Origin of the sequence: Microbulbifer variabilis, assembly GCF_020524905.1 — a bacterium.
Lineage (GTDB): Bacteria > Pseudomonadota > Gammaproteobacteria > Pseudomonadales > Cellvibrionaceae > Microbulbifer > Microbulbifer variabilis_A.
Genome location: NZ_JAIVKI010000015.1, coordinates 57,672 through 115,342 on the forward strand (window position 1 = coordinate 57,672; position 57,671 = coordinate 115,342).

At 41.6% G+C, this 57,671-nt stretch carries 48 protein-coding genes (2 of these 48 cut by a window edge); 10 read left to right on the forward strand and 38 right to left on the reverse strand.

Going from position 1 to position 57,671, the window contains the following annotated elements:
- Both LC073_RS15890 and LC073_RS15895 read left to right on the forward strand, forming a co-directional pair.
- Positions 1 to 5,576, forward strand: the 3' portion of a protein-coding gene (locus LC073_RS15890; RefSeq protein ID WP_226648297.1) for a Calx-beta domain-containing protein. Its footprint begins 1,948 nt before the window's first position; 5,576 of the gene's 7,524 nt are visible here — the last part of the coding sequence; the start codon falls outside the window, past its left edge; the stop codon is at positions 5,574 to 5,576.
- Positions 5,577 to 5,665: 89 nt separating this feature from the next.
- Positions 5,666 to 5,932 (forward strand): hypothetical protein, encoded by a 267-nt coding sequence (locus LC073_RS15895; RefSeq protein ID WP_226648298.1) that lies wholly within the window; start codon positions 5,666 to 5,668, stop codon positions 5,930 to 5,932.
- Between the two features lie 1,930 nt (positions 5,933 to 7,862).
- Here LC073_RS15895 and LC073_RS15900 read toward each other — a convergent pair.
- From LC073_RS15900 to LC073_RS15910, 3 genes are all read right to left on the reverse strand, one after another.
- Positions 7,863 to 8,078, reverse strand: coding sequence for a hypothetical protein (locus LC073_RS15900; RefSeq protein ID WP_226648299.1), 216 nt, complete (start codon positions 8,076 to 8,078; stop codon positions 7,863 to 7,865).
- A 10-nt stretch (positions 8,079 to 8,088) separates the two neighbouring features.
- Positions 8,089 to 8,604 (reverse strand): hypothetical protein, encoded by a 516-nt coding sequence (locus LC073_RS15905; protein ID WP_226648300.1) that lies wholly within the window; start codon positions 8,602 to 8,604, stop codon positions 8,089 to 8,091.
- A gap of 500 nt (positions 8,605 to 9,104) precedes the next feature.
- Entirely contained in the window at positions 9,105 to 10,391 is a 1,287-nt protein-coding gene (locus LC073_RS15910; RefSeq protein ID WP_226648301.1) for a tyrosine-type recombinase/integrase, read from the reverse strand.
- Between the two features lie 173 nt (positions 10,392 to 10,564).
- On the opposite strand from LC073_RS15910, the gene LC073_RS15915 reads away from it, so the two are divergent.
- The gene (locus tag LC073_RS15915) at positions 10,565 to 10,888 is read left to right on the forward strand and encodes a hypothetical protein (RefSeq protein ID WP_226648302.1); all 324 of its coding nucleotides are present in this window, start codon (positions 10,565 to 10,567) and stop codon (positions 10,886 to 10,888) included.
- 50 nt (positions 10,889 to 10,938) lie between these two features.
- Positions 10,939 to 11,202 (forward strand): hypothetical protein, encoded by a 264-nt coding sequence (locus LC073_RS15920; RefSeq protein WP_226648303.1) that lies wholly within the window; start codon positions 10,939 to 10,941, stop codon positions 11,200 to 11,202.
- Positions 11,203 to 11,585: 383 nt separating this feature from the next.
- Here the strand turns inward: LC073_RS15920 and LC073_RS15925 are convergent, their stop codons facing one another.
- The 27 genes from LC073_RS15925 to LC073_RS16055 all read right to left on the reverse strand — a co-directional run bounded on the left by LC073_RS15925 (position 11,586) and on the right by LC073_RS16055 (position 36,679).
- Positions 11,586 to 13,628: a hypothetical protein gene (locus tag LC073_RS15925; RefSeq protein WP_226648304.1), complete on the reverse strand. Its 2,043-nt coding sequence runs from the start codon at positions 13,626 to 13,628 to the stop codon at positions 11,586 to 11,588.
- Between the two features lie 273 nt (positions 13,629 to 13,901).
- Positions 13,902 to 14,378, reverse strand: coding sequence for a CesT family type III secretion system chaperone (locus tag LC073_RS15930; RefSeq protein ID WP_226648305.1), 477 nt, complete (start codon positions 14,376 to 14,378; stop codon positions 13,902 to 13,904).
- Between the two features lie 285 nt (positions 14,379 to 14,663).
- Positions 14,664 to 15,284: a type III secretion system stator protein SctL gene (gene sctL / locus LC073_RS15935; protein WP_226648306.1), complete on the reverse strand. Its 621-nt coding sequence runs from the start codon at positions 15,282 to 15,284 to the stop codon at positions 14,664 to 14,666.
- The gene (locus LC073_RS15940; protein WP_226648307.1) at positions 15,263 to 15,994 is read right to left on the reverse strand and encodes a hypothetical protein; all 732 of its coding nucleotides are present in this window, start codon (positions 15,992 to 15,994) and stop codon (positions 15,263 to 15,265) included. The genes sctL and LC073_RS15940 overlap by 22 nt, the downstream gene beginning before the upstream one ends.
- A 12-nt stretch (positions 15,995 to 16,006) precedes the next feature.
- Positions 16,007 to 16,609 (reverse strand): type III secretion system inner membrane ring lipoprotein SctJ, encoded by a 603-nt coding sequence (sctJ, locus tag LC073_RS15945; protein ID WP_226648308.1) that lies wholly within the window; start codon positions 16,607 to 16,609, stop codon positions 16,007 to 16,009.
- Positions 16,609 to 16,932, reverse strand: a complete 324-nt coding sequence (gene sctI, locus LC073_RS15950; RefSeq protein WP_226648309.1) for a type III secretion system inner rod subunit SctI — start codon at positions 16,930 to 16,932, stop codon at positions 16,609 to 16,611. Before sctI ends, sctJ begins: the two co-directional genes overlap by 1 nt.
- 12 nt (positions 16,933 to 16,944) lie before the next feature.
- Positions 16,945 to 17,310, reverse strand: a complete 366-nt coding sequence (locus LC073_RS15955; protein ID WP_226648310.1) for a hypothetical protein — start codon at positions 17,308 to 17,310, stop codon at positions 16,945 to 16,947.
- An 8-nt stretch (positions 17,311 to 17,318) separates the two neighbouring features.
- Positions 17,319 to 17,567 (reverse strand): EscF/YscF/HrpA family type III secretion system needle major subunit, encoded by a 249-nt coding sequence (locus LC073_RS15960; protein WP_226648311.1) that lies wholly within the window; start codon positions 17,565 to 17,567, stop codon positions 17,319 to 17,321.
- Between the two features lie 277 nt (positions 17,568 to 17,844).
- The gene (gene sctD, locus LC073_RS15965) at positions 17,845 to 19,254 is read right to left on the reverse strand and encodes a type III secretion system inner membrane ring subunit SctD (RefSeq protein WP_226648312.1); all 1,410 of its coding nucleotides are present in this window, start codon (positions 19,252 to 19,254) and stop codon (positions 17,845 to 17,847) included.
- A gap of 27 nt (positions 19,255 to 19,281) precedes the next feature.
- On the reverse strand, positions 19,282 to 21,132 hold the full coding sequence (gene sctC, locus LC073_RS15970) for a type III secretion system outer membrane ring subunit SctC (protein ID WP_226648357.1): 1,851 nt from the start codon (positions 21,130 to 21,132) through the stop codon (positions 19,282 to 19,284).
- Positions 21,113 to 21,535, reverse strand: a complete 423-nt coding sequence (locus LC073_RS15975) for a hypothetical protein (protein WP_226648313.1) — start codon at positions 21,533 to 21,535, stop codon at positions 21,113 to 21,115. Before LC073_RS15975 ends, sctC begins: the two co-directional genes overlap by 20 nt.
- Before the next feature lie 262 nt (positions 21,536 to 21,797).
- On the reverse strand, positions 21,798 to 22,265 hold the full coding sequence (locus LC073_RS15980) for a type III secretion system chaperone (protein ID WP_226648314.1): 468 nt from the start codon (positions 22,263 to 22,265) through the stop codon (positions 21,798 to 21,800).
- A 31-nt stretch (positions 22,266 to 22,296) separates the two neighbouring features.
- Complete coding sequence (sctU, locus tag LC073_RS15985) at positions 22,297 to 23,346, reverse strand: type III secretion system export apparatus subunit SctU (protein ID WP_226648315.1); 1,050 nt, start codon at positions 23,344 to 23,346, stop codon at positions 22,297 to 22,299.
- Positions 23,346 to 24,143, reverse strand: a complete 798-nt coding sequence (gene sctT, locus LC073_RS15990) for a type III secretion system export apparatus subunit SctT (protein WP_226648316.1) — start codon at positions 24,141 to 24,143, stop codon at positions 23,346 to 23,348. Before sctT ends, sctU begins: the two co-directional genes overlap by 1 nt.
- Positions 24,144 to 24,166: 23 nt before the next feature.
- Positions 24,167 to 24,421, reverse strand: coding sequence for a type III secretion system export apparatus subunit SctS (gene sctS / locus LC073_RS15995; RefSeq protein ID WP_226648317.1), 255 nt, complete (start codon positions 24,419 to 24,421; stop codon positions 24,167 to 24,169).
- A 51-nt stretch (positions 24,422 to 24,472) separates the two neighbouring features.
- On the reverse strand, positions 24,473 to 25,135 hold the full coding sequence (sctR, locus tag LC073_RS16000) for a type III secretion system export apparatus subunit SctR (protein ID WP_226648318.1): 663 nt from the start codon (positions 25,133 to 25,135) through the stop codon (positions 24,473 to 24,475).
- Complete coding sequence (gene sctQ / locus LC073_RS16005) at positions 25,125 to 26,177, reverse strand: type III secretion system cytoplasmic ring protein SctQ (protein WP_226648319.1); 1,053 nt, start codon at positions 26,175 to 26,177, stop codon at positions 25,125 to 25,127. Before sctQ ends, sctR begins: the two co-directional genes overlap by 11 nt.
- Positions 26,174 to 27,727 carry a hypothetical protein gene (locus LC073_RS16010; protein ID WP_226648320.1) on the reverse strand — a complete coding sequence of 518 codons (1,554 nt, stop codon included), beginning with the start codon at positions 27,725 to 27,727 and terminating at the stop codon, positions 26,174 to 26,176. Before LC073_RS16010 ends, sctQ begins: the two co-directional genes overlap by 4 nt.
- Positions 27,728 to 27,735: 8 nt before the next feature.
- Complete coding sequence (sctO, locus tag LC073_RS16015) at positions 27,736 to 28,203, reverse strand: type III secretion system stalk subunit SctO (protein ID WP_226648321.1); 468 nt, start codon at positions 28,201 to 28,203, stop codon at positions 27,736 to 27,738.
- 151 nt (positions 28,204 to 28,354) lie between these two features.
- Entirely contained in the window at positions 28,355 to 29,761 is a 1,407-nt protein-coding gene (gene sctN, locus LC073_RS16020) for a type III secretion system ATPase SctN (RefSeq protein ID WP_226648322.1), read from the reverse strand.
- Positions 29,762 to 29,771: 10 nt separating this feature from the next.
- Complete coding sequence (sctV, locus tag LC073_RS16025) at positions 29,772 to 31,895, reverse strand: type III secretion system export apparatus subunit SctV (RefSeq protein ID WP_226648323.1); 2,124 nt, start codon at positions 31,893 to 31,895, stop codon at positions 29,772 to 29,774.
- The gene (locus tag LC073_RS16030; RefSeq protein WP_226648324.1) at positions 31,892 to 32,215 is read right to left on the reverse strand and encodes a hypothetical protein; all 324 of its coding nucleotides are present in this window, start codon (positions 32,213 to 32,215) and stop codon (positions 31,892 to 31,894) included. The genes sctV and LC073_RS16030 overlap by 4 nt, the downstream gene beginning before the upstream one ends.
- A gap of 453 nt (positions 32,216 to 32,668) precedes the next feature.
- A complete protein-coding gene (locus LC073_RS16035) occupies positions 32,669 to 33,046 on the reverse strand; it encodes a hypothetical protein (RefSeq protein ID WP_226648325.1) in 378 nt (125 codons plus the stop codon).
- Positions 33,039 to 34,157 (reverse strand): TyeA family type III secretion system gatekeeper subunit, encoded by a 1,119-nt coding sequence (locus tag LC073_RS16040; RefSeq protein WP_226648326.1) that lies wholly within the window; start codon positions 34,155 to 34,157, stop codon positions 33,039 to 33,041. Before LC073_RS16040 ends, LC073_RS16035 begins: the two co-directional genes overlap by 8 nt.
- A 35-nt stretch (positions 34,158 to 34,192) precedes the next feature.
- The gene (locus tag LC073_RS16045) at positions 34,193 to 34,975 is read right to left on the reverse strand and encodes a hypothetical protein (protein WP_226648327.1); all 783 of its coding nucleotides are present in this window, start codon (positions 34,973 to 34,975) and stop codon (positions 34,193 to 34,195) included.
- Positions 34,966 to 35,868 (reverse strand): helix-turn-helix transcriptional regulator, encoded by a 903-nt coding sequence (locus LC073_RS16050; RefSeq protein ID WP_226648328.1) that lies wholly within the window; start codon positions 35,866 to 35,868, stop codon positions 34,966 to 34,968. The genes LC073_RS16045 and LC073_RS16050 overlap by 10 nt, the downstream gene beginning before the upstream one ends.
- A gap of 64 nt (positions 35,869 to 35,932) precedes the next feature.
- A complete protein-coding gene (locus LC073_RS16055) occupies positions 35,933 to 36,679 on the reverse strand; it encodes a hypothetical protein (RefSeq protein WP_226648329.1) in 747 nt (248 codons plus the stop codon).
- Positions 36,680 to 38,759: 2,080 nt separating this feature from the next.
- Here LC073_RS16055 and LC073_RS16060 point away from each other — a divergent pair.
- Both LC073_RS16060 and LC073_RS16065 read left to right on the forward strand, forming a co-directional pair.
- Entirely contained in the window at positions 38,760 to 39,134 is a 375-nt protein-coding gene (locus LC073_RS16060; protein WP_226648330.1) for a hypothetical protein, read from the forward strand.
- Between the two features lie 500 nt (positions 39,135 to 39,634).
- Positions 39,635 to 39,967: a hypothetical protein gene (locus tag LC073_RS16065; protein WP_226648331.1), complete on the forward strand. Its 333-nt coding sequence runs from the start codon at positions 39,635 to 39,637 to the stop codon at positions 39,965 to 39,967.
- Between the two features lie 156 nt (positions 39,968 to 40,123).
- Here LC073_RS16065 and LC073_RS16070 read toward each other — a convergent pair whose 3' ends face one another.
- The 6 genes from LC073_RS16070 to LC073_RS16095 all read right to left on the reverse strand — a co-directional run bounded on the left by LC073_RS16070 (position 40,124) and on the right by LC073_RS16095 (position 47,997).
- Positions 40,124 to 41,713: an alpha/beta hydrolase gene (locus LC073_RS16070; RefSeq protein WP_226648332.1), complete on the reverse strand. Its 1,590-nt coding sequence runs from the start codon at positions 41,711 to 41,713 to the stop codon at positions 40,124 to 40,126.
- A gap of 936 nt (positions 41,714 to 42,649) precedes the next feature.
- Positions 42,650 to 43,762, reverse strand: coding sequence for a flavodoxin-dependent (E)-4-hydroxy-3-methylbut-2-enyl-diphosphate synthase (gene ispG, locus LC073_RS16075; protein ID WP_226648333.1), 1,113 nt, complete (start codon positions 43,760 to 43,762; stop codon positions 42,650 to 42,652).
- Positions 43,763 to 44,482: 720 nt separating this feature from the next.
- On the reverse strand, positions 44,483 to 45,850 hold the full coding sequence (gene sctE, locus LC073_RS16080; RefSeq protein WP_226648334.1) for a type III secretion system translocon subunit SctE: 1,368 nt from the start codon (positions 45,848 to 45,850) through the stop codon (positions 44,483 to 44,485).
- Complete coding sequence (locus tag LC073_RS16085; protein ID WP_226648335.1) at positions 45,837 to 46,367, reverse strand: SycD/LcrH family type III secretion system chaperone; 531 nt, start codon at positions 46,365 to 46,367, stop codon at positions 45,837 to 45,839. The genes sctE and LC073_RS16085 overlap by 14 nt, the downstream gene beginning before the upstream one ends.
- 13 nt (positions 46,368 to 46,380) lie before the next feature.
- Positions 46,381 to 46,689 (reverse strand): hypothetical protein, encoded by a 309-nt coding sequence (locus tag LC073_RS16090; RefSeq protein WP_226648336.1) that lies wholly within the window; start codon positions 46,687 to 46,689, stop codon positions 46,381 to 46,383.
- 36 nt (positions 46,690 to 46,725) lie between these two features.
- Entirely contained in the window at positions 46,726 to 47,997 is a 1,272-nt protein-coding gene (locus LC073_RS16095) for a hypothetical protein (RefSeq protein ID WP_226648337.1), read from the reverse strand.
- A gap of 1,906 nt (positions 47,998 to 49,903) precedes the next feature.
- On the opposite strand from LC073_RS16095, the gene LC073_RS16100 reads away from it, so the two are divergent.
- The 3 genes from LC073_RS16100 to LC073_RS16110 all read left to right on the forward strand — a co-directional run bounded on the left by LC073_RS16100 (position 49,904) and on the right by LC073_RS16110 (position 53,112).
- A complete protein-coding gene (locus tag LC073_RS16100; protein WP_226648338.1) occupies positions 49,904 to 50,692 on the forward strand; it encodes a hypothetical protein in 789 nt (262 codons plus the stop codon).
- A 1,120-nt stretch (positions 50,693 to 51,812) separates the two neighbouring features.
- Positions 51,813 to 52,163 carry a hypothetical protein gene (locus LC073_RS16105; protein ID WP_226648339.1) on the forward strand — a complete coding sequence of 117 codons (351 nt, stop codon included), beginning with the start codon at positions 51,813 to 51,815 and terminating at the stop codon, positions 52,161 to 52,163.
- Between the two features lie 130 nt (positions 52,164 to 52,293).
- Positions 52,294 to 53,112: an OTU domain-containing protein gene (locus LC073_RS16110; RefSeq protein WP_226648340.1), complete on the forward strand. Its 819-nt coding sequence runs from the start codon at positions 52,294 to 52,296 to the stop codon at positions 53,110 to 53,112.
- A gap of 274 nt (positions 53,113 to 53,386) precedes the next feature.
- On the opposite strand, the gene LC073_RS16115 is transcribed toward LC073_RS16110, so the two are convergent.
- Both LC073_RS16115 and LC073_RS16120 read right to left on the reverse strand, forming a co-directional pair.
- The gene (locus tag LC073_RS16115) at positions 53,387 to 55,438 is read right to left on the reverse strand and encodes an FG-GAP repeat protein (RefSeq protein ID WP_226648341.1); all 2,052 of its coding nucleotides are present in this window, start codon (positions 55,436 to 55,438) and stop codon (positions 53,387 to 53,389) included.
- Positions 55,439 to 56,039: 601 nt separating this feature from the next.
- Entirely contained in the window at positions 56,040 to 56,720 is a 681-nt protein-coding gene (locus LC073_RS16120; protein WP_226648342.1) for a hypothetical protein, read from the reverse strand.
- Positions 56,721 to 57,290: 570 nt separating this feature from the next.
- On the opposite strand from LC073_RS16120, the gene LC073_RS16125 reads away from it, so the two are divergent.
- Positions 57,291 to 57,671, forward strand: the beginning of a protein-coding gene (locus tag LC073_RS16125; protein WP_226648343.1) for an FG-GAP repeat protein. Its footprint extends 1,611 nt past the window's final position; 381 of the gene's 1,992 nt are visible here — the first part of the coding sequence; the start codon lies at positions 57,291 to 57,293; its stop codon lies off the right edge, out of view.

A 57,671-nucleotide genomic window follows, 5' to 3' on the forward strand; every position in this document is an offset into this window, starting at 1 on the left:
AGATAGAATATGACTATCAAAATTTTCCCGGAAAGGAAGTGTTGGTAGATCAGATTGAGTACTCTGGCAATAAGGTAGTTTTTAATTACGATACACGTTCAGATAAATCAAAGCTGTATTTTCAGGGTAACTCAACAATTTATGATAAACTGTTAACTGATATCACAGTAAAAAATCATAACAATAAATCGATAAATTCATATCACTTTGAATATAATAAAAGCCAAACAACTGAAAGAAACCTTTTAACCACTATTCTTCGTTGCAACGGCAGTAAAGGTGGTCTTTGCCTAAAGCCTACATCATTCCAGTATGAGGATAAAATCCCTGTCGGCTTGGCTGATCAGGAGATTATAATTCCCCTTTCTAGCTTTATGAATGTTGGGAGTAACCAATCACCAAATTATTGTGATAGCCATGACCATTCAACTGAAGTGCACTGCACAGGGAAAGATTTAGAGATATTCGACTCGAATGGTGATGGTAAACAAGAGATACTGGTGGTCAACAGCAAAAATACAACGTATCAGTATAAGAGTTTCAATATTAATGGTAATAGTTATACCGTTGGTCTGGTTAGTGGGCAGGGGCCAATGGGATATGAGTCAATCGAAGTTGGTAAGGATCGTGATGGACATTCTTTTTACCAAAAGATTTATTCTGCTGGAGCAACAACTAGAGACACAGATAATGATGGAAAAGATGAAGTCTATATGGGGTATGCTCCGATCTATACCAAAACAACCCCATCCTTTTATGCTGACTATGACGGTGACGGGCTAATTGAGAGTAAGTCTGGGCGCGTCAGTGAGGTTCATCGATATGTAGAACTTTATGATCAAACTTTCCCTGGCAGATCCAGCTGCATGGAACATATAAACGGTTATGATTTTGAGGCAGAAGGTGTTGTTGTTGATATTTTTGATTTTAATGGAGATGGGCTAATTGACCAGCTTTATCAGGTAACAGGGTACTGTGTTGTTGATTTTGATGGGGATGAGCAGCGTGGAGAACTCGGGAAAAAACTCTATATCTTAAAGCAGATTTATAAAGATGATGGTGGCAGGGATATTGAGATAATTCCCCAGCCTGATTTGAATGCAGAGTACAGATATGCCCGTAGTGATATTAATGGGGATGGATATATAGATAGTACAGGGTGCGGTACTGGTAATAACTTTACATCCTGCCTTAGTGATTTTCATTTGGAAGAAACGAAAGTTTCAAGAAAGTTAACTCAGCTAATTGATGTAAATGGGGATGGTCGGGCCGACAATGTGGAATATAACGAGGACAATGGCAATATTTATGCTCATCTATCAAACTATGGTGGTAGTGCGAAGAATACCATTATATTAGGTAGTGTTAACTGGCAGTCCATACCATGGAGGAACCCTCTCTATCACTGGGTAGACCTTGATGGAGACGGTTTCCCTGCATTGGTCTATTTCAATCAGGGAACTCATAAAATCCATATTAAGCCGGACGCTAACACCAATAATAAGCCTGCCGACTACATGTTAAAAATAGACAATGGCATGGGCCTGACCGCTGAATTTGAATATGAGTCTTTGGCATTTGGTGATATTTATAAAAAATATACGAATGGCCCAAGCCTAAATTGGGGTTCTGCGGTTATTGATGTGGAAGGCGTAGGTTACGTTGTTAGCAAATATAAAATCGATACATCAATAAACAGTAGTGGTAATAAATTAAGCAAAAATATAGAGTATTTTTATGAGGGGCTTCGTTATCAAGGAGGCGGACGCGGATCATTGGGGTTTGCTAAAATTGTTGAAACTGATACTAGTAACAACCACGAGATAACGACACTTTACCGTCAAGATTACCCTTTTACAGGCCAGCTAAAAAAGCAAACGGTAACCGTTGAAAATGAGGCGGGTAAGAAACTTACTTTATCCACAAAAGAAGTTAAAGAATGGAAAACCCTGTCTTTCTTAAGCAACCGCTTCCACTTTGCAGTACCCAAAAAAATAGAAACTAAAAAATATGCCATAAACGGTAGCAATGGCATTATTGGTACAACTTCAACACTACTAACTACACAGATTACCGATAAGACCTATGAAAAATCTGATAATAATTATGAGTTGCTCAAAAATTCCACTGTAACAACAACTGATCATATAGGTAATGGTGTTAATGTAGAATCTTCTAATTTTAGCTATGAGAGCGAAGATTCCAGTGGTTGGCACATTCAAAGGCCCACAAAGATAAGCAATAGTTATATATTGACTTCAAATTCTGGGGATGATAATCGTAATCAAATTACTCATTATACTTATCATAATTTTGGACCTATAGAAACCCAAGTTGATGGCAGTTTTTCCGATCCCGAAACCTATGCAAAGACAGTTTTTACTTATGATGCGTTTGGTAATATCCATCAAGTAACGAAATGCAGTAGCCATTACGCTTCTACTTGTGATGGCATAAATATGCCTAGTGACAGTGAATTGATGGATGATTCTCTATCCTTTAAACGTCGACAAGTAAAATATTATGACGATCAAGGGCGCTATTTGACTTCCGAAGGGAATGGGGTATTTATAGATAAAGACTATACCAACTACAATGATCTAGGTTTGCCGGGAAAAATCACCATGGCAAATGGTTTGATCGAAGAAATATTTTATGATGATTTTGGTCGACCTTTCTTCAGGCGGTGGAATGATGGAAATTTTGAGAAGACGCTATTTAAAGAATGTGGTTCGAGCAATTGCCGATCTAATGCGAAATATCTTATTCAGGCATCTTCACCTCAATCACCAGAAACAATTAATTATTTCGGTATCAACGGAGAAATAGTTGGAAAAAGAACTAAAACCCTTAATAACAATTGGGCGGAAGTTGTTAGTTGCTATGATGTTCAAGGTCGACTGATAGAAGAAAGCCAACCTTATCTGGTAGGTTATGGGCAAGCTTATTTTGTAAATTATTACTATGATGACCTCGGTAGAAAATGGAAAGAAAAATCTGCCGATGGTACCGTTAAGTTAGTCAGCTGGTCAGGTTCCAAAGAAACCACGAGCGTTGAAAGTTATTCAATTGTCAGTCTGGAAAGCCCGATCAGTGATGCGTTAATTAACCAAGTTACGATCAAAGAAAAAAATGGCTTCGAACAAATAAGTTGGACAGAGAATGCAGACGGGAAAAAAACCAGTTATTTATATAATGCATTAGGTTTGCTTTCTATGGTAACAAACGTTGACGGCAGTGTAGTTGCCATAAAATACAACGATTATGGTAGAAAAACGGAGCTTAATGATCCAGATAAGGGGATAATTAAGTATACATACAACAGTATGAATGAGTTATCGAAGAGTATTTCTGAAGACAACATTTCTCAAAATTTCTATCGCGACGCTTTAGGTCGAAAAATTGGTGTGATCACTAGTTCAAATGCAGGTGATACTGTCATAGGCTTTATTTATGATGGTGTTGAACTCAAGGAAGAAAGTAGCTCTGAAGGTATAAGTCGTGAGTATTTTTATGATGGACTGGGTCGTTTACGCCAAGTAAAACATCTGGCTGATGGTAAAGAGTGGTCGACAAGTAAAACCTATGATGAATATGGTCGAGCCTTTCAGGAATTTGATGTATCCGGAGACTATCGCGGAATTCGCTACCATTATCAGAATGGTTATATAGCGCGAATTGAAGAGGCACAAAACATAGATCACTATTACTACACAGCTAACAGTATGGATGCATTTGGTAATGTAACTGAATGGATACTGGGCAATGGACGTACCGGCACAGCTAAGTTTGATGAAAAAACCGGATTTGTGCAAAAAATAGAAAGCTATAACGCACTTAATACTGCCCAGGAACAATTATATGAATACGATGGTTTAGGAAATTTAAGAGCACGACGAGATCGAAGTGATTCACGAAATGATGAGCTTCAGGAAGTTTTTGATTACGACAATCTAAACCGACTCACTGATATCGATCTTAATGGTGATTCCTCGGTAGCACTTACCTATCGTATTAACGGAAATATTGGTACAAAGTCAGATATAGCCAATAATGCTTCATATAACTATGGGGGTAAATATTCTAAATGTAGCACTAGCGCAGGGAAGCACGCAGTTTCGAGCATAGGGAATGTCTATGGCTACTGTTACGATAAACGTGGAAACCAGACCCATACTTATGAAGGTGGGAATAAAATACGGGAAATCTCTTATACAAATTACGATAAACCCTCACGCATTTGGTCTGCAAACGGAGAAACTAAGTTTTTCTACGATAGCAGTTTCAGACGATTCAAAAGAGAAGATAGTGGTGGTGCAGGAAATAAGACCGTTTACTATATTGATGGTGATGAGGTTGTTATTGGAGAAGGTGGGTCAACCAAATATAATCGCTATATTTCGGATGTGGCACTAGATATTGTTCAGTCTGGTGGTAGTCAGACAACACACTATTTCCATTCAGATCACATTGGGTCAATATCCGCTATTACCGATGCTAATGGAGCGTTAATAGAAAGGGTAAGCTTCGATCCTTTTGGCAAGCGCCGCAATCCAGTGACCTGGGAAGCCATCGAAGAATTGATGGAAAATTCAACTATTTTAAGTGTGCTGGAAATAACAGATAAGGGTTTCACTCAGCATGAACACGTTGATCATGCGAATATTATTCATATGGGTGGCCGCATTTATGATTTTGCAATTGGTCGCTTTGTACAGGCTGACCCGATTGTACAGGCACCAGAAAATGGCCAAAGCTTAAATCGGTACAGTTACGTCTTTAATAATCCTCTCAGCTACACAGATCCAACGGGCTATGTGGCCAAGGCAAGTTGCCATCAAGCTGATCATAGGGGAGGAAATATGACATGTGTTTCTTCAGATGATTCAGGTGATCGAGAAAATAGTAGTACCACATCTATTGTGAAAACCGAAACGCCTGAAAGTGTTAACACTAATTCAATCTCTGTCGATCCGGTGGCGCAATCACAGGGGCGGTTATCGGAAAACGCATTTACCAATGAGGGTGGTGGTGATAGTCTTGATAGAGGTGGGCAGAGTGATTCTTCAAATTCGACTGACAGTGACAGCGTATTTATGCTTGCAAGTAATGACAATGATGTTGTTATGCAAGCAGCCATATCCAGTGAGAAAAAGAAGGAAAACCTACGAGTAGGAAATGATTATGATTCCCTATTGGTCGATTACGGGCCTGAACCGTCTAACGAAATTATAAGTTTAATGGCTGTAGAGCAATTATTTGGTGTAGATCCTGTTCCAATTGCTGTGCATGAAGAAAATTGGAGAGCCACGGTTCCCGGCATGTATGCTACTACTCGAGTAAATTCTATTTATCTATCTAAAACAAAAGAACACTTTTATCAGCACAGTTTTGTGGTCTTAGAGGAGTACTACCACGTTATTCGGCAGTGGAATACTAGAAGAATGACTGCGGCCAGTTATCTGTATGAAAGTGCAAAGAATGGCTATGAAAAAAATAAATATGAAATTGAAGCTAAAGGCTTTGCTAGAGAAAATTTAAATAGATACCAGCAGATAAAGGCGAGATATCAGTAATGTATTTTATTAGATATGCTGTGGTTTTCGTATGGACGATACTTTACTTATGTGCCTCTGGGTGTATGTCTATTGGAGATAATCTGTTGGTGGTAAAAGGAGAAATAGAAGGGAAAAGTAAAGCTGACCTAAGCTGTGGTGTGTCCATAAATTTTGAAGATGAGGAGCTTGTTTTCTTTGATGTGTCAGATCGCTTCAATTTGGATTATACAATCGCCCCAGCCGAAAAGAGCTATCGTGTTGAGCTAAAATGCTTCGATAAAAACAAGGGCTATCAGGTCTATAAGAGTGCGGAATATCAGCTGGGTGGCACAGCTGAAAGTGTTGTTGATCTTGGGGTTATAACTATCGAATAGTTTGGGCAGAGTGGTGAAAATCCATCTGATGCCAATGGTCACGGCGTTAATATCCGTAGGTGTGCGTCAGAAGGAAAGTGTCACCCGGGCGATTTTAGCGATAAGGAAAAGGCTGGAATTCAGAGTCGCACCGACAACCTGACTACAGATTTAAGAAACGCTTCATATGGCTCAATTAATAGTTCTCTTAAGGCGTTGCATGAATCTGGGGTGCCGGCTCTTGCGAATGAATACGGACTAGAGTTCTGGGCTCTAATTGATGGAGATACTCACGAGATATATCGAGTCTCAACTGGTTTTGATAAAGGATTCGCCTATGGTTCAGGCGACTTAAGAAATCCCGGCGATATCATTTGGCATACTCATCCATCCGGAAAAGATGTTTGGGCTGGAGACTTACAGTCCGCGGTTTCTCATGGGGCATCTTGGATGTTTGCTTCCGGGAAGCGAATGACGGGGATTCAGAATCCAAACTTTAAAAATCCAAACAAACCATCTCAGTATCGCTTTGATCAGATGGGTGGAATGATAACCAGAGCACTAATGTATGACGGAAGGTGGCGCAATGGCACTATAACTATTAGCCCGTATTAGCCCTTGTCAAAATATAAGTATACGCGGTCTATTGCAGATTCTGTTTGTTGGTGGTCTCTTTTATGGCCATCTTTCCATGGCCTCTACAGAAATGAGTAAGGCCGATTTGCTCGATAGTGATTTAATTGTCTCTGCGGTAAAAATAAGAGGCAGGGTCAGCTGCGATGATTTGCGTAACTACAATAGTCGGTACAATATTGATATGGACTTGTGTTATGGATCAAAGCAGCCTGGAGGTATCAGCGCGTACAACCGGTCTGTTGAGGGGGAAGACTTCCTCGTTCTAAAAATTCCTCAAGGGTGAAGTCGATAAGTTCAGTGTTCTTAGAATACCTTATCACGACAGCTTGGGGGTAACTCTCTGGAGCTGGGAGAGGCGTATCTACTTTTTCTGGGTAAGGATGGTGGGAGTTACAGCTATCAGCCTTGCCGCTCTGCTAAATATGCGAATGTTGTGGAGCCGATAAAGAAGGGTGCGACCTTAGATAAACTTGTTGAATATATTTACGCAGAAAATAAGCAAGCTGGTTTGCTTTATGACCTCCTCGGAAGTTGCTGCGCCTATCTATCTTTTGGAGGGCAGGGTGCACTAGAGGTGGCAGGCTATTGATACACCATCTGCTTGCAACCTCGCTTGGTTCTCCCATTTGTGCCAAGACAATCTTCTATCTGATATCTGAGTATCCTATTACAGATGGAGGCTATGAAGAGTTTTACATATTAAGCGGCAACAACTATCTCATTGCCAAGAAATACGTGAGGATGAAGGCACTTACAATGGAGCCGTAGGCTCGTATTTTGCGGTTTTGCAGCCTTTATTTGCGAATGAATAAATTGTTTCTGGAAGATGGTTTCAGCCGGGGAAAATATTGAGAGCAGTTATGACCAAGACACCCAGGAAGGATAATTATAAAGTCAGAGATTTTTGTAAGATATCGATGACCGAGACCGCAAATATAGCCCGCTAGGCTGGGGTAAAGACGAAGAATAATGACACAAAGTTTAAGACCGCTGGATGTGCTATGAAACATGACGCTCGATGCGCCTTAGCTTTCGATAGAGATCGCGTAGTTTACTCACCATCAAGACGAGCATGGTGTAGAAACAGCGGCTGGATACGAGGATGGGTTATGAGGGTACAACAGGTATCCGCCATCAAGCGAAGCCAAGGTTCAAGCCACCCCGGTTTCGCCCGATAGGAATGCAAGGGGGCTAGCTCGCTACAGAGAACCTACGCTTGGCCTTCTGCAAGGCAAGAAACACTTCCACTTTAGCGTTCTTCGGATCAATTTCGCCAGCCAATGGTTGCATCTGCTTCTCATTATCACTTAAGGGCTTATTTTTGGTTGTCTGATTGCTCATCATCGTCTTCCTTTTCATAACTCTCCGGATTTTCTAAAAATTTCTTCATATCGCCCGAAGCTAAGCCGTCCGGTTCAGAGATATCTTCAGCGCCTACATTTCGGATATGTTGCTTTGCGCGTCGAATGGCGTCCGAGAGCGAGCCCTTCTTCTTTTTCGCATCACTGATGTGTTTAACTTTTTCACTCATAGACAGCACCCTATAGCCTTACAAACAGGTAGTCACCTTTTGGGACGTACACTAGGCCGAATCGTTCATAGTATTGGCGTACGCTTGCATTAATCGGATTCATAACGCGCAGTTCACTGGCATCTAACACCTCAGCATAACCTGCCATGGCAAGAAAGGTATATTCGAATACACGGATATCCTTCGCACTGTCTGGATTACCCTCGATGAAGTCGAGGCGAAGCTTTGTGCCTTGGTAAGTGGGCCGCCCCAAGCTTAAACTGGCCAACTGCTTGTTATTCCAAAGCGCCATCTCAAAGCGCTTCGGATGGCGGTATCGGAAGACGCTATAGCCTTCAGTCCAGTTCCATTCTACCCTTCGTTTTGTAGATGACTTCCAGCGTTTAGATTCTGACAATGCAGACTGATCAATGAGAGCTGCTCTTAAATTTGGTTGACTTGTACGAAGATCCTTATTGATTTCATCCAGAACCGCAAGCCTGAGTTTGGTGTACCGTTCTTCCGCATCCTTGTGAGTGGCCAGCATAAAGGCAATTCCCCTTCAATGTTCCAGAATAATTGTGAGCAGATAAGCGATTTAACGCTGCTCATTGTAATGGCAATGAGTGGCTACCGCAGAGACAATTATCACTAAGTATGGATTGAAGGGTGCTGACTGAAGATGCCAGGAAGAAAAGGCGAATGGTGATTTTTGAGAGGGTTTTTGTATTTCTCCTGCAGCCAATCTTACTTGTCTTTGGAAGCATAACCTGACCACGACTGACACTAACACGCGAGCGAGTCATAGAACGGGCTTCTATGACTCATCTTGCTGGTAGATCATGAGTCATAGAAATTGCTCAGTGGCTGCGACCGATGTTTGCGATGTAAAATCCCGTAATATATGGGGTTTCATGGCACCACGAAACGCAATTAAAGGGCAGTGGCCATTGCCATCTTTCCTCGATGGATGGTCGCGCTCAAAAGGACCTCATGGTTAGGGTAGGGCGTACTTTGAGTAGCAGATTTTTGATCTATTACATGCTTTCAAACTCGTCTCGCTCTTCCAGAGGCTGCCCGCTCTTTATCATCCGCATGGACGTATTCTTTATCAGTAGTACTTAACTTTCCATGTCCCAGATCTGCCGACAGATCCTTAAGAGCTCTACTTTCTACATCCATTGATGCACCTGTGTGACGAAGCCAATGTGTAGAAGTAGCTAAGAGGACTTTTGCATCATCTTCAAAGCCATCCTGAACCATCTTTTCACTTGCTAGGTCAAACGCTTCCTGAGTTAATATCGCGATTGTTCGTGCGCGTAGCCCTGGGTTATGTTTACGAATTGGGTGGAGTAGGGGGGATGACTCGCCAACTGCCGGCAGCCCGTCCAGCCCACGACTAATACGATATCTCCGTAAATAGTCTAAAAAATCAACCGGTACGCTAACCTTTCTCTTTTTGTTTCCTTTTCCAAATACAATAAACCACCAGTCATCTTCCTCCCGGTAAAAATCCCCCATCTTGGGGTTCCATTTCGGCCGGCATGACAATTCACTAACACGTAAATAAAGACTCTTCATACTGGCAACGATAAAAAGGTGCCGCTCCCAGGTTGGATCTTCATCAGCTTTTGCCCGGGTACTTTCCAAAACATACTCCCACTGCAGTGCAGACAAACGTTTAACTGAATCGTTTGATACATCGATAATTAGATGGGGGGATGCCTTTTTGACGGCTGCAATTACATTTCCGAATGCATAGTCTTCTTCAACTAAGTGGTTATACAGCACACTCAGGTTTGAAAAGACTTCTCTCAAAGACTTCTGCGCAAGAGCATAATCACCAGTATCTGGTTTGATATCTGTAACGGAAGCACTCCTAAGAGACTCTTTACGTTCAGCCTTACTGAGCTTCGCTACGAATGGTCTCCAATCCTTGTTAGTCTCTTTTAAACCATTATTGACCGAAAATCTTCGATATATCTGTGTTCCAATCCAACTTTTTGGTGGGTTGACGACAAAATCGATGTAAGCCTCGATATCTCGCTTTTTCATCATGGCAATTGACTTGCAGTGTATGCACCAGGCCCATAACAAAAAACGCTCAGATTCGCTCCTAAACGCGTTGAAAGTTGCTTCTGAGCGTCGACATTTACTCCAAAGAAAGTCTTTTACGTGTAGGTAATCAGTAATGGCCTCTGGCACGGAACTAGTCATTGACTGTACAAAGCTTTTCACTGCAGGAGCATCTTCTGAGAATAATTCTCCTCGATCAAGAGCGTAAAAAGGACGATAGGAATCAAAAAGTGGCATCGCATCAAAGCGCTGTGACATAAAGAACCTGGTTGCTAAAAATCGAAATTATTGATTTAGATACTGTGAGGAATTGTACCATACCTTATTTCCAATAGTAGACACTATTGGAAATTTTAGCCACCCTGGGTCTCGTCTTCTTGAGTCTATGTGCTATTTCTTTACAGCTACAACTGTAGCCAGGCAACGTTAACTTGCAGTGGGACTATGTCCTGGAAACTGCTGAGATCATGGCCGAGACATCACCAACTGATCACGAGCGAACTTTATTCATTATGAACGCCCTATTCGCTATGTATTTGCGAATCTCTGAGTTGGTTGCGGATGAAAGATCGGCACCCGTTATGGGTGATTTCAAGAAAGATCGCGACGGAAACTGGTGGTTTCACGTTACGGGTAAAGGAAACAAAGGCCGGGCGATCACTGTTTGCGACCAAATGTTGAAGGCCTTGAAGCGCTATAGAAACTATTTGCAGCTCCCTACTCTGCCCAGTATCAGTGAGCAGACACCTCAATAGTACACAAGTCCCGTGGCAAGGGACCGGTTATCAGTACCCGACAGGTCCGCTTGATTGTTCAATACTGCTTTGATGCTGCCCACCAACGGATGGTTGAAGAAAGCTTAAGGGAAGACGCTGAAGATCTCAAGGCAGCCACTGTGCACTGCCTCCGCCATACGGGTATTTCTGAAGATGTGAAGTACCGTCCCCGTGAGCATGTCCGCGATGACGCGGGCCATGCAAGCATGGCTACAACCGATTGCTACATTGATTCCTACATGCGGGAGCGCCATGAAAGTGGGCGCAGTAAGCGGGTTAAGGTGAAGCGGTAATACTGCCGCCCTGCCCTATAATGAGGCTCAGGAGTCCTTATCCGGCCTTACTAGGTTTTCCGGAGTTCCTATAGTGGTCTCCTTATCAATAGGCCCACGCTCCTCTTCGGATATTTGGAAGTACAGCAAAAAGGGAAATTACGAAATCTCTCGATGGTTGATACGAGTCTTCGCAATATTGTAAATTAATATCAGGCACTGTAACTGGGTAAAGGAGAGAAGCTAAAGTCCTCCTCCCCTCTTTTTGTTAGCCAGAAAGGTGGCCCCTACTCTTCCAATACATTACGTGAACACATGGGTTTGATGCTTCTTGATAAAAGTTAGGTGCTAAAAGACGGTTGGTTTACCCAAGAACAGTCAAACACCCAATGAACTATTCCAAATTATGTAACATTAATAAGCTTCGCCAAAATACCCTTAGCCACATTAACCTGGCACACTCGAGCCGCCTCTAAAACACCTTCAATCGCATGCTCTAAAGTGTCCTCTTTCATTATGGGGCTCAGTACCTCTCTCAAGAGTTTTACCGTCAAAGATTTTTGCCAAATTTCCTCATAGTGTTCATGCTGCTTAATTGGATTGTTGATCCTAACAGCTGTCAATCGACTATTCGGAATACCGACATCCGGTAGATATTTATCGTCATCGAGAATATCACTAAACTCCAAGCAGAGTTGATCAAAAACTCTATCCAAAACACCCCTGGGTGAAGCCGAAATTACCTTTGGTAACATGTTTGACTCGGTTATCGAGCTAAATAAGTCCTGATGGGCCAAACCATAGTCACTCTGTATGAGTCTTGCCTCTTTATCTGCGACTACTTCTTCAGCAGCATTTCCTGAAACCTTTCCTTGCGTAGAACCAGATACTCCCTCCGAATTAGAAGTACTCTGTGAGCTCCGCACAAAATTTTGAGCTTGTAGCTTCTCGGGCATCCTTTCTTTCAACTTCAGCTTGATCTTTCTGCCTTTACCCACAAAATTATTAACAACAGCGGACACTCTTCTATTGTCCACAAATTGAATGGAAGAATTTAATCCTGTTATACCCAAAGCAGCCGCTGCGCCAGTTGCCGCAAACACAAGACCAACAGGTGAAGCAACGGCTACAACACCAACGGCTCCACCGGCCCCGAAAACCATTGCGAGAGAGGCAGAGCCTGCAACCGCACCTGACATATATCCAGCAGTAGTCATTACTTTCGAATAGGGCTTTAAAAGATTACTGGTAAAACCAGGCTGTTTTCTAAGAATTGCCTGCAGCAGTTCAATCTGTTCCTGCTTGCGCCCCATTGCCGTGAAAAAATACATCAAATCATTAAATAGATTTTTCACGGTATTGAAATCCGGGTCACTTAATAAATTATCAATCACCTGACTAGAGGATTCTGTAACAATACGGCCGCTCAATAGCTGATAAATGGCCTTTTCAGTACTCGAATCATCCTTCGAAAGCCGCTTCACAGCTGCCTCCAGTGCCTTCTTCTTAACAGAAATAGCTTGGCGTTCTTCCTTTAATCCATTATTAAGGTTGCGTATTTTACTGGTTAAACTTGAATTCAGACGCTCAGAACGCATGGAAGATTTAAACGCAGACTTCAAAGAAATTGCATCTAGAATACCCGCTAGTGTCTGTGCCCCTCCGGATACCCCAAACGCAGAAGCAGCAACCATAACTGCATTACCCTCAGGCGTGAGTTTTGCAGCAACAGATAGGGAGGCGCCGATAATGCTGCAGCAATACCTAACTATTTTTACCCGAGCAATAGTCTCTTCTGTACTTCCTCCAAGTTCCACATCAGAGTTATCGACACTATTTTTAAGTGATATTATCCTTAGAGAAATACCCTTTATTTTTTTATCCAAGTCGTCCAATTGTTTTTTGATTAACTGATATTGCTGGGGTACCTGTTCATACGCGTCCAGCTCTCCAAGCAATTCCAGCTTTCGATTTAATAAGGCATTTGCTCGCTTAACCGATCTATCAAGAACCAGTACTGATTTGGACTTTCTTTCCTTCTCAGAGGCACTATTCATTAGTAGTTTAATACAACTTCTTATGCCGGCAAGATATTCAACAACCCCCACACTTGTAGTCGCGCTATCAAAGCCTGAGGGCACTACCTTTTCATTGAGAGTAGTATCAATCTGATCTTCAACTTTACCTTCAACCTCATTCTTTGAGCCTGAAACTTTACTCGCGCGCATCATATTCTGACCCGTTTTAGCAGCATTCTTTACAGTATCTGGCTTAAATACAGTAAAGCATTTCAAAACACGATTGCGAAGCTTCGAAACCCTGCTGCGGCGCGGGATATTTGCCCGAACCTCTTGAGAGTTTATTTTTCCATCGTTAGCTATACTACTAATTGTATAATCCCTTAAATCAATACCACGCCCAGGTAATAGCGGTAATATTTCCGCCAATCTCTTGGAATTAACTCTGCCGCGCTCAGCCCAAAAAGAACTGTTAGTATCAACAGGCCTAAGCTGTCTAACCAGTGACCCATGGTGCTCTTTCAGAGTCTTGACCACTTTTTCAGATCGATATAAAGTCGACTTTGTTTTACTCGTTTTGTTACCTAGGTTTCTCAAATTAGACGGAACAGGCTTTTCTGACACCTTATTAGATCGAGAACTCTCATTGGTATTTTTATTGGATACAGACCCGGGACCGCACATAAAATGACACCTTAATTTTTAAGCCTTCAGTAAAAGTCCACTATCGATTAAGGCATAGTCATCTTGCTGCAAAGATGAATTAGCCATCGAATCAGCCAATAAGAGTTCACTACGACAATTTTCTGCAAGATCAATATATCGACTTAACTCAGCCTCAAAGTTACTGTAATCTGCCCTAGAAAAATCAAACATCCCCACCAAATTTACAACCTCGGTAATTCCATTCACCAGCAGAACTGGATGGCCTGGAGAAAAATTCACATAGTTCCACATACATATTTTAAGCAAATGATTTTCACGTGCTGCGCCCGGAGAATCCAAACTCATAATATCGACTTCAAAAATCACACTATCACTATCCTGATCGACAGTAACGGTGATAAGCATGCCTTGTGGTGTAGCAAGCCCACATCGAGAATTTTCATCTAACGCAAGGTCATAAATACCTATCCTACGCCCCAACTCACGTATATAATCATCAAAAATATTACGCATCATGCCACTCTTAAGATACAAAATTAACATCGACCCTGCTCAATAAAGGGGAACCTCGACACTAAATATAGTATCCAACAATTATATGAACATAATATTTCTGCCTAAGAGGCATTAGTATTTTTATCTTATTTTAGGCCAGAAACGGAGTATAAGCTATCCGTTAACGCTCAACTTTAAACTGATGAATTAAAACTTAAGATAGCAGTGGTTTCAGAAAGGCGGCACCAACTCAACGAAACCGAACTGCAAACAGGCGCTAAAAGAAAAATCTACGAATACGGCTTACATAAAGTCTACATGCGACTCAAGTGAGCGCTGAATTACAGATAACTGAGATTCCAATGATAAGTTCAGTATTCCTATTGGCGTTTCAAGAATACAACTACCAAGAGCCACTTTTTCATCGGAAACCACTTCAAAGTTAGCCAGGGTGGGATACTCTTTTAAAAGTTCAATAATTTTCTGCTTTGCTTGCTCAAATTGAGCTGGCGCCACAAGTAACCTAGCGGTTTCAACATTATAATAAACCGCTACAGAGCTTTCGATAAGCTTAATTAGCTGCGTATCATTATCCAGGTCGCCAAGAAATTTCTGAAGTACAAGCTTAACAAGCTGTAGTATCTCATCTTGTTGAGAATCCAAAAACTTTCTACAAAGCTGGAGCGTCGAAAGCATTGCTTCGCTTTGCTCAGAATGTGCTGCCTCAAACCCATCTCTATAACCTTGGTCATACCCCGCTTTTACTGACGCCTCGGAATTGGCGATTATCTCAGAAGCCGATGCTTCAGCTCGAGCAAGAATGTCCTGGGACTTTAGATATATCGCATAATCCTCTTTTTTGATGATCTTTTGATCCGCATGAATGCAGATAGAATCAGGGACTATTTCAACAAAGCTGCGCATTCAGGCTCCAAATATTTCACTAATTTACCTGTCAAAAGGCAGGTCTGATTATCGATTACCGGATCCAACTGCCACTCATCAATTAATTCGAGTGTTTCTTGCTCTGGAAACCTCATTCTATAAAGCGTCTTCCAGTTTTCCAACAAATCCCTGCCTGGCATTTCGTATAATCGAGATATCATGTAAAACAAAGTTTTGAAAAAAACAACTTCACCCACCTCAATAAAAACATCAGCTTTCGATATCGAAAAATTAGAAAAGTTAACTTTGGATTTGACTTGATCAAAAACTGACGGGCGACTGCGCAAGAGAAAAGGTGCTAAATTTTCGAGATTTTGTAAAGTATTTTGAGGTAATAGAGTGAATAAATCATGTCTTGTTGTCCGCTCAATGATATGGTCCAACTTCATATCAAGACACAAATAACCCATCATCAACATGATGCGCTTCAGAGCCTCTGGCGAAGCAAACAAAAGCTTTGTTAGTGGGACATCAAAAAATGACCAATCAAGGTTACTTATACCTAAATGACGCCTAATCAGTATCTGCGCGCATGGTCTATTTAGAAGCTCAGCAGGAGTTTCTTCAAACAAGCTTTCCAAGCGACTCGCATGCACCCACTTGACTGGGCAATAAGTCATTTTGAGCCACATCAAAAATATCGGATCTTGTAGCTCCTTCTTGTATTCTTTCTTACTTATAGTTGCCATCAAATATCAATATTAAATATCGGAATAGTTGGAAATAGCAGGAAATATAACAACTGCTACATTTTCATAATCAAGCTGATCTACTGAATTCGCAACCATTGCCTTTATCTGTGGAATGTAAGATTTCATTGCTACCCTACTATCATATTTGATGAATACAGAAGCTTTAACCAGAGTGTTTTTATTGCTAGCTTTTGAGTTTTTACTCCCTTCCTCAGTTGGAAGCACCAAATGAACCTTGGCAGTAAGGACACCGTCAATATTCGACAAAGTCGAAGCAATATCCTGAGACATGGCAAATGTATAACGAGCACTATCCGCCATTGGCGACTGTATCAACCCCCCCTGAGGAAAAACTTCATTAATTGTTGCGTACTTCTTTCGGGGGTATGAGTGCCTGGACAACAACTCTACTGCTCGGGTAAGCTGAGACTCCTCAACTAGTAAAGTGATGCTCCCCCCCTTGCCCGCGGCCTTACTGGCTGACACTCCCTCAGACAATAACAAAGCAAGCATTTCATTACCCTCTTGCTCTTCAAGTCCGGTATATAAGTCTACTTTACATGCAGAGACTAAGACGCATGCAACAATCAATAAAATTCGCAGACTAAACATTATTGTGCCTTGAGCAAGGTATCGACATTCTGCGTGCTTTTTGAGATACCTTTACTAATTAGCTCTTGTTGGATAGTAATTTCTGCAATCTCAAACTGTAACCTAAGTAAATCGACAGGCTTGATTTCATCAACTCTTAGAGCAGACTCAATTTCATTCGTCTTAGCTCCGATTTCCTGCTTAGTATCTGAAATAATCTGAAAAAACTTATCGCCAAGGGTGGCCTCAGAGGTCAAAACGTCATCATGATTTTGAGAAAATCCACCCGGATCTGAAAGGGGCGAGTCAAATGCGACGGGCTGAACACCAGAAACTGCATCCATATTAATACCTTACTATTCTCCTATCTGTGTACAAATTTCTCTAGCCAATTTTTTGCTTGCGCAATCAGCAGAGGATTCTATCAATCGATGACAAAGCTTTTCAGCCTCCTCAACCCTGCCGGATCGCCACAAAGCTAGAGCTAGATAACTATGGGGTGTATCTAACTGATCGCTATGCTCTTCACACCAAGGCTCAAGTAGATCTATCGCTGACTTAATATTATCACTGTAAATAAACAATAATGAACGCAAGCTCAGCTTGGAAATATCACTGACGGACTCCGCCTCCAACATGCTGATAATGCTGTCAGATTCGTCAATCATGCCTTCCAAGAGACCACTAACTGCGATCTCAGCCAGCGCTTTATTCAGTTCCATTTCTTTTTTCACATTTTTTGAACTATCGACATAGATGCATCTTTGACAACTTTATTGATAGTGGACACAACGTTCATAACAACTGACCACTTTGCCACAGATGCATTGAAATTCGCCAATGCTGCCGGATCATCGGGATTTGCGGCTAAAGTTGCCGATTGCGTATTCATTTCTGTACTTACCTGACTGGCGGCTGGAGACAACACAGCTGAAGCAGATTCGATAGAGAAACTGGTATCGATTGGTGTATAAGCCATTATAACTTCCTCATTTAATTACGATTCACTATAAATTATAGCGTTACTATTAATTTTCTACTGCGCCAAATACTCGATACCCAGCCTTTTCACAATAATCTGGGCACTTTCTATTGCAGTTAGTCGACTTCTTACAGATTGAAAATCAGCTGGTGCTTGAGGTAATCTCAATTGGCTCTCCCAATAGCGATGCTGATTATTCAAATAATCCAAAATACAACTACTGGTTGTATTTCTATGTCTATATGTATCTGAATCTATCATTATTAAAACCAGATCAATTGGTTAAAAAGCTGTATTCGGTACTTGGATTTTTTTGCCTATAATCCTCATAACTTAACGTATAGGATCTTTGACCACGGGTCAATGTAACCTCACCTTCGGAAAAAGCTTGCAGGTTAACCCCATTAGGTAGCCTGGCTCCTACCAAATACCTCTTACCATTTTTATACACTACATAAGGTGTAGAACCAGAGCGAACGGCAGAAATTCCAAAATCTGATAGTGTTCGTGGTTGCTTCTGAAGTCCAGGACTAACGTAAGCCAGTCTAGGGCGCTCCCCCACTCTTGTGCGAAAATCGGATATAACAGATTCAAGTAGTCGCCTTTCCTCTGTGTTAAGCCGGCCAACAATTATTATCTCATCGCCCTTGTCTTCATAGACTAATGAAGCAGAAAACGGGTAATTAGAAAGCATTGCCTTAATACGTTCGAGAGGCTGAGATTCCCGAGTTGGAATAGCATCCCAACCTTTTAAACCTGGGATGTCTGAAAGCAGTACTTTCTTGGCCTGCTCCCAGGATTTTGCGAAATCTCCATCCGTCATTGCTACCAAGTGCCCAGGTTTGCTCCCTTGTTTAATATTTTCTGCAACCAATCCCAAATTCGAAAGTATCAAACGTGCCGAATGTTGCATCTTTTCGATACTAAAAACATCTGTGGTTATTGATGAAGAAATCTTTTCAAGCTGAGAATGTAACCTTGCCAAAAGGACATCATCTTTTACATATCCAGAAACCAATAAGTTTCCAGACTTAATATTTCCTTTAATCGAAAGCTCCTTGTACTCACTTAATGAGAGGAGCTCAGATAGCCTCCTACTTTCCTCAGATATAGGTCCATAGCTTGGGTTCGCCGCAGATATATCACTACCTTCGTCCGCTTTTTCCATAGAATAATCTGCAGACGCCAGATTAGAGTCGACGCTTTCCTGACCAACAAAATGGTATATCCCATAGGATATTAGGCCCACACCCATAGTCACCAGAGCCAACGACTTCCTTCCAAACTTTTTAGATGCCTCTTTGGCTAAATTTTCATTCTCCGATACGGAGCTTCGAGTCTCAGAATTATCAATCTTAAAATTTAAGATTTCCTCCTCCCAATCATCTGACTCAGATCGCAAGGCGAAGCACAAATCACCAACGAAAATAACCTTCTGTTCTGGCAGATACTCATCGAGAGAAAATATATTATGATCAATTAAGACCGAGATATCACTTTCACAAACTTCTAATTTTACACCGGTATCATCAGGCTTAAGAATAACAAACTGATCGCTAGCCAGATTAGGCTTAAGAACCAAATCTGAGCGTTCTTCATCACTACCCAGCACCATATTCTCATGAAGCGGTACTTCAGCACCATAATGCTCGCTATTTAAAAATCTTAGCTTCCACCGATTCATTATACTGCGCCATATTCCAGTTTAAGGTTAATTTATCGTTACCACTCGATAAGATTCTCCATCGGCATCCTCACATGGAACGATACGCGTGGATAGCTTTGCGGACCTAAAGCTGTTACGTCTTTGCCTGGCTTCCAAAGCTGACTCGCAAAGTCCGGTCAAACCTAATTTGTGTATATCCGGGTTATAGTTAGATACGTTAGAAAATTTATCAAGCCTGTGATCGTCCTCAAGACTCTCTTTTTTGTGTGAAAATTGAGAATCAAACAGGGAATTTGGCAAAATTCTTGGACTCAACATAAAGAGCCTTACTAGTTGAGACTGAGTGTCATCGTTTCGCTTAAACAACCCCCCAAGTAAAGGCAATTCTGACAAAAAAGGCACACCTTCAGTATTACTCGTTGTCGCTTCACGGTAGTACCCGCCAATAAGTAGAGATCCACCATTTGGCACTGACGATCGTGTGTTAATTAACGTATTTCTAATAGATGGTATCGAATCAACTCCGCCATCCGCCAAGCGATTAGCATCTTCAATTTCCACGTCAAGGCTAATCAGAGCCTTGTCTCCCATTAGCGATGCCCCCTCAACCACACGAGGTACGACTTTTAATAACGTACCAAAGGTAATTTGCTCAAGAGTCGCAACTCGCTCACCTTGAATTCGAACAAAAAATGTCTCATTATTGTCAAGTAAGGCCTCCGTGCCATTTTCAGTTACCACTGCGGGCCTGGAAGTAACACGAGCTTTACCCTCAGATTCTAAAGCTCTTACCGTTGCCAAAAAGTCAGCATTTGTCTGAGTGAATAGGCTGTTATCAATTAGCGAATCTCCGGGCAAAATCAAATCTAAGAGACCACTCCCTTTACTAACGGCATCAACATTCCAATGAACACCCAGCTCCCGTAATGAATTCGTTGTAAGATCAATGATAACCAAGCTGATTTCAAGCTGTTCCCGAGGTCTGTCTAATTGAGCAATAAGATTTTCATATAAAAGAAGCCTTGATGCATAATCCTGAACAATAACCGAATTAGTACTGGGATCTGGGTATACCGATGCATGTGGGTGGGATGCACCGCTAGAATAGCCTGAGTCTCGGCTTTCTTGTAAAATATTACCCGCACGGCGACTTAAAGGCTGATTAGTGGCTAACTCACTGTCACCTAGCGCTTCATCACGCCGAGGTGTGGAAACGCTCCTGCCAGTGGTAGCCTCTGGTGCCGAATCGGAACCGATCAGGCCTCTTAGAAGAGTCGCAACCCCAGGCAGCACAACTTCTTGATCTCTAGCGGTAACTTTACGATCGATAGCAGATGCATATTTTAACCCATAAATTTGAATAACTAATTCATCATTTATTTCAGCGGAAACTCGCTCATTCAACATTTCCACTGTCTTATCGACCAATTCGAGATACCTAGGGGGTCCAGATATCATAACAATCCCATTTGCGCCTAAAGAACGCCATTCAAAGCGATCATCCCAAATCGATAATTCCTGCATTGTCCTCTTTAGGAGAGATGAATCAACCTTGGTCAGCAAGAAAAGCTTGCTTTCCATTTCATTAATTGGATCGACATATAATGTCGCACCATCAAAGTACCATACCAGATCAAATGCGCCGGCAAGGAAGTCAAGCGCTTCCTTGCTATTAGCCTTCAGTAAATACCCGCTAAAATCACTATCGATACTTTCATTTATCTCTACCCCGAGGCGCGAATGTGTAGCAATCGCCGTCAGAACATCTCTGAGCGGCTGTTCTTCACCATAAAATTCAAATGGCTCCCCTATAAGAGTCTGGGCATCCGCCCCACCAAAAGGGTGAAAAAAAACTATTGCCATCAAAAAAATAAAACTATGGCGTAATAAATTCACGATATTCAAACTTAGCTATCTGATGAATAGGCATTTGATTAACTAACAGATCACAAAATCCGCAGTGGTAGTTTGTAATGTCAAAAAAATCGTTAAAAGAAACACTATTTGGCATTATGCTTTGAATACCGAAGCCGCCATCTTCTCGAGAAATCAAAGATAGTTTTAACCCTTTCCAAGCATAGCTTTTTCTCATGGCCTCCATCAAAAACTGCCTGCGTAACTCTTTTTCAACAACTAACCCCAAGCCGTAGCTGAGCAACACATATCCACCTCGATATTCAAGAAATTTTATCGAAAACTTTGAATCAAAATTCAACGTGTAAGATTCATCATCGCCCATAGCAGTCATAGGCACATGAATCTCCGAGCACAATGTAGATAGCTTGTCTTGTAGTGACATGTCACTCCCTGTATCAAGCAAGGTCGCTATGGGCAACAACCATACCGATGGTAAAGAAAAATTTCTTTCAAAATCAGCCGATTATTTTTATAAAATAGACATTTAGGAAAATGCCTATTTATCTAAAAGCAATATAAAAACTTACATCGATAGAACCCTGATAAAGTCACCTACAACCGCTCACGTTTATCCTGCCCCCACTTTCATTTCAATATAAAATCAAGGGTAAAACGTACCGAAAATTGCCTGAAGGTTGTTACCCCTATACTTTTATGCCAAAATCGTTTTCCATTCTAATAGTTTCAAGTGACTGATCAGCTTTTTGTGAGCTGGGGCTACTAGAAAGGACTCCCTGCCAATAGATAGCGGCTTGATATAGTGCCTTTACTCTACTTGTGAATGATTCAATTTCTATAGCCTCTGCTTTCTCTTTGTCACATAGTACTACCTTTTGTGTCTCAGGATTTAGTGATAGGGTTGCATATTCACTAGCAATCCATAAGTAATTCGCCTGCAACATTAATGTTGCAAAATGCTCCTCTTGACCATGAGGAATCTCACCAATGTCTATTGTTATGATAACAAGCTCACCCTGATCCTCCTCATGATAATAAATATGCATATCAATATTATCCCATGATATTCGGCATGCATCTTCAATCTGATCCATAAGGGGCTGCTGTAGATTTACCGCCAACTCTTGTATCAATCTCGAGAAATCTAGTTTCATAATTAACTCTCTTGTATTTTTTAATATTAATCTAGGTTTGTATATCCTGAGATCGCAGCCAACGAATAATATCAGCTACAGGCTCTACGAACTCATCTGTAATTTTTTGATCTAAGTCTATTTTTGCATACAGCGATCTTGCTAAGGGTACATTTTCAACAATAGGGATTCCATTCTTTATCGCAAGATTTCGCAGCTTTTTAGCAAAAATCATTTCACCTTTTATTGTAACAAACGGCAACAGTGATAGCTGTTGGTCATAGCGTATTCCTACAGCAAAATGCACTGGATTTGTAATCAATACATCCGCTTGCGAAACCCTTTTTTTAACAACCTCCTCACTCATTAACTCCCTATGAATCTCTTTTCTTCTCCCCTTTATTTCAGGATTACCTTCTGTATCTTTATATTCTCTTCTAACTTCATCAATGGACATTCGAAGCTTCTTAAAATAGAGGAATCTTTCCAAACCAAAGTCAGCCCCCGCCAAAAATACAAATGCTGCCAGACAATACAATATCAACTTCATCATTAGTGAACCGGTGATATATATGGCGCACTCCGCACCACAAACAGGTATCTGCATCAATAACTGGATGTTATCCTTTAATACATACCATGCTACGTAAGTGAGAACTATAATTTTAATAAGGGATTTAATAAACTCCATTGCATTCTGTGCGCTGAATATTTTCTTTGCACCATTAATCAGACCTATTTTCTCAAACTTTGGTATTATGGTCTCACTGCTAAATATCCAACCAGTCTGCATGACATTCGATACAATAGCAAAAACAAATACGACAGCTAATATTGGGGCTAGGATACTAAACGCGATATAGAATGCCTCTATTGAGGCATTTAAAAATAGCTGCCTGAGAGGAAGATCGATATATCTTGAAGGATCGTGAAACAGATTTTTAATTCTGAGAAAAATATCTTCCCCAAAAAGCCAAAAATAGCCAGCAACAGAAACTAAAAGAACAAGTGAAACGACTTCTTTACTTTTTGCAACCTGTCCTTTTTCACGAGCATCTCTTATCTTCTTTGGCGTTGGCGGCTCTGTCTTTGAAGATGTCATTAGACCTCCCCCAACACATGCTGCATAAAATACTGCATATCTTCAAACGTATTCGAAACTACATTATCTATATTACCTAAAAGCAAATGAATATATATAACCAAAACGAAGATCCCAACCGCACTCTTAATGGGCATAGCCATAAAAAAAACATTTAGCTGTGGTGAGAATCGATTAATTAGAGCCAACGTGAATTCTGCCAAAAACATAGATATTATGATCGGCGCAGAAAAAACAACTATCGACTTGGTTAAAAAATCTAACTGCGAAAATATGTATACATCAGTACCTGTCAAATCATCAGGGAACATTTTACCAATAGGCCAATATACATAGCTCTGATAAATCACACCCATCATCAGCAAAAACGCACCACTCATAATAAAAAATGTATTTAGCAAATGGCTAAGATAAACTCCTAAAGGTGAGGTTTCATCACCCAACAGTGGATTTACCATATTTGACATAGTAGACCCTCTCTGATTATCTATAAGAAAACCTACTCCTTCTGCTATCCAAAATGGAATTGCTACCACTACACCAATAACCAGACCAATAGCCGATTCCTTCAGAAGAATTGAAATATAACCCACTTTTCCCAAGTCTTCAGACAAGCTTCCTTCAGTCAGAGGGAAGATAAAGAGGGACAGGCTGAGTAATATACCATTACGAATCATTGAACTTCCCAGAAAGCCCTTGCTCATCATAGGAAGAACCGTAAATACTAGGTATATACGTGGCAACGACAAAATATATGCCCGAATCATTTTTTCCAGGCTATCTAAGTCAAGATCCATATCAATTATGGTTTTTCACTATGTCAAATACTCTTAAACGCTGTTGCCCCTAGATTAATCAACTCAGCACCCATCCAACTTCCCGTTGCCAGCAGCGCGAAAATCACAGCTACGAGCTTTAACACAAACCCTAGTGTTTGCTCCTGGATTTGTGTTAACGCCTGAATAAGACTAACCAAGGTTCCCACTAATGAAGCAGCTACGATCGTAGGAAGGGATAATATCAATACAAGCATCATCGCCTCCTGAGCCAGCATCATAAGATCGCTAATATCCATTATCAATCATCCATCGCTACGATGTTAATCACACCTGAACTCGGTAAGTTACTAATAGGCCATCACAAGACTGTGAGTTAGAGTTGTCCAACCATCGAGAACGACAAACAATAATAATTTGAATGGGAGCGAGATCGTCATTGGAGACACCATCATCATCCCCATCGCCAAAAGAATATTTGACACAATTAAGTCTATTACCAAAAATGGAAGATAGATTAAAAATCCAATTTTAAATGCCTCTGTGACCTGACTAACAGTAAATGCAGGCATTAGGACCAGTAAGCTATCTTCGGTAACTTTTTCGGCATGACGCTCTGGCCAAATCTCCCGAGCAGTATCTAGGAAATAGGTCTTCTCAATTTCAGTGGTATTTTTGTGCAAAAATGCAGCGTACGGCTTTACTGCACCTGAAAACAATTCCTTATAATTTTCTGATGACCCGGTTAGATGGGTGTTTGCATCTAGATAATCCTGTATATCGTAACCTATAGGCGCCATAATATACAAAGTCAAAATTAGTGCCACACCATATAGCGCCATATTAGGAGGGGTTTGTTGAACACCTAGAGCATTGCGAAGTAGCGAAAATACAATCACAATTTTTACAAAAGATGTTCCCATTACTGCAAGAAAAGGCACTAAAGCTAAAGCACCAAGCGCTAAAATAATTGATATGTGGTCTAATTGTCCACCTAAAAAACTAATCCCCATTTCTGCCCCATCTAATAATCTGCACGCCCAACCGCCCCTCTATATTGACTAACTTGCCCTTACCTAATGGGGAGTGATTAAGAGATATTAAAATTTCGCTAGAAGCCGAATCATCTAATGAAAATGTATAACCTTCTGTGAGGGATTGAATCTCTTCAATGGTCATTTCCTTCCCAGGCAACTCGAATTTTAGAGTTAAAGATACGTTATTTAATTGTTTCACGTAATCTTCTGGACTTTCCGCATTATCTGCATTGCCAACTGGTTTGACAGAGTCCTTCAATTCATTTTCCATCAGTACATTCCAGGGATCTATTAATTTAACATTAGTCTCATTAAGTTGAGCCGACCAAATTGCTTGTCGGTTTACCAGCAACAGGCATTCTTCCTTAAAAAAACTGGAGTTATCTACTAGTACGATATCACCCGACCTAAGACTTCTTAGCTCCTCAATATCCAAGTGCGCTTGACCAACCAAAAAGGTGGTTGGCAAATTAATTAGTAAGTGCCGCTTCCTTTTCTGACCATATATTTCAAACAGTGACGCCAGACTATCAATATTTGCTATACAAAAAGCATAAATTGATTTTCCTTCTATATTTACTTCAAACAAGTAGGTGTAGTCATAATTTATATTACATGGGTCAACATCTGCTATTTTAACGCTCGTTATCTGCCAACTTTTAAGTTCTTCACGCTCACTTATAATCTGCTCAAACCAAAGCTCACATGCTGCAGAAACCAATTCGATTGGCAATTCTGATATCTGGCCCATATGGAGATAGCTTGAGAGCAATAGGCCTGCATCTCCCAAACCAATATATAACTTCCAGTATGTGGAGAGGTTTTGCGGACATATCTCAAGGATTAAAGCTCTATTCGGTAAATTACTCGTAAAGCAATTTGACAACACATTCAGATTTGGTCGATTAGTGTTACCATGTGTTCCTAGCCGGAAACCAATTTCACTACTAACGATGATATTCTGGGCATCAATCACCTGCCTGGTAAATTGCGGCAAAGGAAGCTCGTCGATACTCATGTCATCAATCCGTCATCCAGTAGAATTTCTATATCCGTCCCGTCATCAGACTGGTGTCGAGATTCGCTATTTTCACCCTGAGGATTATTTTCACCATTTTGTCTTGAGCTACCACTTATATCCTCTTCGAAATCGGAATTGACGTTACCTGCGGTTGTTACCGACACTTGAAGCTGTGAATATTTCTGTTCCAGCATGCTTCTAAGCTCTGATAATATGGGCGTATCCGCTAAATCAAGTCCTTTAGCAACGCTATCAAAATGTATTGTCAATGCTCCCTCATGTAAGCTAATACTAACTCTGGTATCATGTAGCGATCTAATAAGAATCTCTGCACGCACCATTTCTTTATCAGCTACAACAGTGTCTATTTCGGTATTTAGCGAATTGAGCACCGATGAATTAGAGTTCAATTTCTGCCCACTTAGCTTGCTTAATTGAGAAGCAATTAACCTATCGGTAGTTGGAAGTATGACTTGTTGGGCGGCATATATATCTCCATTTTCAATTCGCTCTGAATCCCCGAAGTCTGAGTGCAGACCGTATACGCCGCTAAATAGCTTTAAGTTCAAAGAAGCTGTAGTCGATTGAGTTCGTAGCAATCTATCACCATGGCCCGATACCTCATTATCGATATGAGTGAATTCTAATTGCGCGTTATTACTCTCTTCTTTTTCGACAGAAACTGAGCGAACGTGGTGATTGGCATGACTCTGAGTTCTTAATTCGTTATCGTATCTGGCTACAGGTACCGTCTCAGTGCGACCGATTTTTATATCAACTCCAGCAGTGTCAATTTCACTCTCTAGTGCTTGAGCAACGAGTGACTCAGGTCTAACTGTTTGACTTTTCCAACTTAGCTGAGAAGCAGATAATCTATCGACAGATGGATGTACGATTTTCTGTAAAGTCCCCAACTCAGAATGTACATTATTGGTGCCGTTCAGCATTACAACTTTTCTATTATCTTGAGCTTCAGGTAGTACCTCTACACACCCAAATTCTTTATCAACATCGGTAGCATTAATGCCATTATTTAGTAGTTGGGGGGCGGTTGTGTCTGATCCAATTATTTCTTCACTTAGTCGGCTTAACTGAGAAGTTAATAATCCATTAGCCAGCGGTTGGTTTACTGGCGGTATGGCATGTCGGCTTCCATCTTCTATCCGTCCCGAAGTCTTGTATTCTGAATGTAAATGGTGCTGAAAGCCACTTTGAATAGATTTACTCTCTAATGAGAAATTATTAGGAATTATGAATGATAAGTTAGTTGTAGCACTAAAGTTGGTTACGTCCTCTAACTTACTATTTAGATCATTTATAATATTCTCAATATGGATAGCCAACTTACCACCCCAGTTAAGCTGATCGCTACCACTTTGGTGCTCAGCTTTATCTATATCGATGTATTTCTGAAAATCCACTTCACTACTATATAATTCAGAGTCTGACCATTTAGCGCTTTCTTTTTGGCCAACCTTGAAGCAGACAGAGGATATGTCCATAACTGTCGAAATAGTATTTTTTTTAGCGGTAATTTCAGTCGACATCGGTAATACTACCTCTTCAAAGTACTTGAAAACTCATCCATAGCTTCTTCCGCAGCTCTCTCATTTGCGATTTTTTCAGAAGCGGAAATTTCGTTAATGATGTGTTCATATTTTTCAACATTTTTTATACATTGCTGAAGATAATCATGGCAGCCATCTCTTTTTTTTTGCGCTTTTTCAAGCTGCTTTTCCGCTTCAAGGACTTTCATACTCAGGCTAGCTTCTTCTTCATACATTGAAGCTATTGATGAGCGAATTTCATCCAGCTGCTTAGATTGGACAACCTGGTCAATAATCGACTTATACCTTTTCGCTTCTTCAGTAATGCGCCACTCTCTGTGACTCATATATTGCTTCTTCGCAGATGAATACTCTCGCTCTCTAAGCTGTACCTCTTTAACAGCTTGCCTATATTCTCTCTTGGCTACGTCGAGCTTTCTCTCCTTGATCTCCATAACACGAGTTAGACTAGCCATGTGTGATTACTCACCCTCTGACGGATTGACATTGTATTGGCCGCTCAAAAACTTTCTTTATATTTTAGGTACTTTTTTTTAGAAGAAAGCCCTTTCTTTTAGTTTTTTGCAGCAACCTTCAGGTTATGGACTTTCTCAGATCCTTATGAAATCATGGAAACATCTTTAGGAGCTGGTTTACACTGGCATCAAATGGGATAGATTCATGTGTACCTTGCCTAAGAAAATCATTTATTTCTTCAATCCTATCAACGGCTTCATCAGTCATCCGATCATTGCCACGCTGATATTCACCAATACGTACTAGGAGTTCGACATCTTTATATTTAGCTAGTAGATTTCTTAATTTCATTGCTGCAAATTTGTGCTCAGGTGTTACAAAATTGTTCATTACACGACTCGCACTTAGTAATATATCCACAGCAGGGAAGTGAGCGGCGGCCGCTAAAGCCCGTGACAGTATAATGTGTCCATCTAAAATTGATCTCGTCTCATCAGCAACCGGCTCCGTCATATCGTCACCCTCGACAAGAACGGTGTAGCAAGCAGTAATTGAACCCCTGGCAGAATTTCCCGCACGCTCCATCAACTGAGGTAAGGCAGCAAAAACTGATGGTGGGTACCCCCTCCGGGTAGGCGGCTCTCCTGCAGCTAGTCCAATTTCGCGCAAAGAACGAGCATATCGTGTTACGGAATCCATAAGTAATAACACTCTCTTCCCCTGCTCCCGGAAAAACTCTGCAATAGCCGTCGCTACTAATGCAGCTTTTGCACGCTCCATTGCCGGCCTATCGGATGTGGCAACAACTAGTACAGCTTTTGTAAGCCCTCCAGAGCCTAAATCGTGATCGATAAACTCCCGAACTTCCCGCCCACGCTCACCAATTAATGCAATAACAATTACATCGACATCTGCGTTTCGGATAATCATAGAAAGTAGCGTACTTTTTCCTCCGCCTGCGGCAGCGAAAACTCCAACTCTCTGACCTTCTCCGCAAGTTAGAATACTATCAATAGCTTTTATGCCCAGGGAAACTGGCCGACTAATTAGCTGACGAGCCATTGCATCTGGAGCATCAGCAGTAACTGTCACCCGTGAACGATCAGAGTGGTCACTATCGTATCGTTCTCCTTTCCTTATGGGATTTCCCAAACCATCAAGGACACTTCCGAGCAAAAAATTACCGACTTCTATCTCGTGGCTACGGCCGGTGGGAATAACTTCGGTCTTACTGGAAATTCCTTTGATGTCTCCCAAGGGTGATAGTAATGCAATGGATTTATCGAGCCCAACCACTTCAGCCAACAAAGGCTTATTAGCATCAGGTGAGACCAGTCGACATAATTCTCCAATTTTAACATCCGAAATTTGCGCTTTAATTATGGTGCCAGACACATTATTTACCCACCCCTGCATCCTCATGTTTTTACATTCAGCGATGGCCCTATGGAGCTTATGTGTTTTGTCTATCCATTTTTTTTCAGTGTCACTCAAGTACAATTTCAGCTTTTCCTGAATATCATACGTGGTTTTATACTTTGAATCTAAGTCGGTCACAGCTGTATCTTCAACTTATCGATATACGTGCAATTGGTTGAACATTAATATCTTTTGTTAACTCTTGGAAAGAGATTACAGGAAGCTCATAGAATTCTGTCTCTATCAACTTTCTTACATAACGACGTATATCCATGGCAATAAGCAAAACAGGCTTCCTCTCCATCTGTAAACTATCTTTGGTGTATACAGCGAGTTTCTCGGTGAATCGTTTTGTTACCGAAGGATCTAGAGCTAAATAATAGCCTGCTGAAGTTTGTCTAATGGCACTACGAACACTATCTTCCAGATCCTGATCAAGTAAGTAGCAAGGAAGCGTGCTACTGCCCCCAGAATACTTGAAGCAAATCTGACGTTTTAAACTACTACGCACGTACTCAGTTAACTGCACAACATCCTTTTCTTTCTGCCCCCACTCAACTAGTGCTTCTAAAATAACCCTCAAATTTCGAATGGATATATCTTCTGAGACCAGTCTCTGAAATACCTCACTAAGCCGCTGAATGGGCATTACTCGCTCAACTTCTTTGACTAACTCGCCAAAGTGCGGCTCTATCCGTTCCAGTAAGTAACGAGTTTCCTGTATTCCAATAAATTCCTCTGCATATCGCCGAAGAATATAGGCTAGATGGTAGGTAATGATGCGATTGAACGAAAAATAGGACAGATGATTAGTATCCAGTATTTCAATTTGCTGGTTGCTTACCCACAAACTTTCGATGTCTGGCAAAAACTTCTCCTCTTCACTAAATTCAACACCCGACAGCGATAGTTGATTTTTAGGTTCAGTTATCAAAACGCAGTCCGGTGCTAACCTTCCACGACCTACAGGAACCTCCTGATTCAGGATGTAGTATTCATGCTCACTAAGATTCTCGTTAAATCGTAAGTGAACACCGGGAAATGGCACCCCTAGGTCCAAGTAGAGCGCTTTCCGTACACGACTTAGTTCTGCATTCAATTCCGTACCATCTAAAACACCCTCAAGATCAACCGAGACATCAACTAAAAGGGGCACTGTAATAGAGAATTCGTCTCTGCCGCTGGCGGCTGTTCGGGATGTCATTCTTTTTGCTTCTGCTGTTGCAGCAGAAGCAGAGGCTCCATCTTTTGCCAAAATTTCTGGTAGACTCCCTTCCTGGTTTCTACTTTTAGAGGCCAGTCGCGCTAAGAGGAAACCGCCTCCTCCAATCAATACTGCCAATACAATAAAGATTTCAGTAGGAAACCCTGGTATCAAAGCCAATCCAAATAAAAGTGCGGATGACATATATAGTGCACGAGGGTGTGCTGTAATTTGAGAACCTATAACCGTACCCAGGTTTATATCTTTACTCTCTAGCTCTTCTTCTGTTGACGTCACGCGTGTAACGATCATGCCAGCGGTCATCGAAATAAAGAGCGCAGGAATTTGTGCTATTAACCCATCGCCTACGGTGAGAATGGAATACATTTCCAGGGCTTCACCAGTAGACATTCCGTGCTGGGTAGTTCCGATTAAAATTCCACCTATGATATTGACGCAGATGATAATAAGACCTGCTATTGCATCTCCTTTAACAAATTTCATCGCGCCATCCATTGACCCAAATAGCTGGCTTTCACGATTTAATGATTCCCGCCGATCTCTTGCTTCTTCAATATCAAGCATTCCAGCTCGCATATCACCATCAATACTCATTTGCTTGCCAGGCAAGGCATCCAGGGAGAACCGAGCACTCACTTCAGCAACTCGTTCAGCACCCTTCGTAATGACTAAAAACTGTACAATAGTGATGATAAGGAAAATAACCAGTCCGACTACCAGGTTGCCCCCAACTACGAAATTTCCGAATGTAGTAATAATATCACCAGCATCACCATTCATAAGAATCAATCGTGTCGTCGTGACCGATAATGCTAAACGAAATAGAGTACTAATAAGCAGTACTGCGGGGAATGCGCTAAACTCTAATGCTGATTTGATGTAAACAGATAGCATCATTAGGAGTACCGCAATAGCAAAATTTACTGCTATTAATGTATCTACCACACCTGTCGGCATTGGCAATATCATCATAAATATGATGGCGACCAACAATATAGCCAAGGCAAGGTCTGCACGCCGACTAAAAGCAACCAATACATTTTTCATTTGCTAGAAGAGCCTTCATTAATTAAATTCAAATAATTTCTACGTGCTAATTTTGCTGCATCGGAGTTTCCGAGTTTCCAATGTACTTCACTCAAGCAAAAATATATTGCGGCTGATTGCTCTCGACTTAGGTTGTATGTCTTCAGAAGCTCTCTGGATTTAGATTCAAGGTTTTTAAGATCATTTAAAGACATCCATGCTTTGCACAACATAAGCCCGGTAGATAAACTTTTTCCGTACACAGTTTCAATAAGCAACAGTAGAGCAACAGCCTTATTTACATCAGCATAGTCAAGTTGCAATTGTGCTTGTGTGAGCACCCATTCTCTCATAACGCTAACTTAGTCTTATAAAACTTGTAGACACTTTAGAACTCAAACTCTTTTAAGTAGATTTCTCTGAACTTGATCTTTCAATTCCAGCTCCGCGAGCTCAATGAATATCTGTTTACACTTCTCCCTTAGTTCTGTGTCTAGCTGATCTTCTAAATTCCTTATCCATTTCACAGCTTCCATAGCTTGTCGTTCACTCTGGCAAACGTTAAACGATTTCAGCTCAGCCTTTTCAGGGCCACATACCTTACTCAATAACCGTTTACCGTTTGAACGCTTGAACAGTTCAGACAAATGCGAAGGAGCTGCGTGATTGTTAAAGTAGATGATGCGAGTGGCTGATGGTGTTTTCAGATTTTTAGACTGGTACTCTAGATACGAGACCTTAGAGATTCCACCTTGAAAATTTAGCATGTGCTTAGTCTTGTCTGACAACATGACTTAATACCCTGAGATACTTTGATTTACTTGGCGGAAGTTATTTAGCGCCATTTCAAAATTGATCAGATCCAGGTTTTCTCTAAGAATTAGCAGCCTGAGAACAATTTTATCTTCGTAAATGTGCCCAGTAGGCGACAATGGGCTCTGATTGCTGTATTTATTGGCTTTCAGAACATGCTCTATAGTATCATCATCTACTCGGTGCCTTACCCCCAAGGAAATGAGCAATGACTCATCGTGAGGGAAGAAGTTTAACTCAAGGTTTCCAATATCATAAAATTCCAGTTGAAGGTAATTCTGAGCAAGCTGTCGTTTATCGACTTCGATACCACAAGCGGAAAATACGCGTATCAGTATTGTTTCAATCCAGCTAGGCATATGCTGATTCTCTCTGGGCGAACAAGTCAGTACATTTAAACATTGTTTCAATACACTGAGCCTTTTGTTCAGCGTTACCATAAATGTGATCAGGCACAAGACTTACTATATGCCTAGCTTGCACACCCAAGATATTCAGTTTCGCTAGGTTATTTATATTTAGATTACTTGCCATTTTGCTAACATCTGAACTTTCTACCCAGCTTTTCTTTTGTAAAGAAAGGACCTCACTTAGAAGCCTGCTTGTTAAACTATTCTGTGCATTTGCATCAGCCGCGGGGCGCTCAAGTAGTCTCGCGGTCTCTCGGCAAGCATCAAGTAATGCCAATAGGGTCTTTAATTCACTCATATTTCTCATTACAGAGATGAGCTCGGAGCTCTCAATATTACGGCCGCCACCATGATATTGTGACGAAAGCTTCCTATATAGCTCACCCACTCCAAGATCAAGATAGTGATCTCCGAATTTTTCTCTAAGATCACAAAGCACATTGTAAATATTACCAAAGCTAATTGAATGCCCCGACTTGGTGAGATCACTCAATTGGTGTTCGTCTAGTCCTCTTTGCTTCGCGGCATCCAAAGCACCATAGGACAATACACCCGCTCTAAATTCCAAAGACCTTGATATCGGAGCTAGCTGACGATCGATCTCAGTATATATTTCAGATATATCGGGAACAGCCCCATTAGAAGCGTCAAGCTGCTCCCTAAGAGATAGCAATGCAAGTCCTTTCTCTGTTATATCCGATGAAATTGATTTAGAAAACTTTATAATTTCTTCAATCACTTCCGACTTGTTATGTCGATTTTGTTTAATTGCAGCTGAAACTTCACTAACTTTACCGACTTGATGTTGGCTGAGTGCTGATTTCGATAGCTTTTTTACATCCAAGCCATCGAAGCCTCGGCGGGACTCTTTTGCTCTACTTCGATTTAAATTCTTATATTTATGTAAAAATGAAGAGAATTCCTCCAAACTATTGCTTATAGTTTGAAACATCGTTTTACCTGCTTGAGCAGGCTGTATTTCTCTGCTCACACTGTCAATAGCTGTCGGTTTTTCGACAATGCGATTTACTCCAATTGGCTGACCGCTTTGAGAATTCATCAGAATACCTTATTTATCAAACAAGCAGGCAATAGTTAGGCATTAGTATTATTATCTGCATTGATTAGACTAGTGGAAATTCTATCATTAAATAGCTTCTTCAATGCTCTCTCTAGAACCCCCCTCTCTTTCAAAGTAAGGCTTCGTGAATTTAGGCCAATAGAAAATTCCCCCAGCTCAAAAAATTGCACTTCAGATACATCCAAGCTATAGGTCGTCAGAACATGACTTATGGAATCATCGATATGTATACCAGAGATACATAGCGCATCAATTTTCCTACTACTCAGCATGTCAAGACATTGATTAACTGACCTGCAATCAATAAATGAATCTGAATAAGCATGAGAGCTTAACAAATTTGAATTGATACCCAGCTGGATCCCTGGCGGTATATATCCAACCGATTTTACTTTAGAGAAAAAAACATGCTTATCATATGTATTTATGAGATTTTTCCGCTCAGTTAGTGCCAGGTAATGAAGAGATAACTCTTCTATTGGAAATGATTTCCAGTTGGTGACTTGCGAGTCGTACTCAATGGTGTTTGAAGCACTAATCACTATATCGTAATTACCCAACATCAATTCTTTTTTGAGCTCTCGAACAGGCAGGAATTCGATAGAAAAAGGTACTTCGTCTCGCAAAAATGGGTCACTTGGAAATAGAATTTCTGTAGCCTTTTGTGTCACGGCATTGTTGACTTGCACACCTATACTTAAAGTTTGAAAAAGGTCTTGTTCATTAACCGGTTTGCTTGCGCAACCACACAGCACGGAGATACTAAGTAGAAAAACAAAAAAACTTCTTAAATACACTTCTGCCTAGCCTCTGAAGGTGATACGCCATACTTAGACTTATATAATTGCGTAAAATATGACTGACTGGAAAACCCACTTTCAATGGCAATATCTACTAACCGTTTACTTGTCGTACGTAATTGAATATCAGCATGCCTGAGTCGTCTTTCATTAACCCATGATTTTGGGGATGATTCTCTAAATACCTGGCCAAACATATTTTTAAAGGATGTTAAGCTCATACCTATATTTTTAGCATAAGTAGCTATGGACCAGTTTTTTGTGATGTTAGCTTCCATGAACCGTCTAAATTTTTCCTGCGCTGGATTTACCCGATTAAGCAACTCGTCGGCCAGTATTTGTCCATGATCACTTTTTAATTTCAACAATAACAACTCTTCTAATTTGAGAGCATTTAACCCATGATCATCTAATCGACTAAACAACCTAAATGAATCCAGCGTCAACCGTGTCAAATCACAACTAGGAAATATAATAGGGGCTTTACCTTTCGGTAGAACAGATTTAACCATTTTAAGTGCCTGCTTTTTATTAAGCAAAGCGTTATCATATCTTTCGTAGAACCTAGTCAGCATTGCTGCACGAATACCAACACATATTACAACTACATCTTGTTCTTTGAGATCATTGGTTAGCTCAAATTCTTCATCAAAGCCTGCAAGCCAAACCTGCCCCATTGTTAACTCAAAGCTCGATTGATCATATTTAATACTTGCAGAGCCCGTAACCATCATAACCAGATTTACAAAAGGTGAAAATGTGAGCACGACAGATTTGCCACGTGGAATTGAGTATGTCTTTAACTCAAAAAGATCACCACAATGCTGGCACTCAACAACCACATCTCTATTGCTGAATCTATCTTGTCCCTTACAGGAGGGAATATTCATATTTTTGACTGCTCTATTTTGAATCTTTTTTTATGCCCACATTTTGTCGTCAAATATTAAGTATCTAGACTATTGATTTCGATAAAGCATTTATCGTTGAACTTTGATGGGAATGTATATCATTGATCATTGATGTGATTGTACCTATTAGACTGTCAATTGTACTAATATGAGAATTAGCCAAATCGCCATCCTGTCTTTCAAGATTCATTTCTGCATCTAGCTCTGCCTGCATTGCTTGCAATATTGCTTGAAGCTCCTCCGCTTCAGCATTAAGCCTATCAATTTTTGCTTCAAATTGTTTTTGTACAGCTGATGCAAGATGTCCACCAGCACCACTACCACCCCCTCCTGAGCTATCGCCCAAGCTCAATACACCCATAACTCCGCTCGTTATTGCCATTCGCATTTTTATATCTGCAGCTTCAAACCTCTTATCTTTAATTTCTTTTGCCGCTTCAATAATTTCATCTCTTTTTTCTAATGCAGTATCAAATTGATCAATATATTTCTTGATGCGAATTGAGGACTCAGTTTCTCTCACCTCCCTAAAGATTGACTTTAGGTGGTTGTTTAGGGTATTCACCAGACCATAGATATGATTGTTGTGAGCAAAAGCACTTAGAAAACTCTGAACCATATCATCTGATTCACTACTTAGTGCCTTATAGTTGTTATTGACATCTTCAACATTCGTTATAGGCGCTCTAGCCTCTCTAGCTAAAGTGCCTTTTTTTTCTTTTAAGTCCGGCATTTCTTTACGAGATACACCATCTGTACCTACTACAAAGCTTCCATCTATCGGATTCATAGTTTAACCATTAAAATTGCGGAATGAATTTAGATTTATTGTGAGTATTTACCTGCAATGTTCTCAGAGATTTTCCGATACGCGGCCGCTCAAACATATTTTTCCCTATTCAGTTTCTCAACACACTCAAAATTGAACCTACAAACGGCCCACTTACCTCTCGAGCAGTACAGCTTGCCTACCAACAAACCTATGGTTTATCTATATTACGTAGCTGCAAGAATGACGCTTTAGATTTCTTGTCAGTTTTTTAGATTCTAGTCTTTTTTTTTAGCACGATGATTCAATTATGTGAACTTGGCTTGAAGACACCTATACCTGCTTTATAAGTATCAGCTAGGTTAGATTATCGAAGACCATGTGATATCTACAATTTGAAGCTCATCCAAGATTCAATTTATACTTATTCTTAGTTGGAGCAAGATACATCAAGCACTGCTTATACCACTTCATTGTCTAAAAACCCGAATAACGGCAGAATAAAATTCTGCAGTTGATCCTTTTGCTATGATTCAGTTTTAGATCATTCAACCCAGACTAGTGTTAGTAGAGCAGGCCGCCGTTTGAACCACCGTTTGAATTACCGTTGTAATTTTCAGTAGAAGCTTCTTTCGATATTGATAACACTATGAGCCTATCGATTGAGTCCACTCTGTTCTATCCTCCGAGCAACTCTAGGGAGCCCCTGAATGACTCAGTAATGCCTCTGGCTAGCGGTTCACTATCAAGGTGCGGTTTCGCAGGAATGTCTAGACCTTTCAAGAAGTCGCAACACAGAGTGTGAACCGCTCTAAAATCCCCGTAGGGTGGGCTTTGAAGGCTACATCTACAGCCTTCAAAGCCCGCAGAGGTATTATGGAATTATTCAGTGATCCTTAGATTAAGTTACATTTGAAACTATGTAATGCCGGCATAGAACTTACCTTATATGGTAGCTAGTTGATCAAATAGAGAAGCTGGCCAGTCTTGACAAACCTGAACCGTTATGCGTAAATAGGTTGACATATGGTACGTCTATCTATATACAGCAGCATAGGCAAGGCTACAGTATCGAGGTAATATCCAGCGTACTAGTATTGTCAAATGATTGATAGAAGTGGTTGCCTGTTTCCTTCAGAAGCAATATAGAAGCCTGTCAGCGTCCTTTGCAGAAGAAATTTATAACCGCGAATGATGGTAATGGGCTCGACTACATTAATAACGAATCCACGACTTAAGGTAACCGCTAAAACCTAATGAGCTTCTGAATAATTCCTTGATTCCTCTCGCCTTCAGAGCGGTTCACAATTAAGGCGAGGCTTCGCAGGAATGCCTAGACCTTTCAAGAAGTCGCAATACAGAGTGTGAACCGCTCTAAAACCCCCGTAGGGCGGGCTTTGAAGGCTACATCTGCTGCGTTGCAGGCTCGCAGACGTATTACGGAATTATTCAAAGACCTCTTAGTGCTTAGGATAACATTTAAGCTCTTCTCTAAAACGATACGTTATACCCACCCCCCTGAAAAGTTGACCTGGATATCTCTGAGTTTTTCGAGGTAGTTTTAATGAAACGATCATACCGCGAAGAATCTGCGGTAGCTGTATAGGGTTTCACGTTTAAATTTCAAATTATAGGTTGTTTGCTTCGAATTCTCTCAAAAGGAAATCCTAGCGATGTTTTTTTGATTGTTTGTTTTTATTGTGAGATGCTGTTAATTTAAAAGATACTCATCACAGCAATAACTGCATTATATTGCTGTGATTTTTATATGTGAGAAAATAAAAACTACACACTTGCGCAAAAGGTAAAAATGACTAAAAATTATAAAATAGTTTAAAAATCTAAAGCCCGGCGCTTCTATATCAGCTAGTCTTATATAAAACTAGTAACTGACTCAATGAAACGCTTTGCACCTGTTGAACAGCTGATTAGTTCTTTAGTGTCGGCGAATTTAGGTTTGAGGGGCTAGGCGTTTAACAATGTGATATTTGGGGTTAACACCTTCTTAGAAATGATACATTGCCCAGCGAGGTCAGTTTACCGGTTAGAAACTGACGCCCCGTAATACCGCCGAATAAAGATATTAAGAGCTAAATTTACTATGCCTAAAATTACAATGTTAAATAATGTTACTAAAATTGGCGTAAAAGGCCCTGGAATTAAGGAAGCATCAAACTCGGACAAGAGCCCCCAAACGGCCACGAGCAAGTTTTCCCAAGTACGTAATTCTGCGTCTCCAGGACTAGATAATACCTTGAAAACAAGTATTTTTTCCCATCCGAAATCTATTGTTAGTGTAGATTCCTGCATCAACCTTGATAACCCCAAGCACACCTTAATTCACCTTTTGCAACATCTAAGCACAATAATTGCAGAAAGCAACCCTGCAAGTGCAAAGGATAAAATTGACCAAATATGTATGATGATTCAAACGGCCGAACAAAGAATCTGTGGCAATGGTTCCGGTAGTGGTTAATACCTCTTGCTTTAACATGAAGACATTGAACGATAGATAAACTACTTCATTTTACGGTGTCTACCTATTCTCAATAAGTAGTTCGCCTCGCCGATATGAACCATCTGCTACTTTCACGTCGGCATTTTTATAACCAAAACTCTAAATGAATCCCTCCTTCTATTTTAACCGGAGAAAGAACATTACAATCAGCCCGGTTGATGCACTTTTATTAGTCCAACTCACCCAGATGCATGCGATAGAACTTTATCAAGAGCTGTCGGCACTATCTTTATTGATACACAAATTTAACTACAATCTTTAATCGTTGCACCATATGCATTGAAGGCATTTAATTCCATTGTTAAAAAATGAACTTTATTTTTAATATTGGCCTTTTAATCACTAAAAGGCAGATCAAATTTACCAGATAGGATACAATAGTTATAGCTACTGAGCTTAAGAATAGGAACTTCATAAGTCCTCTTGTAAATTGGATCATTTGTTTTTTAAGTAGAAGAATGTCGACCAAAGATTATAACCAACAATTAAACCGCCTTGCTGAATTAATTTGGGAAAACGAGGCAGATGCATCCTTCAAGGAAAATAGAGAAACTCCACCTGAACTTCCCCCAGTAAAATACCCAAGTGAAGTATTGTGGGGAAAATGGGGTGGCCATTACATTGTTATTGTACGTTATATATCAGGTCGAAAAGTGACAAATATAAAGAAGCCTGAAAAATATCCCGATGAAGCTTCAGGAAGCGCAGCAGCGCTAAATATCATTAGAGCGTATCCGAAGGCCGCCATTCGCTATCTTCCTTCTCATGAATTAGCAATATACCTTTTATAATTGGTTGCACTAATTCTCTGGTGATATCCTTCCATAATCTGAAACCAGTCAAAATAGAGGATAGTCTTATCTTGTTTCCAAATACAATCCTGGCCACACCAGAGGCTTCTGGGGCCAGTAATATCTCTGGTCCCAGAACCATGGGAAAGAAGTCACTTATCTAGTATTAGAGATAAATTTACGTACCTCCTCAACAAATACTTTTGATGCCGGCTCGCGCCCTAGTAATAAATGCCCATCGCTCTCTAGGCCAACAAATCTAGCTTTTGGAATACTTGATGCAATATCGCATGCAGTTTTTACCGGAATCCGCTGATCTCTTAGAGAATGAATAACTAATGTGGGAACGCTGACTTTCTTTAGTTGTTGGATCACGTTAATGCCTCCAAACACCGAAAGAAAGCGAACTGCATTTTCCGGAGAGGTTGTAAGGCGTTGAAACTCGTTGAACCAGGCCAACTCGTTGGCATTAGCACTTGGCATAAATGTTGAGGAGAAGATCTGCCTGTACGCAGGATTATCTTGCCCCCAACCAACCTTTGTAAGAGTCATTATCGCTTCTCTTTCTTTTATAACGGACTCTGTAGCTCCAATCCGCCAACCGGCAGCGTATCCTCCAAACAAGATAAGTTGCTTTACCTTTTCGGGATGCCGGACTGCATATTCGATAGATACGGCGGCCCCTTGAGAAATACCAAGCAGTGTAAAATTATCAACGCCACAGGAATCAACAACAATTTCAAGGTCTGATACGAATGATTCAAAAGTAATATTCTCAACATCCCAATCTGAAAGACCATTGCCCCGTTCATCGTAACGTATAAACCGGTGATCTAAAGACAGCTCTCGAAACAAAGGGCTCCAAATTGGAGAATCCCAGTCATACTCCAAATGACTCAGCCAATTAGCGGCCTTAACAATAGGGGGGCCTTCACCAATTGTTGCATACGCAATGCGAGCGCCATCCGAGGCAGTGCAGAATTCAATTTTCTGCTCTGTAAGAAGTTTGCGTTCAAGGAGATGTGCACTGGTCTGAACTGGGTCGGCCTCTACCTCAGCTGGCTTATAAGGTGACCAAGCCATTCCGGCCTTTCTAAACCTTTCCGCCATTTTGGGTCTTATGCTGGCCATTTCCCGTGTAAGCCCGAGCCTATCTATCTTTTTCAAAAGCTGAGTGGCTGCCTGGGGGTTATAGGGTTCGAGGGTCTCCCAGTACCGTGCCCACCTTAGTTGCTCGGGAGGTGAGATGTCTGGATGAGTTGATAGGCGGGATAGTATTTTGCCACGCAAAAGCCCTACCTCCTCTCGCTCGGCAAGCAGCCATTGCTGGAATAACTCTTGTTCAGGCAGATCTATCCCCTCAAGAAATGGTTCCTTCAGCTCAGAATTGATAGCCGTGAGGTCGTCTGCAGATAAATCAGGGGATTCAAGCTTAGATGCAATAGACTTAATATCAATTTGAATATCATCTGTCTTTAGGCTCACCCTCTCGCGATCTGCAATCAGGCGGTTTTTGTCGGGTGTATTAACAAAAGGGCGTATTTTACTTAACGACCACCTTAAAGATGCTCTTGGATCATCTGGTAACTCCCAGAAGATTTCACATAATCGATCACGACGATGCGGTCGTGCGGCCAATGCCAAGAACGCGAGAAGCGCTCGTGTCCTCTTAGATCGGGGAAGACTAACCCGATCTCCATCACGATAAACAGCCAACTCTCCAAGCAGTTGGATTTTTATACCCATAGCCTAAGTACTTTCTTATTAATTCAATAGTGTTCTTAACCAAATGAATGAAGTTTCAAGATCAACGTAAATAAGTTCACTACCACTCCGAACACAGCAAGCAAAACCCCCGGCATAAATGACTTTTGAAGTTTATTAAGCTAAAGGGATATGCAATTTTATCCTCCATCACATTGGCTAGCCGTATAGAAGCTGGCGTGCAGGTGAGAAGTAATAACCACATAAATATGGAGCATTTATTCGGGTGGCAACCTACTAAAGCCGAACCCATTTGGCCCTAAATTCTAGCACTTGCCTCGTTAATATGATAGGCATCAATTAGATTAATATTTAACCGGCACTTCCGGCCAAAAATTGGCCAAATCCTTATGCATCAGGGTTGTGAATGAACATCATTCTATTATGCGCTGTTAATATCAAGCAAAGATGTCACCAAATAGCAACTCAAACATGAGAAAGGAGATACCGAAGACCTAAGGAGCCTCTGAATATTTCCGTGTTGCCTCTGGCATTCAGAGCGGTTCACAATCAAGGTGCAGCTTCGCAGGAATGTCTAGAGCTTTCAAGAAGTCGCAACACGGAGTGTGAATCGCTCTTAAAGCCCCGAAGGGCGAGCTTTGAAGGCTGCATGGACCCTAAATGACCTATGCTTTTGTATTATCGAAAAGAGTTTCTATAAAATATTTTTGCAGCTTTGACTCCTATATTGGAAAATAAATCCAAGCCATTATTTTCTCCACTTAAGGGGCAATATGGCAAGTGGCTTCAATGTGAAGTGTTACCACTTGACTAGCCCATAGGGTAGGCCTTGAAGGCCACAGATACGGGGTTTTAGTCTTGCATGGGCTAAGCACATTCACGGTGAGCTGCACCTCACACCAACAGGCTTAGTGTTCCGCTTGGATAACATGAAATTATCAGAGACTCCCTGGGTATTTAGGATTTTACGATAATACTCTCCTCCATTTCCGCCTTCATTTTAGCTTTATCGCGAATTAATTTTTCTAAATCGTCAACAAGATTCTCATTCTTGAATTTTCTGCTTGGCTGTCCATCAATATAAACTGCATGGCTCGGCGTTCCGCCAGCCAAACCGATATCTGCCTCCCTAGCCTCGCCGGGCCCATTGACAATACAGCCAATTACCGCAACATCCAAGGGTGTCGTAATATCCTCCAATCGAGCTTCAAGCTCATTCATAGTTTTAACAACATCAAAATTTTGGCGTGAACAGCTTGGGCATGCAATAAAATTGATACCTTTAGAGCGCAACCTCAGGCTTTTCAACAAATCCCATCCAACTTTTACTTCTTCAACAGGATCTGCCGCCAACGACACTCGTAAGGTATCACCTATCCCATCTAATAAAAGCGCTCCTAACCCAATCGCTGACTTAACCGTGCCCGAACGCAAGCCGCCTGCTTCTGTAATACCAAGATGAAGAGGTTGATCAATCATTTGGGCCAGTTTTCTATAGGCTGCAGTGGCCATAAAAATATCAGATGCCTTGACACTCACCTTAAAATTCTGAAAATTTAGCCGATCCAGGATTTCGACATGACGAAGGGCTGATTCTACCATTGCATCCGGTGTTGGCTCCCCATACTTTTTCTGAAGATCTTTTTCCAATGATCCCGCATTAACGCCGATGCGAATCGGAATATTTAGGGCACTTGCCTTATCAACGACCTCTCGGATACGTTTCTCTCGCCCAATATTACCTGGATTAATGCGTAGGCAATCGACCCCTAAATCTGCTACACGCAATGCAATTCGGTAGTCAAAATGAATATCTGCCACCAGGGGGATGTCTACTTGCTTCCTGATTTCACCGAAAGCTTCAGCAGCTTCAAGACTTGGCACAGATATTCTTACGATATCCGCTCCGGCTTGCTGTAATCGAAGAACTTGAGCGGTCGTAGCTTCCACATCACAAGTTTCTGTATTTGTCATACTTTGCACAGAAATCGGTGCGCCGCCACCAACAGGTACATTCCCCACCATAATTTGGCGTGATACACGTGGAACAATAGGTGATTCAAACTTCATCTTTCTAGCCTGTATGACAAAAAATATATAGATTATATGCTAGTAATTAACCAGTGTAGGTACCAGAATACTTTAGCACTGCGAAATTACTAAACATCATTACTTTATGTAGATATAAATACTCAACTATTACCCTATCCGAGTTCAGAAAAATTAACTTTATATTTTAGGCATTTATTTTTAGAATAAGGCTTGAATTTTACTGCTGCAGTATAAAAGCATGTCTTCATGCAACACTACAACAACGAAATAGAAACCTTAATAGCCATCAAGCTACTCCCAGAATCACAGGCTCCTTTTCTGTCAAAATTATCTTATATGCTATTAGGGAACCTCTGATTAATCCCTAGCCAATTTGGTTGTATTCCACCATACGTCAAGACTACGATACATCATGCACCAAGCCCACTTTGCCGAAGTAGAATATAATCTAAAGCGAGATATAGATCGCCTAGAAAAGTTTCATTCCCGGGTGGATTCCCTCGCCCCATAGCAGAGACTAGAAGCTCGAATTACGCCTTGCTATACACAAGACAAGTGTGCCCGGCACCCATACCCATTCAGGGTAAAAAGTGTTGAGGTCACACACCGATGACAACCCTTGAAGAGGGTAAAAGTATCTGGAAGGAGAAGCTCGTAAGCTGAATTTGACCTGACAGAGCACCTTCTGAAAAACTGGTATCTGTCAGGTCAAGTTTGAACCACTACATTTGAAATTTATCAAATACTATGACTTACAGCAATCCGTACATTTACACCAGCGCGATCTTGAATTGCATTATTCAAAACTTTCACTGCATCCTGAACTGGACTAATAATTGCCCGTGTCCACTGCTCTTGCAATAGCTGGATAAGCTTATTGATAAATTCCTGTTTGGCTTCAATACTTTCTAGGCGAGCTTGTAAAGCTTTAATGTCATTTTCCAGCTCTGCTTCCCGATAATCATGTTCTTTCTGCTTTATGGCGGTATGAATCGCTTTCGCTCCATTTGCAGCAGAAGAAATAGTGGCTGAGGTAGCAGCTACTCTTATTCCTCTATCCACATATTTGTTAGCCGTTGCTTTACTGGCTTCCTTCGTAGCTTCCTGCACAGATTCTTTTGCACTTTTTTCAATGCTCTCTTTGCTTGTTATTTCGGTGGTTTCCTTGGCTCCTTTTTCAGCGCCATTCTCCCCTCCTTTTTCAATGCCCTTTTTCACTCCTTTTATAGCGCCCTCTTCCATTCCTTTTTCAGCGCCCTCTTCCACTCCGTTTTCAAGACCCTGTTTCACTCCTTTTTCAAGGCCCTCTTTTACTCCTTTTTCGGCGCCCTCTTTCATTCCTTTTTTAACTGCTGACTCAACACCTTCCTCAACACCCTTTTTTGCACCCTTTTTGGCACCAACCATAGCACCGGCAGCCGGTGCAGCTGCACCGAATGATACAAGAGCAACGCCTACAACCAGTAGGCCGTTATTAGCTCTTGTCAGGCGTGAGATCGCCTCTTCGCTACCATTGGCTAGCCTTACCGCACCCTCAGCGACTTCCACTGCTCCCGCTGCAGCGATACAAACACCTCCTGCTATCAGGGCAGGGTTTAAGCTGAAAACGCCTCCCACAACCATACTTGCACCAGCAACCACTTCTGCAGCACCCATGAAAAAATTACACACAGCGCCAAAGATCTTTTGTACTTTCTTTTGCTTTTCCAGCTCTTCTATATTGTTCTTTCGTTCCTGTTCGAGCTCGACATTTTTTTGAATATCCCTCAGTTTCTCTTCAAGAACTCTCTTAATTTCCTGCCTTTTAAACTGGAGTTCGAACTGGACGGTATCCGCCATATCTCCCATCAAACCGGCCAATCTCGATAAAGCATCTGTTAATGTTGAATAAAAACTGCCCTTATTCTCGTCTGTTTCTGGCATATCCAGTTCAACATGCTGGGTATTGCCTGCTATAGCACTTTTTGCAACAGGTGCTAAACTGCCCATTTCTATCTTTAATTTTTCACGCTGAGCAATCTCTAAGCTCTGTTGCGACAAATCCTGGACGTTTGTACTCTGATTGCCTTTCGTGATAATTTGTTGATTAATGCTATTTACCATCATTATTTTTTTCCTCAGTGCTGTCTGCTATCCCTAACTTCTCCTTCACAGAAGAAAATTCGCTCATAGCTTTTTGATTCAGGGTTTCAAATTCAGGCTTGCCCTCACACCTCAACATTGTCATTTCAAAACCACTACCTGCCTGCATCCAATTCTCTAATGCCAAATGACATTCAGCCGCATGGAATGACGGTCTTGGATCGAATGGATCTACGATTGCAGCCAGACTATATGCTTCAGCAGCCAATTCAAACTGAGATAAAGCCTGCCTGGTGGCTCCAAGCCCTAGCAAATACTTAGACTCCATATGGTTGCATTGACATAAAAGTTGGAAGAGAGGCAGAGCTTCTTGGTAGTTACAGTTTTGATATTTTTGATAAGCCAGGGCATATATGGTTTTAAGCTCTTCAGGCGTCATATCAAGCAAATCTGCCAGAGTTCCACCCTGCTCTAAAAAATTATTCCAATCTTTCGCGGATATTTCGTCCAACAAGGATGGGACCTCACTTTTTCGTAACATCTTCCTGTCCTACTTATATTGGATTGGCTACAACAAAGATTCTCGTCTTTGAAACGACTGATCCAGCCCCCTCCTTATCAATATACTCCTCCACCAACTTTCTTGCTGCAAACTTCTCGTCAAGACCTGGATCGCCATAAGTATCCCGTATTCTCTGAACCCATTGATGGCGGGAGCAGCCCAGCGAACGTGTTAATCCTGCCTCCAGGAGGTCACTATAATTTAGCGCGCTTTTTACTTCATTTAATACGTGTTGGCAGCGCTGTAGCCCCACCTCCGCATCAAATTGCACTTCACTCTTGGATTCGCTTTTAAAAGACACTTTCTTTCACCCTAGGAAGCTCATTTTTCACGAGCGTTAAATTACAGAAAACCTCTTCAATGAATCCAGTACAGATTTATTGTAGTTATTCATTGCCTCTATCAGATTGTTGAACCTGGTATTATCAACCGTCAAATTGGTCCCGAGCTGTTCGGTCAAAGTTGACAGCGTCGACACACGTGAATTAATATTTTCTTTAGCCGCCGTAAATGAAGTTGCGTTTAACATTCGCTTGTCAAATACTTCCTTCTGGTCCTTGCCTCGATACTTATATCCACCAGCAGCCCCGTCATCCCTTGTCTCCCATTCAAGATTTTTGTTGGCATATTTTGACTCATCCTTCAAATCAGGGCCTCTTATCCAATCACTTTCAAAAAATTCTGCGTCCTCGCCTTCTGTCCACCAGGCAGGCAGATTTAAACCTGAATCAGACATCAAGTCCTCATAAGCTTCCCTCAATGTATCCATCAGAGCTTCACCTGTTCTATCGATGTTTTGGTTAGGGAACATCTCAGGAAAGTTGTCGAGAGCAAACTTATCAAAATCTGATTTGTGCTCCACATGTTTGTATTTACACATTGACTCATGATTCATTTTTTCTGTTGAATCCTTCCATCCTCCGCTCCCCGGGACACTCGTTCCAGTCGACCATGTACGATTTTCTTCAACAAGTACTCTGGTGTTCATCTCGAAGGTGGCCATGATTTCATCCTCACCATTTTCAGCAAGTGCCTCCTGAAGCCACCCATCGACAGATGCAATCTGGCTTTTTAGCTTAGAAAGCTCAGATACTTTGTCAGTGAGTGACTCAATGAGTAGTGCATTGAGCTCAAAGCCCACACTTTCTGGTGGTATCTCTACTCCATTGTGGAATGCCTGACCGGATTCATTAACCGAAAATACACCCTTTTTAATATCTTCCCTCATCTTATCGCGCAAAGCGACCGTAGCTTGCTGAACATCATTCGAAATTTCTTCGGGAGTTTTATTCGATTGGGCATGTAGTGCTGCAATAGCATCAACATCTTCCTGGTAGTAGCCATTCGCATCAAAGCGCAACAAGTCCGCACCGGTTGAGAGCACCTGGACCATTGCCGACGGAGAGTTTCTCGTCTCATTGAGAACCTCTGCTGATGTGGCAAGCCTAACCTCTCCATTCGCATCTAGGCGTAAGTTAGAGGACCCAAACATCCACTGATCAGACTTAGCCACATCCGCTGCCAATTTACTGTTGTTTTTGATCAAAGGCTTGTTCGGTAAATCACTGCTGGGGATGCTTGACAATATAGTTACTAGACTATCTGACATATGATTTTCTTTCCTTGGTTAATACACCCACTTTTCAGTAGGGGCGTGACCTTAAGGAGCCTCCGAATAATTCCGTGGTTATAGAGCGACTCACAATCAAGGTGTGACTTCACAGGAATGTCTAGACCTTTCGAGACGTCGCAACACAGAGTGTGAATCGCTCTGAAAGCCCCGAGAGGCGGGCCTTGAAAGCCACATTTGTTGCGTTGCACCACTTGAAAGGGACTAAGGCCATTCGCGGCGAGCTGCGCCTAACCTCTGCAGCCTTCAAGACTCGCAAAGGTATTACAGAATTGTTTAGAGACTCCTTAGCATCTGTTAACTTTATGGGATGGTTTTTGCAAATCTGAGACTCTACAATTTCAATTTTAATTATCTCCGCACCTATAGTACGGAGCTAAAAACTTACCGCTTTAGATTTTTGGCTTTTTTTTTTTGATTTTGGTCATTTTTTGGGTCTGCCAAGCTCACCATTCTTTAAACAGGGCAATAATTCAGAGGGTGCATACCCTACCATCCAGCCTCAAGGTATTGATTGTTACCGCCTATTGAAGAGTAGATAGCAGATTGACGAACAACCTGGACACCTAAGGCAATCTCACAATATCCCTGTAAATCTACTAGACTACCGATGACGGGCGCGAATAGCCACAGCCACCTGATGGAGACAAAGCGGCAGATTTGACCTGTAAGGGCCACCTTGCGGGACTTACACAATCATTTCTATCCTGCTTTGCGATCTATTGAAAGGCCTTGACATTGTCATAAAGGCACGCCTTGATTATGAACAATCCTGAAGGCCAGAGGCATTACTGAATCATTCAGGTGCCCCTAGAGATTTCACAAATATATTCTGACATCTCCTGCTATTTATACATTTTCCTAAAAACAAAAGTCTATATTTTTAAGACTTAGGTGCAAGAGCTCGATATTCTAAAATCTATTTCTTATCAAATGATTACGTTTCACCTACTACCGGGACGGAAGAAAAGAATACCCCTCTCCCGGGACACGCTGTGAATACATCCCTGTATGCTCGTAATCGGCATCCATGCCTCATACGGTCCCGGCAGAGGGGTATTCTTCCCTTCCGCCTTATTAGTATATGAAAAATAACAAGCTCAAGTTCTAACAATACAACTACCGGCGCCACTAAGAAAAGAGAGGACCGGCATCACCCCAATAAAACAAAAAAGTCTACTCTCGATAAAGAGAAAATAGAATTTATCGATAAAAATCCCGCAATGAAAAGGATTACACATGACTATAAATCAAATCTACTTAAGAGGATGAACGATGTTCCTTTAGAGATAAGTAGCCCTATGAATAATTCTCGTATAAATACCGAATCAAAATATCTTCATACAACACACGATGAATTTAGCGCCGACGAAGTCCCTACACCCTTAGCGACTACTATTTCTGAGTCTACTTTTAATAAAGATTCTATTTACCCTTCCTTGGAGACTGTGGGGTTTTTATTCGCCATCTCCCAGTCAATAAGGGTACGCAGACCAGTCAATAAGGGTACGCAGACCAGTCAAAAGAAAATACTTTAAAAATGACAGGTTATGTTTACTCATACCATGGACTGCCAATGTTCAGTGCTTTATTTTTATAAATGTGTCGTCCCCATCGTGATTAAATCTGGACTATTTAGCCTCATAAAACCCTTGAAAAACTATTGAAGTATTTTCTGTTAGCAAAGTGAAGTTCACCGCAGTTAGGGTCAAAGCAATCAATTCCATCATATTCTAAAAAGATAAAGCCAAAATTCAAAGATTCTTCTTTTTGAAAATAGTTATAATTTAAACTAGAAACTTTGCAGTAGCTTATATATTTAAATATAAAGCGTAGCAATAAATCTGCCAAGTATTTTGTTAACTGTTCAATAGGAGAGCGTATAATGACATCGGTAAGCGGGGCAAGCAGTCAAGGGCCGAAATCTATTACCAGACGTGAAAATAAATCGCAAGTTCAAGAAAAAAATCCAGAAGAGACAATATCAAAAAAAAGGACCGGTTTAAGAGCCATTCTTTTTTCAAAATTGGGAGTGCCAAATAGTGTGAAGTCCATTTTTCGACGCCCGAATGAAGTAAAGCCTACTAATAGCGAAGGTAATCGCACGATTTGGAGTGGGAGTGACAACGTAGGTAGCCCCAGTTTTCTAGCAGAGTTTTCGAGGAAGGGTAATGACGGAAACGTCTCCAGAGAGAGTTGCGATTTATTTGAGCAGCCATTTGCTGAAGCCGTGCCTGATCATGATGATCCAAATAATATCCAAATTTATAAGGATCTTGATTTCGATGAGATTCTTAACATTAATGGCCACGTTTCGCCCAAAGTCCCTGAGAAAGTTTCATATCGCAATATCCCCCCCCTAAAGCCCCATATGTTTGGTAAGCAGCGAAACGCTGGGAATGATTTAGGTTTGCTGCCCTTGCCTCCTAAGCCGCCAATTGATGATACGTTTGGTGATATTTTGAACGTCGATAGTTTTTCTGATAAACCACCAAATATGACTACTGAAGAAGCCAACGAGAATAATAATGAGGGAAATAATGATTTTGACATGCCGCCCTTGCCTCCTAGGCCAAGGAAAACGGAGAATACACTTTTAAGTTTGGATGATTTACCACCGATTTCAAATGACAATTTACCATCGGGTTTAAATGACGATTCACTATCGTTTTAAATGACGATTTACCATCGGGTTTAAAATAACCCAGCGAGAAGAACAGATGGGCCGGCGCCCCTTGCCCTGAAATCTTCTTGTTAAAGATATACCTTTCGCATTTGCATGCCCAGTTTCGGTTAATATGGTTTCTGGGCATGCTCTTCATCAATGAAAGGAATTTCCCTGTCGATAGGTTTTCAAATTTTCCGACAAAAAAACACTGAAATCGCTTTGGGGCTTGTGGTGCCTCAGGCACAGATCATTACGCTGATTCATTAATGTACAAGTCGGGGTAATAGTTGAGGCTTGATGGGGATGGCTTTGAACTCTGTTTATATACGCGAGCCTACAATGCCCCCAGCTAAGCTATTTGATATTTATCAATGGCGTCGATATTACAAGGGTGATTTGACGCCCGGAAGAATTGACCAACATATAAAAATAAAGGGCTAAATTTTCAAGGTTGCACTAAGGAGCCCACTCTATTTGGGGTAAACTTCCACAATTATTCAGTGCTTCCCTAGGTTTGATGCGAATAGTTCAGCGGTTCCTTAACCTGACAAACATGAAAATCCTTGCTTTTATTTTATAAAATTGGCTTGCAGATAAACTAAACCACAACAAAAATGACCAATAACCATAAAAACAAGTGAAAACCTAAAGCGATCCTCTTTTATACTCGCTATTCTTAGATACAAATCTGGTCCTTTGAGTAAGAGTGTAAGGATGTTTATTAATATTAGGGAGCCTCTGGATACTTCCGTAATACCTCTGCAGGCATTGAACTCTGCAGAGGTTAGGCACAGTTCGCTGCGAATGGCCCCAGCTCTTTACAAGAGTTGCAACACGACAGATGCAGCCTTTAAGGCCCATCCTGCGAGGTTCGCAGAGCGATTTACACTCTGTGTTGCGACTTCTTCAAAGGTTTAGACACTCCTGCGAAGCCGCGTCTTGAATGTGAATCCCTCTACAGGTCAGAGGCATCACGGAATTATTCAGAAACTCCTTAGTTACAAATTGCGATTTGGAATTTTGAAAGTGTTTTTTTGTTGCAACCTGTTGAAGTCAAGATGCCATATCTTTAACAGCCAGTTTTTATCAAAATCAAGTTTATGTAGCCAGGTTAAGAATTTATAGTATGTCTAAAGTTACTACCAAAAATTGTAATTTTATTAGGGAAGTCCAAAATGTTCACAGCACGCAAACTTCGAAGGAGCTGCCTCAGCCCAACATAAAAACACATAGACTACAAGAATGCTCTCGTGCTTCCAGTGACAATGGCGCAAAAGATATTCCTGTAGGTACTCCAAACGCTATCACAAGTCTAGGTTCCACCATACAAATAGAATCCCTTAAACAGGCCTTGATTAATCTCATGGAGAACCTTACCCAAACCATGAGCGAGGATAGCTTCCCAAGTGCCGACCAAAAGATCAATGCTGTCAGGGCTAGCTTACAAGAGATGGAAGAAGCAGCGACTAAAGTATAAATACGCTGATTAAGCACCTTCACACTCTCGCCCACGATTTTCAACTAAAGATTTTTGATGGGACGGACTAAAGATAGCTTAACGAAACAACCCTTTATTTCGAACAATCAATTTTCTGGAGTTTTTTACCGTGCCTCTATTCAATTTTAAACTACCTAAGATGCCACCGGTCAAGCCGATCAAGAAAGTTCAAGGACCGAACCTGAGCAAAACTAACCTGAGCAAAACTAACCTGAGCGAAACAAGTATAAAGCCCACTCGTTTTGAAAAGGTAAAAGCGGATGCCCTCTGGGCTATCAAGTACTCCTGCAAGGCTTTCAATCATATTGCACTGGGAGATGGTCACAAAACTTCCGCCGCCCGCCAACCAGAGTCAATCAGTAAAAGTGAATCCCTTAATAGAGTAAAAGATTTAAGACTACCTGAAAAAGTTCAGCCACCTATCTTATCTGACAAGGCGTGGTTTGCTAATAAAACGTTATCTGATAAAGCGTGGACTAAAAATCTAGCGGACTATATCAAAACGGACGGCGCTTGGGCAGGAAGTAGTGGTGACAGTTTTCCCGAACTTCTCTCCCACTACCTAAAGCGCCCAATCAATGTAGTCTCGGTCCCCGAAGGAGGGGAAGCTTATGTTAACCAGCTCGGTAAAAAGTATGAAAATGGTGATTCACAGGCGATTAACCTACTGCTGAAGGATGATCACTTCCAAGTGATAAATAATAATGTTTCCACCACCAAAGAGCTTGCTGAACTTTTTAAGGGTAACGCTTTAGAATTGGCTGATGTGCAAGCAGACGGAAACTGTTTATTTTCTGCCGTATGTAAAGCGACAAACCAACCAACAAAGAACGCTTTGGAGTTACGTACTGGGCTAGGAGACTGGGTTATAAAGAATCAGGATCGCGAGGATGTAAAAAATGTCATCAAATTTATGAGACTAATTTAGATCAGATATTGGGTGTCGATATCGTGATGCCATGCGCTAACCCACAAAACCATGACCCCCATGCCTAACAGCGCCATAGTCAAGCTTATCAAGGGCTTAAGGAAGACTGGGGACAACTGCAATGGTTTTGCCAATGAGGATATGCAGCGAGTCAATACACAGGGTTCATTTGTAAGCTTTATTTCAAAAGCACCCTGCTGACTACACCAGTGCCCCTGAAAATCCCCCATTCCAATAAATAAGATGGGGGATTTTAGCGGACGTCAGGCTTCAATCAGTACATGTAAACCGCACCGGAATTCTCAGCCTGGTTATTATCCGGATCATTATTAATCCCGGTAGAATGACTGCTTTCAGCTGGAGCGCCTACGGCTAGGGTATGACCGTCCGCACTGAGGCTGACAGAAAAACCGAACCAATCATCTGTACCGCTATTGCCTGCTTTCAGATACGCTTTTTGCAACCAGGTCTTATCAACCAGCGTAAACACATACGCTGCGCCAGCATTTTCGACATTATTATTATTTTGTTCTCCCCCTATACCCTTTGCACTACTGTCTTCATAGGGCGCCCCCACTACCAGGGTTCGACCATCATCAGCCAGGCTAACGGACTCACCAAAAGTGTCAGAGGCATCTGAGTTACTGGCCTTTAAGTAGGTCTGCTGTGCCCACTGGCGATCTACACGGGCAAACACATAGGCAGCACCAGAGTCTCGGGCTTCATTATTGCTTTGATCGCCATCAGTGCCTGCTGCGTTACTATCTTCTCCGATGGCACCAACGGCCAAAATGTCACCACTAGCATTCAGGGTAACCGATTGACCGAAAAAATCCTCTGAATCAGTATTGCTGGCTTTGATATACGCCTGTTGTGCCCAATTACCATCCGTACGGGAGAAAACATAGCAAGCGCCAGCCTGTTCGGCTTCATTGTTGTTTTGCTCACCATCAATACCGACAGCGCTACTGCCTTCTCCAACCGCGCCAACGGCCATCGTAGAACCATCTCCGCTCAGGCTGACGGAAATTCCGAATTCATCTTTGGCGCCGGTATTGCTTGCCTTAACATACGCTTCCTGTACCCAGCTGCCATCCATATGGGAAAAAACATAGACCGCTCCTGAGTTCGAAGTATCACTAGTGCCCTGCCCCTCATCATTCCCTTCATTAATAGTATCTACCCGCAATGTACCGCTATCATCAAGAAAGTTGAGGTTAATACTGGGGTCAGTTTGATCGCCATTGATACCAATAGCTCTGCCATCTTCAAAAGGCGCACCTACCGCAAGAAGGCGGCCGTCATCACTGAGACTTAAAGAGCGCCCAAAATGATCATCGGCGTCTGTATTACTCGCTTTGATATACGCATCTTGTGTCCAGCTGCCATCTACACGTGTAAAAACATAGACCGCGCCGGAACCTGGGGCATCAGTATTACCTTGGTCGCCATTGATTCCTGTTGTGCCACTGCTCTCAAAGGGTGCGCCAACGGCTAAAGTATTGCCGTCTCCACTGAGGGCAACAACACCGAAAAACCATCCTCCACTATTATTACTGGCTTTGAGATAGGCCTCCTGTACCCAGGCGTTATCTATCCGTACAAACACATAGACCGCACCGGCTGGGCCGATGCCGTCATCGTTTTCCTGGTCGCCATTGATACCGACCGCATCGCTTTTCTCACTAACAGCGCCTACTGCCAGGGTGTGGCCATCGGCACTAATGGCAACCGACGCTCCGAAGAAATCGTCAGCGCCGGTATTGCTGGCCTTAAAGTAGCCAATGCTCTCCACCAAGGTGTCGTTCACAGCAAGGGGGGCTGAATCAGTGCACTGCTCTTGCTCTCCCGCTTTGTTACAAGCTTGCAGAATATATTGCGCATTTGTTCGGGCGTGGAGGGGCACCTCCAAAGCCAGGGTCTCACTACCCTGGGGAATATCCTCGACCAAAGGTGTGAAACCGGAAACCCCATCAGGGTTTTCCAGCAGATGGTAATGAGTAGCCCCTTCCGCGTCGGCCCAATTAAAACGGAAAATCTTGATTGCCTCGAAGCTCAGAGTAAAATCCTGGGCTATTCCAGGGGCGGCAGGTGGATCTTCTTCAGGTGGATCTTCTTCAGGTGGATCTTCTGCGGGTGGATCTTCTGCGGGTGGATCTTCTTCAGGTGGATCTTCTGCAGGTGGATCTTCCGCAGGCGACTCTGCTACCGCGGTATCTTCACCGCTAGTATCGCCATTATTAGACCCCCCGCCACTACAGCCAGCAAGGGTAGAGAGAAATACAGCCATAATAATGGCCTTGTAGCTCTGAATGGTCACTTTCATCAACTCTTATAGATTTCACCAAATACCGGCATTATCTGCTTTTGCCCAAATCCTCTCTTTAGCTTTTGGGCTTTTTTTTGTTAATTTCTGAAGATTTCGGGGGTCAAGCGCCCGAAAGAGTTATCGGGAATACCTACTGCCGCATAAAGGTAAAAAAAGGCCCAGGAATGAGCCATAAAAGGAATGAAAAACTCAGCAACCAAGGGTCTACTGATAAACAGCACTTCAAAGTGAAAAATTTAGTATGCCAGGATCAATCACCAGCAGATCAACACAATAAAGTACAATACATCAACAAAACACAATCAAGCTCTTATTTCACGGAGGCGAGATCATTTTATTCACCAAGAACAGTACAAACTCACCCCAAATACTTCAAACACCTAATCGACAAAAAAATAACCCAAGCTTCCCGGTCGACGCAATTCTGACCCCGGTGGCCATTTTTTGACAAAAACTTACCTGATCACAACCAGTGGACTAATTACTGCCAGTGAACGAAATCAAGAAGTTCTGATTAACCTACCCTCAAAAATAAAACCTCCCAATACTTTTGGAAATGGGAGGTGAAGCATTTGACTACCGCTATCTATTTATCCACTTATAAGGCCTCTTCAATATTCACAGTCGCGTCCATTGCTTGATAATTTCTTAAGAGATCTTTTGCGCGGCCAATGCTTTGTTTAAATCTCTCTAATGTTGGTTCTCCAGAATCATTAGAACCTAAGAAATATTTTTTATCCTCTTCAAGTTCCGATATATTGGATTGTGCTTTCTCAATTGTTGACCTATGTAATCCTTCAGCACGACCCATTAGCTCACCCACCTCAACTATCAGAGGCTCTATTACATTTGTGCTAAAATTCGCAAAGGTCGACACTAAAGCCTGCGGATAACTTATACCACCTATGCCACGATCAGGATCAAAAAGATTTTCCGTGCACTTTAAATGTTCTTCACATCTACCCGCAAAAGTGTCATGAAGTTTGTCTTCTCTGTCCACAGAAGATTTAGTGCCCCTGACTGCTATATCTTTCGCGTATTTACCATTTGAATGAATATTTGCGCTCATCATCTGTTCTTTTAAGTTTTTGGATGCAGGTGCAATAATGTTTGGCTTGGAAGGATGAGCCTTAAAAGATGACAATTTGCTGAAAAATGTCGTTATTCTTGCGCGAATTTTGCCTATTCTACTTTTCGGTTCGCTCGTTTTGTCAATTTGCTGTGTTTCTACTATGCGCCTGTTCGCATCAGCCTTAACAGCTTCATAGGTAGTTTTCATATTAAGTTAATCCTAAATAATAGTACTTCAGTCAAATTTTATTAAAATCAGCCAGTTAATCTTTCAATTTTTGACTTGCAAGTATAAGATACGGTCAATTTTAATAAGATATTTTCAGAAATGGCGACATACGCTTATCTTCTAGCGACATAAAGGGATTGCAGTTATTAATTAAAACCAAGTCTAAGCGAAATAACCATAACCTCGATTATGGTATTTAGTGACCGGTATCTACCGGGCCAGAAAGGAGTCTATCTTACCCCCTACCCTATCCTTAAGTTTTTAAATGCAAAATAATCGCAACTTTACAGGCTGCCTGGCTCCGAAACACCGCCCAACAGGATGGCTTAAAAAGGGGCATTTCCGCAAGGCTACAAACCTTTTAGCGCAATAGCCTGATTCTACCCACCTCATCACGTAGCTTTATCAATTAAGCGCCCCCTCGCGATAGCAGCACCAACCGCTCGCAATAACGCCTGAAACCTAAAAATAGACGCCTGAAACTTAAAGAAAATAAATCAGCTACCTGGATAATCATCCCTTCATACCCACTCCCCATAGCCAATAAAAATGACCATTCAATATTACAAAGTTCTACTGATACTGCTGCTTCTTTCGATCCTTTCGGGATGTAGCGGAGGCTCCAGTGATCAAAAGACTGTCGACGAAGAACCGGCTGTCGCAGAGTCGCCTGCAGAAGACCCACCCGCGGAAGACCCACCCGCAGAAGACCCGCCCGCGGAAGACCCGCCCGCGGAAGACCCGCCCGCGGAAGACCCGCCCGCGGAAGACCCGCCCGCAGAAGACCCGCCCGCAGAAGACCCGCCTGCTGCCCCCGGCGTAGCTCAGGATTTCACCCTGAGCTTTGAGGCTGTCAAAATTTTCCGTTTTAACTGGACCGACGCCGAAGGGGCCACCCACTACCATCTGCTGGAAAACCCCGATGGGAGC

Bases quoted from the DNA above. Each gene is read 5' to 3' on its own strand.
- LC073_RS15900 (WP_226648299.1), bottom strand. From the start codon at position 8,078: ATGAGTGAAAAAGTTAAACACATCAGTGATGCGAAAAAGAAGAAGGGC.
- LC073_RS15905 (WP_226648300.1), bottom strand. From the start codon at position 8,604: ATGCTGGCCACTCACAAGGATGCGGAAGAACGGTACACCAAACTCAGG.
- LC073_RS15910 (WP_226648301.1), bottom strand. From the start codon at position 10,391: ATGTCACAGCGCTTTGATGCGATGCCACTTTTTGATTCCTATCGTCCT.
- LC073_RS15930 (WP_226648305.1), bottom strand. From the start codon at position 14,378: ATGCGTAATATTTTTGATGATTATATACGTGAGTTGGGGCGTAGGATA.
- sctL (WP_226648306.1), bottom strand. From the start codon at position 15,284: ATGCGCAGCTTTGTTGAAATAGTCCCTGATTCTATCTGCATTCATGCG.
- LC073_RS15940 (WP_226648307.1), bottom strand. From the start codon at position 15,994: ATGGCAACTATAAGTAAGAAAGAATACAAGAAGGAGCTACAAGATCCG.
- sctJ (WP_226648308.1), bottom strand. From the start codon at position 16,609: ATGTTTAGTCTGCGAATTTTATTGATTGTTGCATGCGTCTTAGTCTCT.
- sctI (WP_226648309.1), bottom strand. From the start codon at position 16,932: ATGGATGCAGTTTCTGGTGTTCAGCCCGTCGCATTTGACTCGCCCCTT.
- LC073_RS15955 (WP_226648310.1), bottom strand. From the start codon at position 17,310: ATGGAACTGAATAAAGCGCTGGCTGAGATCGCAGTTAGTGGTCTCTTG.
- LC073_RS15960 (WP_226648311.1), bottom strand. From the start codon at position 17,567: ATGGCTTATACACCAATCGATACCAGTTTCTCTATCGAATCTGCTTCA.
- sctD (WP_226648312.1), bottom strand. From the start codon at position 19,254: ATGAATCGGTGGAAGCTAAGATTTTTAAATAGCGAGCATTATGGTGCT.
- LC073_RS15975 (WP_226648313.1), bottom strand. From the start codon at position 21,535: ATGTCACTACAAGACAAGCTATCTACATTGTGCTCGGAGATTCATGTG.
- LC073_RS15980 (WP_226648314.1), bottom strand. From the start codon at position 22,265: ATGAAACTAGATTTCTCGAGATTGATACAAGAGTTGGCGGTAAATCTA.
- sctU (WP_226648315.1), bottom strand. From the start codon at position 23,346: ATGACATCTTCAAAGACAGAGCCGCCAACGCCAAAGAAGATAAGAGAT.
- sctT (WP_226648316.1), bottom strand. From the start codon at position 24,143: ATGGATCTTGACTTAGATAGCCTGGAAAAAATGATTCGGGCATATATT.
- sctS (WP_226648317.1), bottom strand. From the start codon at position 24,421: ATGGATATTAGCGATCTTATGATGCTGGCTCAGGAGGCGATGATGCTT.
- sctR (WP_226648318.1), bottom strand. From the start codon at position 25,135: ATGGGGATTAGTTTTTTAGGTGGACAATTAGACCACATATCAATTATT.
- sctQ (WP_226648319.1), bottom strand. From the start codon at position 26,177: ATGAGTATCGACGAGCTTCCTTTGCCGCAATTTACCAGGCAGGTGATT.
- LC073_RS16010 (WP_226648320.1), bottom strand. From the start codon at position 27,727: ATGTCGACTGAAATTACCGCTAAAAAAAATACTATTTCGACAGTTATG.
- sctO (WP_226648321.1), bottom strand. From the start codon at position 28,203: ATGGCTAGTCTAACTCGTGTTATGGAGATCAAGGAGAGAAAGCTCGAC.
- sctV (WP_226648323.1), bottom strand. From the start codon at position 31,895: ATGAAAAATGTATTGGTTGCTTTTAGTCGGCGTGCAGACCTTGCCTTG.
- LC073_RS16035 (WP_226648325.1), bottom strand. From the start codon at position 33,046: ATGCCTAGCTGGATTGAAACAATACTGATACGCGTATTTTCCGCTTGT.
- LC073_RS16040 (WP_226648326.1), bottom strand. From the start codon at position 34,157: ATGAATTCTCAAAGCGGTCAGCCAATTGGAGTAAATCGCATTGTCGAA.
- LC073_RS16050 (WP_226648328.1), bottom strand. From the start codon at position 35,868: ATGAATATTCCCTCCTGTAAGGGACAAGATAGATTCAGCAATAGAGAT.
- LC073_RS16055 (WP_226648329.1), bottom strand. From the start codon at position 36,679: ATGAATCCGATAGATGGAAGCTTTGTAGTAGGTACAGATGGTGTATCT.
- LC073_RS16060 (WP_226648330.1), top strand. From the start codon at position 38,760: ATGCCTAAAATTACAATGTTAAATAATGTTACTAAAATTGGCGTAAAA.
- LC073_RS16065 (WP_226648331.1), top strand. From the start codon at position 39,635: ATGTCGACCAAAGATTATAACCAACAATTAAACCGCCTTGCTGAATTA.
- LC073_RS16070 (WP_226648332.1), bottom strand. From the start codon at position 41,713: ATGGGTATAAAAATCCAACTGCTTGGAGAGTTGGCTGTTTATCGTGAT.
- ispG (WP_226648333.1), bottom strand. From the start codon at position 43,762: ATGAAGTTTGAATCACCTATTGTTCCACGTGTATCACGCCAAATTATG.
- sctE (WP_226648334.1), bottom strand. From the start codon at position 45,850: ATGATGGTAAATAGCATTAATCAACAAATTATCACGAAAGGCAATCAG.
- LC073_RS16085 (WP_226648335.1), bottom strand. From the start codon at position 46,367: ATGTTACGAAAAAGTGAGGTCCCATCCTTGTTGGACGAAATATCCGCG.
- LC073_RS16095 (WP_226648337.1), bottom strand. From the start codon at position 47,997: ATGTCAGATAGTCTAGTAACTATATTGTCAAGCATCCCCAGCAGTGAT.
- LC073_RS16100 (WP_226648338.1), top strand. From the start codon at position 49,904: ATGACATCGGTAAGCGGGGCAAGCAGTCAAGGGCCGAAATCTATTACC.
- LC073_RS16105 (WP_226648339.1), top strand. From the start codon at position 51,813: ATGTCTAAAGTTACTACCAAAAATTGTAATTTTATTAGGGAAGTCCAA.
- LC073_RS16115 (WP_226648341.1), bottom strand. From the start codon at position 55,438: ATGAAAGTGACCATTCAGAGCTACAAGGCCATTATTATGGCTGTATTT.
- LC073_RS16120 (WP_226648342.1), bottom strand. From the start codon at position 56,720: ATGAAAACTACCTATGAAGCTGTTAAGGCTGATGCGAACAGGCGCATA.